The following is a 57,671-nucleotide window of genomic DNA, read 5'->3' as shown; positions in this document are numbered from 1 at the left end:
CCTGGGACCTCGTCGGCGCGCGCACCCTCGACCTGTGGGGAACGGAGAGCATCCGGGAAGCCGTCCGCATCGGCCTCGGCGTCAGCCTGGTCCCTCGATGCTCCGTCCGCTTCGAGCTCATCCACGGCGTCCTCGCCGAACTCCACGCCCGCCCCGGCCCGGCCCCCCGCACCGTCACCGCCAACTGGACCCTCGCCCGCCCCCTCTCCACCTACGAGGAACTCCTGCTCTCCCTCCTCCACGAAGTGGCCGGCACCCCCACCACCCCCCACCGCCCCGCCGAACTCATCACCGACTGACCCCCACCGCCGCCACGCCCCAACGCCCACGGCAGACTTCGTCGAGGAGCAGTTCGGCGGCGGGCGTCATCACGCCTGCGCTGCTGACCTCCATACGGCCGCTGCCCGGTGTCGCGCGCGGCAGGCGCAAGGGTGTGCTCCGGGCCGTCGCCGTGCGGGTGAACCTCTTTCCGGAAACGCGTCGTTCCGTTGGAGAATCGACCTCATCGTATGCACTAAGAACCTGGCAAACACTGCTATTCAGGCCTACGTCGAACGCGCCGCCACCCAGCCGAGCGCCGGTCCGACCACGCACCTGTCACCGCCGAGTTCGACTTCGGCGATAACTGACCTGCGCACAGCTCCAGCTGAGCAGTAGACCTCCGAGGCTACCCCGACCTGCAACGACCCCCAGCCCAGGCCCAAGCCGGCACTCCCGACTTCTTCGAAAGCGTGCGCCAAGTCGCCGAATCCGCCCGCATCATCCTCCACTTGCCCCGCCCCCGGCACCCGACACCACCGGCCCAGCCCAGCGGTCACACCGCCGCAGGAGAAGAATCAGGAAATACGCCAAAAAACTCCCCATATCCCCAAGTCGCTCGACAAGAGTCGCCCCCAGAGGTGAACCTGATGGGGACCCGGCTGCGTGGATACGTCTGTAGGGCATCTGCAAAATGGCCCTACGTTCACTCAGTCACCTGGCAACGAAAGGGAGACCCAAAGATGAAGATCCTGTTCGCCATCCGTAACGCGTCCTTCGCCAAGAAGAGCCTGAAGGCCAGCGCTTGGTACATCTGGTACTAAGCCGGCTGATCGGTACCTCCGGTACCTGAACAGCTGATCCGTCCCCGCCCCTGCCCCCTCGCGGCCTCCTCCGAGAGATCGGGCCCGGGGCGGGGGCGGAGACCGGCCCCGGCAAAGTCTCGGAGACATCACATGGCACTCTCCCCCGCCTCCGCCCGTTCGCGAAACACTGTGCTCTCCCCCCGACTTGAGGCCCTGCTCAGGGACCATCTAGGCAAGGACGCCGTCCGGCTCGAACCCGACACGATCGGGGTCGCCGGGCCCGAGCTCACCGACCGGATCCTCGCCGCCCGGCGCGCCACCGAGATCGAACGGCCCACATTCAAACCGCTGCACGGACGTTCGATCACCCGCACCGAGGCGTCCTCGGTGACCCGGACGATCGGCAGCGACGTGCGCGAGGCGCTGAAGGCCCCGCTGCCGCAGAACATCGACCTGTCCGGTCCGTGGCCGCTCACCGGACACCTCTTCCTGCGCGACCTCATCCTCGGTCGGGACCCGCGCCGGCTGCGGATCCTGATGAGCCGCAATCTCGAACTGACGCCACTGCTCACCTGGTTGGTGATCTCGGCCGGCGCCGCACTGCCCGGTGGGCCCAAGCCCGGCGACGACCTCACCGAACTCGGCAAGCTCACCGCGAAGGCGGCCAACTACCAGGACCGACGGTACGCGCTGGGCATGTACCGCCGAGCCGCCGCACCCGTCTGCTTCACCATCTCCACCCTGGTCGCGAACGCGCTCTGGCTCGGCTCGCCGTTCGACGACAGCACGCCGAACCGGAACATCATCTTCGAGTCACTGCGCCTGCTGCCGCCGTCGTGGAACATCCTGCGCCGCGCATCGCCCGAGTACCCCGCGCTCGATCCGCGGATCGGCGCGGGCGACGACATCCTCGTCCTGCCGCTGCTCTCACATCGCGACCCGGCGCTGTGGGAGGACCCGGACGAGTTCCGCCCGGAGCGCTGGGACCACCTCGACCCGGACAGCACTCCCGGCTACCTGCCGTTCGGGCACTCCTCCGAACGCTGCTGGGGCCGGCACATGGTGATGCCGCTCGCCGAACTGCTGCTGGACCAGATCCGGGCAGCCGGCCTGGTCGTCGACCCCGAGCAGCGGACCGCCAAGGTGCCACTGCTCGGTCTGCTCGGCGTCAGCGAGGTCCGCGTCCTGAAGGCACGCGATGCACACTGATCACATGCACACCGAACACGGGGGTACCGAACACGGGGGTACCGAACACGGGGGTACCGAACACGGCGCTACCGACTCGGAGTTCGCCGACGGCCAGTTCTACGCCGACCCGCACGCCGCGTACCGCCGCTGGCGCACCGAGGGCGGCGCCCGCAAGGTCCGGTTCGGCGGCGCGGCCGGACTCGAAGGCTGGGTCGTCACGGGCCACGCCGAGTGCCGGACCGCCCTCGCCGACCCCCGGCTGAGCAAGAAGGCCGTCACCGAGGCGTTCGCCCAACACGTCGGGAACTCCGAGGACGGCCCGGGCCGCGACCTGATGACGCATATGCTCAACTCCGACCCCCCGGAGCACACCCGACTTCGCAAGCTAGTCCAACAGGCTTACACCGGGCGGCAGGTGGCGACCCTACGACCGATGGTCGAGCGCCACGTCGGCGCACTGCTGGACCAGTTGGACGGGCTCGACTCGGCCGAGCTGATCAGCGAGTTCGCGCTGCCGCTGCCACTCGCGGTGGTCTTCGAGCTGTTCGGCGTGCCGCAGGCCGAACGGGAGAACCTCCAAGTCCGGGGCAACACAGTCGATGCCGGCCCGGAGGACGGCGGCAGGGCGGACGGCGAGGTCTCGGTGGAGACTGCCGAAGGCATGGCGGACTACCTGCGCGCCCTGGTCGACCACAAGCGCACCCATCCGGGCGACGACCTGATCTCCGAACTGCTCGCCGCCCAGGCGGACGGCGACCGGCTGACCGAGGCCGAGATCACCTCGATGGCGTTCCTGCTCGCGATCGCCGGCCACCAGAGCACCGTCAACCTGATCGCGAACGGCATCCACGCGCTGCTCGGCCACACCGAGCAACTCGCGGCGCTGCGTGCGAATCCGGAGCTACTTCCCGGCGCGATCGAGGAAGTCCTGCGCTACGAGAGCCCGTTCAGCGTCGCCTCGCTACGCCGCACGACCGAGCCGGTGACCATCGCGGGCACCACGATCCCGGCTGGCGAGTTCGTCCAGATCGCGTTGCTCGCCGCCAACCGCGACCCGGCCGTCTTCGCCGACCCCGACCGCTTCGACATCACCCGCCCGGACGCCACCCGACACCTCGCGTTCGGCCACGGCATCCACCATTGCCTCGGCGCACAGCTGGGCCGACTACAGGCCGAGGTCGCGTTCAGCGAACTGCTGCGCCGCTTCCCGGCCCTGCGCCTGGCCGAACCGGCCGCGGCCGCGCAGTGGCAGGAGAACCCAAGGCACCGGGGACTGCTCAGCCTGCGGGTGCTGCTGCACTGACGACGGCGGGCGGGTACCGCCGGAGCGCGCGTCACGGGCGATCTTGCGGGCCTTGACGGGGCGGCCGGTCAGCTTCAGGCCCATCGTCGCCGGGGAGCGGAGGATCTTGCCGACGTTGGTGGGATTCCAGTGGTTCGACGGCGGCGTCTTGCGCAGACGCCTTGCTCGGCCTCGTCCGGGGACGGTCGGTCTCCTGGGCGAGACACGCCGGCGGCCTCAAGGGTCTCGTTCGCGCCGGCTTCGCCGCCGGAGCCGCGACGCCCTCGGCGGGGGAGGGCCGGGCTGCTTCACCGGGTCGCGGTCGGCGGCCGCGGTGCGTGAACTCCCGGTCGAGGTCGAGCAGTCGGGCCTCGTCACCGCGGTCGGCGATGGTCAGCGCGATGCCCAGGCGCATGGTGCCGTCCTCCGGCGCCCCCGGCATCACCTGGGCCGGCATCTGGTAGCCGCCGCCCTGCGGGCCGTCCATCGTGTGGGCGTCCGTCGCGGCCCACCGGGCCTCGCCGGCGGTGACGTCGAGGCCGCCCATCGCGGCACTGAGGGCCGGCTGCGCGGCCGCCTCGCCGTTCCGGTACTGCCACAGCGCGGCGCCGCCGAAAGCCATGGCAAGGGCGAGCAGCACGACGGCGAGCCGCATCAACCGCCCGGCCCGGCCGCTTCCGTCGGGTCGGGTGCCGCGCCGGTTCATGCCGCCCTCTCCGTCCCGCGGGGCGGTGCCCCGACCGCCGCACGGGCGAGCAGGACGGCCCCGCGCAGCTCTCATGGACGGTGTCGACCGCCCAGGTCTCCCCCGCCGGCCATCCCTGCCTGAGGGCGTCGTACGACACCGGCTCCGCCGGGGCGGGTACCGATCCCTCATCGCGCCGCCCCGCCCCGGTCCCTCCCGCGCGGGCGAGCGCTGCCCGGCGGTCCCCTCCGGGGCGACGAGGTGCGAGGCTGCCGTGTCCCGGCGAGCGGTCGGGCTACCTCAGCCGGCGGTGCCGGCGATGACGGTGAGGCGCTGCGCCACTGCCGTCGGCGTCGGCATCGCCGCGATCTCGGCGCTGACCTCTCGCGCGGCCCGGGTCAGCGCGTCGTCGGTGAGCAACCGGTCGAGCAACGCCGGGCCGATGTCCTCGGCGCCCGCGCGGAGCCCGGCTCCCCGCTCCCGCACCGCGTCCGCGGTGATGAAGCGGTCGGACCCGTCGGGCAGCACGAGCTGCGGGATGCCCGCGTCCAGTGCGCTGAGCGCGGTGCTGCTGCCCCCGTGGTGGATCGCGGCCGCGCAGGTCTCCAGCAGCGCCCGCCACGGGACCCAACCGTACGCACGGACGTTGTCCGGCAACGTGGCGAGCGTGCCGAGGTCGAGTTCGCCGGTCGCCAGCACGAACTCCGCGTCGACCTCGGCGGCCGCCGCGATCACTCGCTCGATCCTGGTCAGGCCGTCGGTCTTGGGCGGAACCGTGCCCAAGGTCACCGCCACGCGCGGGCGATGGGCCGGCACGGCCAGGTGACCGGGGACCTCGCCTTCGCCGTTGTACGCGACGGGCCGCATCGAGCAGCCGTACCGCTCCTCCCCGGCCATGCTCGGTGGCGCGAGGTCGATGGTGTCCGCCGGCTCGGGCAGCCGGTCGACTCCGTGCCGGGCGAAGGTGTCCGCCATCTCCGCGAGCATCAGCGCGCGCAGCTTCGGGGTGCGGACGAATCCCAGGTCGTGCTGGACCGCGGGCACGCCCAGGCGGGCCGCCGCGAGCAGGGCCACCGGGAACTGGTACTCATACACCACCAGGTCCGGCCGCCACCGCATCGCGAGCTCGACCATCGCGTCGGCCACCCGGCTGTTGACATGGGCGGCCAGCGGGACGAACGCCTCGCGATCGGCCGAGTTGCTCTCGATCACCCGTCGCATCAGGTCGGGCCGCCGGGTGCGGCCGGCCTCCCTGATCTCCTTGCGCCAGTCGACCCCCGGCGCGATGGGCAGGTACGGCAGCCCGCACCCGGCGACCGGTTCGCCACCGTCCATCGAGGCCACCGCGACCTCGTGGCCGAGCCCGCGCATCGCCCTGGCCAGCGGGACCAGCGGGAAGAGGTGGCCGATGCCGGGTGCGCCGGCGAACAGTACACGCATGAAGGAACCTCGGTCGTCGGGATGGAGAGATCGGGGGCGGGGGTCAGGAGGCGGCCCGGTGCAGGGCGGCTTCCATGCCGTTCAGCACGGCGTTGCAGTCGCGGTGCAGGGTGGCGGCGTCGACGGCGCTCAGCAGGTAGACCCCGAGCCAGTTGCGTGACCCCGCGGACGGGTCGAAGGCGGGGACCGTCCGGCCCGCCGGCAGGGCGAAGGCGGGTACGGCCTCGATGGTGCTGCCCTGGGACAGCAGGCTCTGCCAGTCCACGGCCTGCGGGTTCCAGACCGGGCCGCTCCGCCAGGGCAGTCCCGCCGCGTCGGCCGGGACGACGGCCAACGACGCGGCGGCCCTGACCCCGTCGGTGAGCATGGCCTCGGGGTAGTCGACCCGCTCGCCGAGCAGCTGCCGGACCAGCATGCCGATCGGGTCGAACCCGAAGACCTCGTGGACCTGCCTGGTCGTCAGGAGGCCGCCGAACCTGGCCGCGGTCTCGATGACCACCAGCTCGCCGTCCTTCATCAGCTTCAGCTCGGTGTGGGTGCCGCAGTTCTCCAGCCCGAGCGCGTCGACGGCCTGTCGCGAGACCTCCTCGATCCGGCGCTGCAACGGCACCGCCATGACGGAGGGCGAGGTGCTGGCCACCTCGACGAAGGACGGCACGGTCGGCAGCTTGGCGGTCATCGCCAGCGGGCGGTAGACGCCGTCCGCGACGATCCCCTCCACGCTCACGTAGTCGCCGTACCCGGGCTCCTCGTACCATCCCTCGGTGGAGCCCTGGGCGATCTCCTCGACCAGGCGGTCCCGGTCGGTGTCCGCGGCGTAGAGCTCGTTCATGCCGACCCGGCTGCCGGCCTGGAGTCCGCGCTCGATCTCGGCCCACGCCGGGGCGGCGTCCACGGGCGAGTCCAGCACGATCTGGGCGACCGACCCGGCGCCCCAGGCCGGCTTGAGCAGCAGCGGCGGGGTGAACTCGGCCAGCGCGGCGCCGAGGTCCGCGAGGCTGTCGACCCGGCGGAACCCGGGTATCGGCACCCCGGCGGCGGCCCACGCCTCCCGCATCAGTCGCTTGTCCCTGGCACGGACGATCCCCGCCCCCGCGCCGGCCAGGCCGAGACGGGCCGCGGCGTGCGCGACGGCCAGGACCGCGAACTCCGAGAGGGTCAGCACCGCGTCGGCCCCGATGGCCTTCGCATGCTCCACGATCAGCTCGACCAGTTCGTCGCCGCGCGGTGCGTCGGGCACCAGCTCGATGCCGGTACAGCTGGGCCGCCACACCTCCTCCGCGGTCGTGGGCAACGGCGCCAGCGCGAGGACGTGCAGATCCCCGCAGGCGGCGATGCGCGGGAACGCGTACTCCAGCGGGGCTCCGCCCTTGACGTAGACGTACAGAATCTTTTTCAACGTACTTTCTCCTGAGGGAAGTTCACTCGTCCGCGGCTCGCGGGACGGCAGGATCGCAGGATCGCGCGAGCCACCTCGCGTCGGCTCGTGACGCGCTCAACACGTGACGGCTCGTGACGCGCTCGGCTCGTGACGCGCTCGGCTCGTGACGCGTCGGCCCGTGCGGCGCTCGGGCCGCGTCAGCCGGCGGTGTGGAAGGGGCGCAGCTGCAGCAGGCTGATCCGGTCGCCCTCGATCGCCCACTCGATGTCGATCGGGGTTCCGTACGTCTCGTCAGGTGAGAAGTGCGACTGCAACAGTCTGCTGACCAGTGCCAGCCGCCGCAAGAGATCCTTGGTCCCGGCGTCCAGGTCGGCGGCGGTGCCCAGCGAGACCGTCCTGCTTCCGCCCTCCATGGTGTTGCACAGGTACTGGAGCGGCGCGCCCCGGCCGGAGACCACGTCGGTCACCGAGCGCGGCGAGATGTTGAGGTAGACGTTGCGGAAGTCCTGCGGGCTCAGCGGGTTGCAGGTGACCAGGACGCCGCCGACGGTGGCTCCGACCTGCTCCTGGACGATCACGCCCATCCGGCAGTGGTCCAGGGGGATGCCCGCCTGGCGCCGCAGCAGCACCGCCCGTGGCGAGAACAGCGAGGCCCAGACCTCCCGGACCGCATCGAGGACCGCGCCCGTGCCGCTGACGTGCGCCACCGATTCGTAGAGTCCGGCGGCGGAGAAGCCGGGCAGGTCCTCTGCGTTGGAGGAACTGCGGACGACCTGGACGGAGGCACCGTACAGGTGCCGGTCGATCGCCCGGTCGATCTCGGTGCGGATCGGGTCGGGCAGCGGGGCGCTGCGGATCAGCCGCTGCACTTCGAGGCAGAGTTCCTCGATCCGCGGCGTCCCCTCCCGGAGCGAAGCCTCTCCACGGTGCGAAGTCCCCTTCCGGAGAGCGGAGTCCAGCCGGTCGACGGCGCCTCGGAGCTCCGCCGACGAGTCGAGCAAGCGCTGCTGGAGGGAGAACGGCAGCACGATCCCGCGCGGCACCTGGGCGTTCTCCTTCACCAGGAGCTGCGCGGCGGCGTTCAGCTCGGCCTCGTCCGCGTCCTCCGGGAGGCCGAGTCGCCGGGCCAGGTAGCGCAGCAGGTTGTCCCGGGGCGGCCGGGGCACCTGGTAGAAACCGAGCCAACGGGCTGAGCCGTGCTGCAGCAGGTTGGTGAGTTCACCGAGGTTCGCGGCCTTGGTGCCGAACCGGACGTGGTCCCCCGCGCGCAGTTCGGACAGCGGGGTGACCGGCGTGGGCGCGAGGTCGGGCCGGTCCACCGCGATGCGATCGGCCGGCGGGGTCGGCCGGACTCCCCCGTGGCCGCCCGGCCGAGCGGCTTCGAGGAGGAAGTCCCCGCCGTCTGCTTCGACCCGGTAGTCCACCCACTGGCCGGCCAGCCCGGCACGGTCGATCCGGTCCGCGGCTCCGATGCCGACGGCGTTGGGGATCCGCCATCCGGCGGCCATCACGTTGATGTGGGAGAGCGGCGTGGTGTGCTCGGTGTGAATGATGCCGGACACCCGGGGGATGTCCTCGGGCACCCGGGGCATCACCACGATGTCGTGCCACTCCAACGGCTCGGGGTCGGCTCGGTACTCCTCCTCCGAGCGGAACACCCGCAGCCGTCCGTGGGCCGTCCCGGGGTTCAGCGGCACGAACGAGGCCGCGGAATAGAGCTCATGGGACAGGACGCGCGGTATCTCGCTCTCCGGGATGCCGGCGAGGTAGCCCTCCTGCCGGTGGCCGGCCGGTTTGAGGACCAGCCGCAGCGACGGGTCGATGTGCTCGCGCACCCGGTGGTAGAAGAAGCGCAGCATGTCCCGGGACATGGTGTCGACGTCGACCGTTTCCAGGGACAGGAAGGTGTCGGCCTCGCGGCCGCTCTCCGCGGCGCGGCGGGTGTGGCGGGCGAGCGTGCCGAGATAGAAGCGACGGTCGGGATCCCGGTAGATGTAGTCGTTGAACGAGTCGAGCCCCCGAGCGAGTTCGTCGATCGACATGCCGAGGATCTCGCACGCGATGTATCGGACGTGGAGGGTGCCGTCGGCACTGTCGATGAAGTGGAGCAGCGACTCGTCGCGGTCGAGCACGATCTTTACATAGGGATAGCCGCCTACCTGGCCGGCGAGCCTGGAGAACTCCTCAAGGGTGAGTTTTTCGCCTAAGAGACGGGGCCGCGTGGTCGCGTCGTTGCGATCCGAACGGGTCATGCGCACAGTTCAGCCATTCGTCATCGTGTACACGATCAGTACACCTGGTGCAGAAGGGTCGGGTACGACCACGCCCACAGTGCCACTCAGTACGAACGTTTGACGAATGATCATGTCACATCAGGCCATCATGGATCGATTCGGCCATAAGAATCCCGTCAAGGAAACCACGACGCCGCATCAAGCTGTGCCAAAGGTCACATCAAGGGCCGGGCCGACACCTGACAGGTAATCGAGGATATCCGGAAGTGTTGATTCCTGTACGATCTCAGGCGGGCGAGTGCCCGCTTCACCCGACGCCCGGCCGCCCCGGCAAACGAACGACGGCAAGGTCCCGCGGTGGCTGCACCACCAGGTGGCGCCGGTTGCCGGGCGGCGAGGAGGGCGACTGCGCCGACGGTCCGACGGGCAATGACGGCTGCCCCGGGAACGGCCGAGCGGAGCACGGTTCCCATCGACCTCACACCGCGCGGAATCCCGTTCGCCCGACTTCGGCTTCTGCTTCGACGATCACGCGTTCGTTGCTCTGGACAGCATTCCGAATATCGGCTTCAACGCCGTCGCGCGGATACGGAGGGGGGTTCGTCCAGGAGTATTCCGCCAGCGGGTTCCACAAGAATTCCCGCGCCACTTGCAGCCTTGGGCAACATATGCTCGTGGACAACCGGGGGGCAGGAAGTGGAAGTAGAGCGGATCAGTAGCTGCGGCATGTGGCGTTTCCACGCGCCTCGGCCACCTCTCAGCAGCAGCTGCCTCTCAGCGTGAGCTGCCGCCCGCGCGGGCGCGGGGAGCTCCGATCTCGGCGTACGCCTTGGCCTTGTCCTCCCAGTGCGAGCCCTCGACCGACTTCCCGGGTTCGAGGTCCTTGTAGACCTCGAAGCCTTCGCCACGATCTACTGCACCACGACCGTGCCGTGCATGTAGGGGTGGATCGAGCAGATGTACGCGTACGTCCCGGGCGTGGTGAAGGTGTAGCTGTACGAGGCGCCTTGGCTCAGCAGGCCGGAGCCGAGCGGGCCGGAACCGCTGCTGGTCACCGTGTGCGAGTCGGTGTCGCTGTTGGTCCAGGTGACAGTGGTGCCCGTGCTGACCGTGAGTGTGCTGGGCGAGAAGGCGTAGTTCGCTATGGTGACTTGCTGTGATCCGGCGGCCGGGGCCTTGGGCACGGCTGTCAGGACCGTCTGCGACACCGCGGACGCGGCCGCACCGTGCGATTGTGCGGCCACTGGGCCCCCGGCGCCGAGCGCGCCGAGTCCCGCGGCGACCGCAGCGGCCACCAGGGACCTCGCGACCCGACGGCGCGCATTGTCGTTGCTCGTGGTATTCCTGCGTGATATCTCAGTCATGATGCCCACCCGACGTGTGTTGGCTTTACGCAGGGCTCCTTCAGCGTATCCCCCGCGCCGCCGGATGGGCATCTCAGCAGGTTGACTGCTCACGACAACCTCGGCCGCCTGCGCGACGACACCGACTCATTCGCCGAGGGCGCGCATGACCTTGATCTGCGCCTTGTCCCGTTCGGTCTGCAGCTCCTCGAAGCTCGCGCCGAAGTGGGCCTGCTCGGACAGCAACTTCACTGTCTCATCATCGAGTTGGGGAGTTCCGAGGTCACGCCACTTGGCCTCCAGGGCGGGGCCGAGATGCTGGAAGAAGGCAGGCAGGCCCCCGGGGCCGCCGCCGAGGTGGAAGCTGCGGAACGGGCCGGCGACCGCCCACCGCAGGCCGATCGAGGAGGTGACGATGTCGTCGAGCTCCTGCTCGGTCACCACGCCCTCGACGACGAGGTTGATCGCCTCACGGAAGAGCGCGGACTGCAGCCGGTTGGCGACGAAGCCGGGTACCTCCTTGCGCAGCACGAGCGGCTTCTTGCCGAGCGCCGTGTAGAAGTCGACGGCGCGCCGCACGGTCTCCGGATCGGTCTGCTCGCCCCCGACGACCTCCACCAGCGGGACGAGGTGCGGGGGGTTGAAGGGATGGCCGATGACGAGCCGTCCGGGGTGCTCCAGCGCCTCGGCGATGTCGGTGACGCGGATGCCGGACGTGGAGCTGGCCAGCAGTGCGCCGGCGGGAGCGGCCTTCTCGATGCGGCTGAACAGGTCCCGTTTGACGTCCAGGCGTTCGGGGCCGTTCTCCTGGACGACGTCCGCGTTCGCGACCGCCTGTTCGAGATTGACCTCGAAGCGCAGCTTGCGGTCCAAACCGTCGGTGGGCAGGCCGAGTTCGCGCAGGACGGGGACGGCCTCGTCCAGCTGGGCGCGCACCTGCTTCGCCACGTCGGGGGCCGGGTCACTGATGGTGACGGCCAGCCCCTTGGCGAGGAACAGAGCGGTCCACGAGGCACCGATGACGCCCGCCCCGACGACCGTGACGTTCTGCCAGGGCCCCGGAGCGGAGCTGGGGACAGTGGAGGTTTCGTTCATGATTGTTCCTCAATTGTCTGACTCCATAGGGGAGTTTCACCGGGCCAGGTAGTCGTGGACGACCTCGGGGGACGGCAGGGTGAGGTCGGTCAGGATGTGGCTCGCGGAGAGGACCTCCAGGACCGGGAGGTCCGCCATGGGTGCCAGGGCGTGCGGGGAGAGCTGAAGCCGGGCGGGGCCGGTCCAGGCCCCCTTGACGGTGATGTCCTCGATCCGGAACCGGACCAGTTCGCAGATGCGCGGCTCGCCGGTGTATCCGGGGAGCTTCTTCACCATGAAGGTGGGGGCGCAGATCTCCTCGCGCGCCCGGTCCTCGTCGAGCGGAACGTGCTTGTACCCCATGGTGGCGGTGGCGACCCGCAGTGATCCGTAGTCGAGGGTGCCGATCAGGGTGTCGGAGTCGACCATCAGCCGCGGCGCACCGAGCTTCTTGGGGTAGGCGCTCACCTCCCGGCCGCTGGCGATGGCCGGCAGGCTGTCCACGTACATCGCGAGGACGTACTCGCCGCGCTCACCCTCGTACTCCACCGAGAGCACCTGGCCGGACTCCGCGTAGTCGCCCAGCCCCGTGGTGTCGGGCATCCGCATGACCTCGAAGCGCACCGTCGGGTCGGCGACCCGCAGGGGCTGCGGGACGAGGCGTTCCAGCACCTGCGGGTCGGTGCGGTAGGTGATGGTGAGGTACTCGCGGTCGGTGAAGCGGTACGGGCCCTCGGGGTAGGCCGGAGCGTCCAGGGGGGTGGTGAGCCGTTGCGTCACATCCTGGGAACGCATGTGACCACGTCCTCTCGTGTCGGGGCCGGGGCCAGGGCCGGGGCGCGGGTCAGCGGCCCTGCCAGTGCGGTGGGCGCTTCTCGGCGAAGGCGCGGGCTCCTTCCTGCGCGTCGTGGGAGGCGAGTACGGGGGTGACGAACCGGTCCTGGTCGCGCAGGGCGTCCGTGTCGCGGAAGGCCGTGCGCTCATTGATGACGCGTTTGACGGCCGTGACGGCGAGCGGGGCGTTCTGCGCGACGTGGTGGGCGAGCTCCAGGGCCCGGGTGAGGGCCTGGCCCGGCTCGGTGAGGTGGTTGACGAGGCCGAGCCGCTCGGCGCGTTCGGCGGGCAGCGGATCACCGGTGAGCAGCAGCTCCAGGGCGATGTTGCGGGGGATGCGCTCGGGCAGGCGCACCATGCCCCCTTCGGCGGGCACGATGCCGTAGTGGACCTCGGTCTGGCCGAAGGTGGCGTTCCGGGCGGCCACGATCATGTCGCAGGCGAGGGCCATCTCGGTGCCGCCGCCCAGTGCGTAGCCCTCGACGGCGGCGATGAGCGGGGTCCTGATCTCGATGTGGGTGATGCCCCCGAAGCCCCGCCCTTCGATGACGGGTGTGTCTCCTCGCGCGAAGGCCTTGAGATCCATGCCCGCGCTGAAGACACCGTTCGCTCCGGTGAGGACGCCGGCCAACAGGTCGTCACGTGCCTCGAGTTCGTCGACGGCGGCGGCCAGCGCACGCGCGGTGGCTCCGTCGACGGCATTGCGGGCCTGCGGCCGGTCGATGGTGATCACGAAGACGCCGTCGCGTTCCTCGGTGCGCACCGCCGGGGTGTCCGTGGCTTCGGTCATGATGCCGGTTCCCTTCTCTCTCTTCCCTGCGTCGTCCTCGGCGGGCCCGTCCTCAGCCGACCACCTCCGCCGCGCGCAGCTCCGCGATCGCGGCGGCGTCGTAGCCGAGGTCACGCAGCACCGCGTCGGTGTGTTCGCCCAGGTCGGGGGCGGGGCGCGGCGGGACCTTCCGTTCCTGGTCCAGCCGTACGGGGCTGTCGATCGTCAGGTGCGGCTCGGCGCTGCCGTCCTCGACGGGGACGACGATCCGGTTGGCGGTCAGCTGGGGATCGCGGGCGAACTCGTCGATCGTCTGGGCGACTCCGTAGGTGAGGCCGGAGGCGTCGAGCAGCTCGCGCCATTCGGCGAGCGTCCGGGTGGCGAAGGTCCTGTCGAGCAGTGCGGCGATCTCGGCCGCGTGGGCGCGCCGGCTCGGGGTGTCGGCGTAGTCCGGGTTCTGCGCGGCCTCGGGGTGGCCGATGGCGTGGAGGAACAGCGGGACCTGCTTGTCCTCGTTGACGAAGGCCAGCAGCAGCCAGCGGTCGTCCGCCGTGCGGTAGGCGCTGGCGAGCGCGTTCGGCGGGTCGGTCCGGTCGGCCGGGCGGGGGGCCTCGCCCCCGAGGAGTGCGGCCTGCAGCCAGACGCCCGCCGCCCACGCGCCCTCGGCGATCAGCGACGCCGAGACGCGCGCCCCCCGGCCGGTCCTCTCCCGCCGGTACAGGGCGGTCATGATCCCGGCGTACAGGGTGACCGCCGTCGGGTGGTCGCCGGAGCCGAACGCCGGCATCCCGGGTGCGTCGCCGCGCTGACGGGTGTAGTCCATCAGGCCGCTGCGTGCCCAGTACGCGGTCGCGTCGAACCCGGGCAGGTGCGCCTCCGGGCCTTCCTCGCCGAAGCCGGTGACATCGGCGTAGACCAGCCGCGGATTGAGGGGGGCGAGGTCGTCGTAGTCCAGGCCCAGCTTGGTGCGGGTATGCGTCGGGAAGTTGGTCACCAGCACGTCGGCCCACTTCACCAGGCGTTCCAGCACGGGCTTGGCGCCGGGTGACTTGAGGTCGAGGGCGATGCCGCGTTTGTTGCGGTTGTCCAGCTGCCAGGGGTAGTTGACCCCGTCGACGTGGGGGTTGGGAGGCATGCGGCTGAACGCGCGGTAGGCGTCGCCGGTTCGGGGTGGTTCCACCTTGACGACGTCGGCGCCGTAGTCGCCGAGCATCGTGGCCGCGGCGGGACCGGCGATGAAACTGGCGACGTCGACGACGTGCAGTCCCTCCAGCAGGGGCGTGTCCGCCATGACAGGTCCTTCTTCTCGGCAGGGGCCGCGCGGTGCCGGGGGCAGGAGTGCCGGGGGCAGGAGTGCCAGGGACCGCCCCGACCGGCCGGGGCGTCGGCGCGCGGGCGCTGGGTCAGTGGTGGGCCGGCGCCGGCGGCGCGGGTGCGAAGGCGTTGTATCCGGTGATGTCGCGGCCGACGATCAGCGCCTGCACGGTGTCGGTGCCCTCGTAGGTGTCGATGGCCTCGATGTCGCACAGGTGCCGGGCCACGTGGTAGTCGAGGACGATCCCGTTGCCGCCGAGCAGGTCGCGGGCGTCGGAGAGGATGGCCCTCGCGCGTTCGGTGAAGTGCATCTTGGCCAGCGCGACCCGCGGCATCGAGTACTTGCCCTCGTCCATCAGCTGGGCGAGCCGGACGTTCATGCACACCATGTCGGTGATGTCCGCCAGCATCCGCGCCAGCCGGTACTGGACGAGCTGGAAGGAGGCCAGCGGCATCCCGAACTGCTTGCGTTCCTTGGCGTACGCCAGGGCGGTCTCGTAGCCCGCGATGGCCGCACCCACCGACTCCCAGGCGACGCAGTACCGCGAGGCGAGCAGGACCTTCTCGGTGTCCCGGAAGGTGTGGGCGTTCTCCAGCCTGTTCGCGGCCGGCACCCGGACGTCCTTCAGGGAGATCTGCGCGTTCTGCACGCAGCGCAGGGCCGTCTTGCCGGTGATCGCCTGCGCGTCGAACCCGGGCGTGCCCTTCTCGACGACGTAGCCGCCGACGTGCCCGTCCTCGCCGCGGGCCCAGATGATCACGTAGTCGGCGAAGGTGGCGTTGCCGATCCACCGCTTGTACCCGTTGAGCACGTAGGAGTCGCCGTCCCGGCGGGCTTCCGTCTGGAGCTTGACCACGTCGGTGCCGTGCGCGGGCTCGGTCAGGCCGAAGGCACCGATCTTCTCCAGCCGCGCCATCGCGGGAAGGAACCGCTGCTTCTGCTCCTCCGAGCCCAGCATCGCGATCGAGGTCATGGCCAGGGCCGAGTGGACGCCCATGAACGTGGACATGCTCAGGTCGCCGCGAGCCAGCTCCATGATCACGATCCCGGCCGTCACGTTGTTCATCCCCGGACAGCCGTAGCCGGGAATCTGGAAGCCCGCGATCCCCAGCTCGGCCAGCTTGGGCACCAGCATGTGCGGGAACTCGGCGCGCTCCCAGTACGGGTTGATGACCGGAGCGACCTCCCGGTCCATGAACTCCCGGACCCGACGCCTCAGTTGCTGCTGCTCCCCGGTGAGGAGCTCCCCGAGCAGGTAGTAGTCGGACTGCTCGGGCCCTCCCAGCACCGGCGGCTGCACCACCTGGCCGTTCCCGGCCGCGCCCACGGCGCCCAGTTCGCCCTCTCCCATGCCTGGTGTCGAGCCCTGCGTCGCACTCATGTGCTGGATTCCTTCCGGACCGCGGAGATCGGAATGCGTCTGACCGCGTCCGTACGGACGGCGCTGGAAGCCGACCGCAAGGCGGATGTCAGGCGCACGGCACCAACTGTGGTGGAAATCGGTGCTCGCAGCCCGTTCTGTTCGGCTATGCGTGCGGTGACCTTCCGTTGTCGGCCGGCGCGCCGAAGGACCGGGGAGCGGCCGGGGAGGCGCTCACGGGTGGAATCTCACTGGTGGGCGCTGATCTCACCGCCGGCGGTGAGCACCATGTACACGCCGTTGGCGACGCCGCCGTCGTCGTGCTGGTTCGCCTCCAGCGTGCCTTCCACCGCGTTCTCGTTGCCGAGGATCTGCGCGCGGTAGTGGAGTTCGCCGACCTTCGTGACCTTGGCCGTCCAGCCGCCCGCGAGCTTGAAGGTACCGGGGCCCTGGTGCCCGCCGCCCATCCAGGAGTGGACCTGGCCGTCGAGCGTCAGCGTGACGAACATGTCGTTGGCGTCGAGTCCGGCGTCGCTCTCGCCGGTCTCCAGCGTGGCCAGGACCTGACCGTCGTGGACGATCCTGGCGAGGTAGTGCTGGTTGCCGAGGTCGTGGATCTCGGCCGTGCTGCCGTCCACCAGGGGCTGAGTGCGGACCGGCGACTTGTCCTTGCCCGTGGTGGCCGGTGCGGCGGTGCTCTGCGCGGTGGGCTTGGCGGCCGGTGCGGTGGTGCGGCTCGTGGCGGGCGCGGTGGCGGGCGCGGTGGCGGGTGCGGTGGCGGGTGCGGTGGCGGCCGTCGTCGTGGGCGGGGCGGCCGGGGTGGTGGCACCCTGCACGGCGGGCGTGGTGGCCGGTGCGGCGGTGCTCTGCGCGGTGGGCGTGGAGCTGCAGGCGGTTGCGGCGGACACCAGCAGAGCGGTGGTCAGGACGGTGCCGGCCAGCGTGCGGACGGTGGTGGCGCGGCGGTTCGTCATGAGGGGCATGCGGGTTCTCCCGAGCGAAGTGCGGTGAGGGCGCACGTTGCCCGTTCCCTCGCGTGCGGGGACCGGGCGGCGGTGGCGCGGCGTGCACGATCGAAGGTAGTGCGAACGTTCGACGGAACCGGACGTTCCGTGTCACCGGTTTGTCACGCCCTTCGCGGGCCCCGGACCCGGGGCGCGGCGACGTAACGCGCCCGGTCCCGGCCGAGTTCGCCGTGCCGGGACCGATCGAGACAGGAAGTGGAACCCGGAGCAGAGTGGTCCCGGGAGTTGTTCAGGACGAGGCGTCCGGGTCGGGTCCTGGGCGGTGAGGGTGATGTCGGTGGGGGTGACCGGCCACCATGCCCCGGCCGGCCTCGACTCGGCCGGCCCGCCGTAAACGCTCGTGGCGCTCACGTGCGGGCGGCGGCCCACTCCGATCGCGGAGCCGGTTCGCGGTCCCGCCGCGGCCTCACGCCCCGCTCCAGCGCACTATGGGCCGACCCGCCTTGTCGGCCTCTTCGGGTACGCGCCCGCCGTCCGTGGGGTGACGATCGCCCGCACGGCGGCCGGGCGGCCGTCGGCCAGGGCGCCGGCATGCCGAAGGAGCCGGGGCGAGGTGCCTCGGCGAAGCCAGATCACTGACGCGCCATCAGTTCTGCTTCCCTCCTGGGACATTATCCGTGCACTGACGTACAACCTCCCGGCCCGCGCCACCGTAGCGTCACTGCCAGTCCCGGACCCTGGCGCACCCGCAGTCGGCGACAGCCCAACGGTCCACTTCCCCGAGAGGAGAACTGCGTTGTCACAGACCATGCTTGACGATGAGACCTTCGCCGCGATCGAGGCGGCGGAGCGCCTGCTGGACGGCGAGCGGCCCGCGGAGCCGAGCACGCCGTCGTCCTGCGCGGACCAGCGTCTCGCCGCCGTGGGCGACTGGAACTTCAACTTCTGCTGATCGGCGCCCCTGCCCGCACTCGCCCGGCACCTCGCCCGGGCGGGTGCGGGACTCCCCCTGCGCCGCCGTGGTCGGGCCCGCCGGAGCGCCGGCAGGCCCGACCACGGCGTAGGCGGTACCGGAGGCGTGCCGTTCGAACGGGGGCCGCTCCGGCATGCGGGTACCGGCGCAGCCCGGCAAGGCTTCCTTCTCCGGGTGCTGCACGGAACGTGAGAAGCGACGGTCGGTCCTTCGCGCCGCAGGATCCTGCGAGGACGAACGACAGCCGGCTCCGGTTCGGCTTTCGGGGCGCCGTAGTTCGTCCACCCGGTGAGCCGAAAACGGGTGAACGCCGGGGCCGAGTCCTCTGTTCATCACTTGTTTATTCGCAGCAGCCAGAGTCATTCCTGATCTTCCTGACTCGGGCGGCCGGACGGTGCCTGGCAGGCAACTCTGGAGAACGTACATCATGCTGCGCACGCTACTTGGAGCCCTGGTCGCCGCCGTTGCGGCGACCGCCGGGCTCACGCTCGCCACCCCGCCCCGGGCCTTCGCCGCCATCGCCACGGCGTGGAATGCGTCAGCGGAATCAGCGCACCGATCGTGCGCACACCGACCCTGGTGCGGTGACCGGCGGCGCCCCCTCGGAATCGACTTCGTGAAGCCGCCGATCGACGAGGCCGGGAAGAGCGCCGAATTCCGCCGAAACCGGGCCGAGTTCCTTGCGGGCCCGTCCAGGAAGCCGCGACATCTCACCATGGGTGAGTACACCATCGGCACCTTCCGGTGGGGCAAGGGCCTCCAGGAGAGCATCCTGCAGAAGTCCCACCGCTTCGGCCCCCTCCGGTAGGGGCGCTCCGAGGACGAGGCGCTGCACGACGGCACGTCGCCGACTCCCACGGCCAGGCGGGGAGCGACGACGGCGGGGCGGATCGCCGGCCGGACCGCAGCGGTGTCGACCACCGGCCGGCCCGGTCGAGCACGACCGGGGCAGCGGCAATCGCCGGGCCGTCGTGTCACGCCCGAGGCAGCGCACCGACACGATGCCGATCGGGTCGACTCGCGCGCGTGGAGAGCCGCGAACCGGCTTCCGAAGCCCTCCGCCGACTCCCGGACCGAACGGAAGACCCCGCCCCTGGCCGGCTTCCTGTCCGGCATCGCCCAAACGGCCACGACGTTCTCGTACGTCTACACATATAGGGCGAGTGGCCTTGACCCCGGTCGTACCGCCGGTCGACCGGACTGCCTCCGCCTCAGGCCTGAACCGGCCGACCGCGCCAGCGCGTTCGCATCCCGTTGCCCCCACGAAGGAGGAGGGTTTCCACATGACCGAGATTTCCACACTTGCCGTCGTACGCTGCCTCGGCGGCTTTTCACTGGACTTGAGGGGACTCCCGGTCAGACGCTGGCGCGCCGGCAAGGCCCGCACACTGTTCCTCTACCTCCTCATCAACCGGGGCCGTTCGGTCGACCGCGACGAACTGCACGCCGCGCTGTGGCCCGACCGCACCCGGTCGGCGGGGTCGAGCTCCCTCAAGGTCGCCAAGCACGCGGTGCAGCAGATACTCAGCGGGCAGCGAGCCGCGGGAGAACAGCCGGCCGCGGAGATCGTCTGCGGCGGGTACGGGTACTCCCTCAAACTCCACGACGCCTGGCTGGACTTCGAGGAGCTCGAACGGCTGTGCAACGAAGGACACCGTGCGGCGGCCCGCAGTGACCCGCACACGGCCGCGGAGTACTACCGCAGCGCCCTCGATCTCCACACCGGGGACTTCCTGCCCGGTGAGACCGCCGACTGGGTCAGGGAACAGCGGGACTGGGTGCGGTCGCTCGCCCTGGGAGCCGCCGACTTCCTCCTCCAGGAAGCGCTGGACCGGGGCGAGCTCGCGGAGGTCATCGACATATGCCGCCGCACGCTGGACATCGACCCGTACCAGGAGGACGTCTACCGGACCCTGATCCAAGTGCACGGCGAGCTGGGCCAGTTAGGGCAGGCCAGGTCCTGGTACAAGCTGTGCTGCGCCCGGATGTCGGACGGTCTGGACATCGATGTCAGCCCTGACACCGATCGGCTCCTGGAGCGGGTCCTGCGCGCCCAGGACGCGCCCGCCCGGATTGCGGCCCAGACCTCCGGCCAACGCATAACCAGCACATAACCAGCGCATAACCAGTGCATAACCGCCCTGCCTAGACTCCGAAATCCGCGACCGGTCAAGGAGGTTGGTATGGTCGTTCTGGAGACGAACCAGGGTTCCTTTCCCTTGGTGGAGAATCCCGGTGTCGGCGCCTCAGGCGATGCCCGGCCCCTGATCGTCGGCATCGGGGGCACCGTCCGCTCCGGTTCCTCGACGGAACGGGCGGTCCGGGCGGTGCTCGCGGCCTCCGCGACGGCGGGCGCCCGGACCCTGCTGCTGGGTGCCGATGAACTTCAACTGCCGCTCTACGCCCCGGGGGAGTCACTGCGCACCCCGGCGGCCCGGCGGCTGATCGAGGCCGTCGCCCTCGCCGACGGCCTGGTGATCGGCACGCCCGCCTACCACGGGGGTGTGTCCGGTCTGGTGAAGAACGCCCTCGACTACCTGGAGGACCTGCGTGAGGACGCGCGTCCCTATCTGCACGGCCGTGCCGTCGGCTGTGTCGTCACCGCACGCGGGACGCAGGCCGCTTCGACGCTGGCGGGGCTCCGCTCCGTCGTGCACGCCCTGAGGGGCTGGCCCACTCCCCTGGGAGTGGCCATCAACACGGAGAGCGTCACCCTGGCATCCGACGGCAGCAACGGCGACCCGCATCTCACCGCTCAACTGGCCACCGTCGGACGGCAAGTGGTCGAGTTCGCCCGGATGCGCACGCCGGTCGGCTGAGCCCTCGCCCCGGCGTCGTCCCGGCCTCCTGCCGGCGTCGACCGGGACTGCCGTGGGCCGCGCCGTCGGCTCCGCCGACCGCAGCCCTCCCCGTACGTCCGCCGCCACGATCCCGCACACCCCTTTGGTTCCGGCTGCCCTGACACCGGATCCTCCGCATCCGCATTCCCATGTCCGACCGTGATTCCGAATGGAGCGCGCCATGGAAGACACCGCGAAGTCCACAGAGCCCGAGGAGACCGCCGAGGCTCTCGCCCCCGAGGCGGAGATCCCCGAGGCGGAGGCCGCTGAGGCGGAGACCGCCGAGGACACCGAACTGGACGCGCTGGACGAGCTGGACGACGTCGACTTCGACCTCGACGAGGTCGAGAACAAGATCGCGCCGCTCGCCCTCGCCACCACCGAGCCCTCGCGATGGTGACGCGGGTGGCCGCGGTGGGCCGCACATCCACCGACTCCGTCCTGGTCGACGTGAACACCGGCCCGGCCGCCTCGTACACGGGACTGCGGGCGGGCATCAGCGCCCTGCGCACGGAGGGCGCCGACTTCACCGGGCTCGCGGCCCGGCATCCGTCGGAATGGGCGGAGCTCTTTCCCGCCGAGACCGCACCCGGCACCGCGCCGCTGGAGGAGATCGCGCTCGCGCCCTCCGAGCGGCGGCTGCACCGGGAGAGCGAGCAGGTCTACCGCGTGCTGACGGTGGCCGCCACCGCCCTCTGCGCGGGCAGCGCGCAGCTGGGCCGGCCCCTGCTGTTCAGGGGGATGGGCGGCACCGATCTGTCCTCGCTGCGCGGCTTCATGCGGGCCTTCGAGCACGCGCAGCTCGTCAAGGGCGCCGAGCTGCTGCTGGACTCGCCGACCTCCGTGCGTGAGCCGCTCGGCCGGTACGCCGACTACCGCAGGGAGCGGGTGCGGTGCCTGCGCCGCATGGGGCTGCCGGTCACCGAGGACGACCTGGTCCCGGACCTGGGCACGGCGGCCGACTCCGGATTCGTGCCGGTGTCCGAGGAAGGCGAACTGTTCCTGCGGGCGAGGGACGCCGAGAGCTCCGCCGTGGACCGGGTGGCCGCCGCACTGGCCTACTGCCGCAGGGCGTTCTTCTCCGCGAACTGGGAGGGCATGGCGGTCGTCGCCGACGAGGCGATCGGGCTGCTCGCCGGTATCCCCGAGTCGGAAGTACCCGGGCTGCTCGCCAGGGCGGAGCGCGAGGAAGAACTCGTCCACGCCATCGAGTTCGAGACGGCGATCCTGCGCGGCACCGCCGACGTACGCGGTTTCCTGCTCAAGGTGCTCGGCATCCAGGCGGGTTTCCGCGGGGACCAGGACACGGCCATCGCCTGCTTCCGGGCCATCCGGGAGGACGCCGCCGGCCTCTCCCCGGAGCTGCGGGCCCAGTCGCACCTGTACTCCGCGCTCACCCTGTCCAAGCGCAAGAACCGGCTGGCGGAGGCCGTCGCCGAGGTGGAGCAGGGCTTCGAGGTCGTCGCGGAACGCCCGGGCGAGACCGAGAGCGTGCGCCGCGAGCGCGGCTGGCTGCACAATCTGCGCGGGCTGACCCTGTTCGCGGAACGGCGGCTCGGGGCGGCCTTCGAGCACGAGAAACAGGCGCTGGCCTGCATGGCGGGTCTGACCGACGCCAGTGCCGCGCATCTGCGGATCAACCTGTACTCGAACATCAGCGTGCTCCAGGAGAAGGCGGGCAAGCACGCCTCGGCGCTGGCGACCTGGGAGAAGTTCAAGCAGGCCACCGGCTCGTCGAACGCGGGCTTCCGCAAGCACCACGCGTACCGCAGCGCCGGGCTGCGGCTGCTCGTCGGCGAGCGGGACGCCGCCCTGGAGGACCTGGACACCACGCTGGTGAACGCGGCCGAGCTGGGTGACCTCTTCCACGAGACCGAGGTGCGTCTCGAACTGGGCATGCTGCACGCCTCCGGCGGTGACGCGACGACGGGCGCCGAGCAGTACGAGCGCGCCGAGTCCGCGGCCCGGCTGCTGGGCGATCCGTACCGCATCGCGCTGGCCCAGGCGGGTCGGGTGATGACGACCGGCTCCGTCGCCGCGGCCGGCTCGGTGGCGGCCATGGCACCGCTGAGCCTCACCCGTCCCGGTGAGGCGGACGCCCTCGCCAAGGCCGTCGCCGAAGGCGCCGACCTGCAAGGGCTGCTGCCCAGGCCGCGGACCAAGCTCAACCGCCCGTTCGACCTGATCAACTTTCAGGACTGAGGCCATGACGGACCAAGCGACCCAAGGGGAGACGGAACAGCGGGCGCAGTGGCAGCTCTACGATCGACTGCTGCTGCGGAGGGCTGGCTTCGGCATCGACCTGCTGACCGCTCTCGGTGACGGGCCGGCGGCTGCCGCGGCCGCGGAGTACCGGGAGGCGGTGGCGCGGTTCGAGCAGGGCCGCGCCCGGCTCCAGGAGGCGATCGCCAAGTCCGTCACCGGCGCCGACCGCGAGCGGGACCGGGCCGAACTGCGCGAACTGTCGAAGCTGCGCGGCCGGGTGGGCCGCAGACTGCCCGTGGAGCACGACCCGCGCGGCGGCGACGTGGCCTCGGCGATCGACGGCTACCGCGCGGCGCACTCCGCTCGGCAGCAGGTGGGTGAGCGACTGTCCGCCGCCCTCGGTGAGGAGGTGCTGCGGCGGCCGGAGCGGGTCCGCGACCTGCTCCGCGACGAGCGGGTGTGCGACGCCCTGCTCCAGCTGTCGCCGTCCTTCCACACCGAGGCGGTGCGCTGGGTCGACGGCTGGCACCAGCAGGACAGCGCGACGGGCCGCAACCGCGCCAAGGACCGGTCCTTCTACCGCCGTGTCTACCTGTACGGCCAGCGGCTCGGCGCGAAGAACGAGACGACCAGCTTCTTCGGCCCGCTGGTGCACGGCCGGGTCGACCGCGGGGCCGAGGGCACCGTCCTCGGCCCCGAGACGGACTCCGGCTACCACGTCCTGGAGGCGCAGACCGCGTTCTGGGCGGTGTGCGAGCTGGCCAAGCTCATCGGTACGGACCCACAGGTACGGGACCGCCCGCCCGTGGCCTGGCTGCCGTCCTGCCGCCGGGCACCGGGCGGGGCGCCGGGGTCGGGGACGATCCAGTCCGCCGACGGCCGCCGGATCACGCTGTCCGGGGTGCGGTGGCAACTCGCCGAGGCCGTCGACGGGCGGCGTTCCACCGTCGAACTGGCGGCGCTGGCAGGACTCGACCTCGCGGAGACGCGCCGGGTACTGGACCGGCTGCGGCAGGCGGGGGCCGTCCGGCTCTGGCCCGAGCCGCCGTCCACGGCGGCGCGACCGCTGGACTCGCTGGTCTCCTGGGCCGACCGCTACGCGGAGGGCACCGCCTGGCCGGTACGGCTGCGGGAACTGCGCGATCTGGGTGACGCCTACGCGGCGGCCGATGGCCACCGCGCCCGGGCGGCCGCGCTGGAACGCGTCGAGGAGTGCTTCACCCGGCTCACCGAGGTCGACGCGCGCCGCGCCGGCGGCCGGATGTACGCGGACCGGCTGGTGGTGTCCCTCGACGCCAAGGGCGACCAGAGCCCGGTGGTGATCGGCGGCGACGTGGCCGGGCGCTGGGAGTCCGAGCTCAGCCCGGTGCTGGACGTGGCCGCTCGCTACGGCGAGCTCCAGCAGCAGGCGGCGGCCGAGCTGTGCGCGGAGATCATGCTCGCGGCGGGCGGCGACGCCATGCCGTACGACGAGCTGATCCGCCGGATGCGCGCCTCGGTGGAGGAGGGCGGTCTGGACCGGCTCGCGGGACCATTGATCGGGTTCAAACGGGACTACGCGGCGCTGGTGGAGACCGCCGTGCAGGGTCAGGAGGCCCGGCTCTCCCCCGCCGAGCTCGCGGGGTTCGCGCCCGGGCCCGGCCGGCACCGGTTCGTCAGCCCGGATCTGATGCTGGAGAGCCGGGAGGACGGCGGCGAGCTGCTGGTGCTGGGCGAGCTGCACCCGTACGTCTTCGCCTGGGGTTCGCAGGGGCTGTTCTGCGACGAGCAGGACCGGATGCTGGACGACTTCGCGGCGGGTCTCGAACCGTGGGGCGGCCCCGAGCGGCTGGCCACGGTGATCCGCCGCAGGCGCCACAAGGGCCTGGTGGCCGACTGGTTCCCGGGCCGCTTCATCGAGATCACCTCGGTGGCCACCGACGACCGGGAGCGGACCGTGCCGCTGACCGATCTGACCGTCGTCCTGGTGGACGGCACGCCCCGGCTGCGCACCCCGGACGGTGAACTGACCCTGTACGCCGGCGAGGACGACCACGTGCACCTGCGGGCCTTCGCCGCCCCCGGCGTGGGGCTGCCGCTGGTGCGGATCGGGGACTTCGCGCCGAGGATCGTGGTCGGGGACCTGCTGGTGCAGCGGGCCCGCTGGTGGTTCGACCGGGCCGACCTGGGGGTCGACGCGGCGCGCGACCCCGCCGCCGCCTTCCTCGCCGTCCAGTCGCTGCGGGCCCGGCACGGGGTGCCCCGGTTCTGCTTCGCCTCCCTTCCGCACGAGCCGAAGCCGGTCGGGATCGACCTGGACAGTCCGCTGGCCGTCGACGCCCTGGTGGCGATGGTGCTGGCCGGTGACAGTGCGGCCGTGTCGCTGGCCGAGATGAGGCCGGCGCCGGACGCGCTGTGGCTGCGCCACGGCGGGGCCCCCGTGACCTCGGAGTTCCGGATCGCCATGAAGAGGGCGGCGTCATGACACCCCAATCCGCCCGCTCTCCGCAGAAGCCGGCGTCGCGGCGGCACGGCTGGGAGCTGCTGCCCACGGTCGTCCTGCGCAGCGCCGGGTTCCCCTGGCAGATGGTCGAGCGACTGGCCTGTGAACGGACCCGTCTGCTCCTCGCGGAGCTGTTCGCCCTGGAGGCCCGGTCGGCCGACGTGGCGTCACGGCTGAACCCGACGGGGCGGCTGTCCCGGGGCCAGCAGGCCAAGTTGCGCGGTCTGCGGCCGCTGCCCGCGTCGGACAACCTCCCCGCCGACTGGCTGGCCGAGTGGAACGCCGCGGCGCAGCAGGTGACCGCAGTGCGGGAGCGGCTCACCGCAACCGTCGAGACCGACACGGCAGCGGTCGACGAGGCGCTCGCCGCCATCCGCACCGATCCGCGGGTCAACGACGCCATCGTCTGCTCGTCGCCCGCCGTCCACCGTGATCTCGCACGGGGTGCGGGCGGCGGCCGGATCCGGCGCCAACTCGCCTCCTACGCACAGCGGCTGGCGTCCAAGAGCGAGACGATGAGCTTCTTCGGGCCCATCAACTACGGCAGACTCAGCCCTGACTCCGACGCTGCCACGGCGCTGGACTGGGAGGGCCACGCCGCGATCCGGGTCCGCCAGGCGCACACCGCGGCCCGGGTCAACGACGCCGTGCAGGAACTGCTGCTGGGCGATCCGGCGCTGGCCGAGCAGCTGGCACCGGTGCGCAAGACGGTGACGGGCACGCCCCGCGGTACGGGCGTCGGCGCGGCGCTGCTGCGGGAGGCCGACGGCGTACGGACGGTGGCCCGGATCGCGTCCGGGTGCGGTGCCGGCGTCCCGGAGGCGGTGGCCGCGTTCGCGGCGGCCGTGGCGAAGGGGACGCTGACGCACACCCTGTGCCCGCCGGCAACCGTGGTCGACCCGCTGCGCTGGACCCTGGAACGCATCGACGCCTCGGACACCGAGACGGCCGCCCGCGCGGCCGGGGTGCGGGCCCTGCTGGTGAAGGTGCTCGATCTGCTCGACGGCTACCCGTCGGCGCCGCCCGGGCGGAAACTGACCATCCAGGCCGAACTGGAGTCGCTGCTGCCCGTCACCGACCGCTCGGCGGAACGCGGCCGCTTCTACAACGACCGGGTCGTCATCCACGAGGCCGCCGTCGGCACGGCCGGGCTGGAGGTCCGCGGACCGCTGGCCCGCGACATGTGCGACGCCGTCGCGCCGGTGCTCGACCTGCTGGCCCACGAGGCCGAGGCGACCCGCGTACGCACCAACCGGGCGGTCGCGGCCCGGCTGGGAACGGGAAGGATCCCGCTGCTGCGGGCGCTGCGGGAGTGCGCGGACCTCGCCATCGAGACGGGCGGAGCGCTCGGCGCCGAGCTGAGCCGGGTGATCGAGGCCGAAGGCGCGGACCGGGCCGAACTCGACGTGGCGGGGCTGCTCGCCGCACCGCCACCGCCCGCCGCCCCGGTGCTGTGCTCCATCGACGTCCTGATCGCGGCTCCCGACCTGGCCGGATACGAGCCGGGGGCGACCCCGCTCGTACTCGGCGACATCCACGACGCGGCACTGCTCACCCCGTGGGCGCTGCAGTTCCATCCGGACTCCGCGGCGCTGCTCGCCGAGCGGGACGCCGGGGTGCGCAGGGCACTGGGCGACCAGGTGGCCGTCAATGTGATCTCGCGCCGTACGACCGGGCTGCCGCCGCTGGAATTCCCCGGCGTGGTGCTCGAACTGGGCGGCAAGGCCGGCGCGGACCGGGAGCGGATCGGCCTGGACCAGCTGTGGCTGGAGAGCGATGGTGAACGGGTCGTCCTGCGCGGCGACACCCACCCCGGCCGGAGCCTGCTGTTCCACAACGGCGAGCTCGACACCGCCGTGCACACCGCGCTGGCGCTGCCCCGGATCCGCCGCCCGGTGCTGCCGGACCTGCCGCACGTGCCGCGGCTGCGCTGGGGCAACGTGGTGTTCTCGCGGCGGCGCTGGGCGCTGCCGAGCGCGGCGGTGCTGGAGGCGCAGAGCAGCCGGCGGGAGGCCGAACGGCTGCTCGCGTCGGCCCGGCTGGTCCGGGAACGGGGCCTGCCCGACCGCTTCTTCGTGAAGTCACCGGCCGAACGCAAACCGGTGTACGTGGACACCGCGAGCCCCGAGCTGCTCAAGGGCATGGCCCGGCTGGCGGGCACGGCGGAACAGCTCCTGGTGTCCGAGGCGCTGCCCGCACCCGAGGACGCCTGGCTGCGGGACGGGGAGCTGCGCTTCGCCTCCGAGCTGCGCTGTGTGTATCTGCGGGGCGGTGGTGAGCGGTGATGCGCCGGGTGGTGCTCCCTCCTCTGTTCGATCCGGGTCTGGAACCGGAGCTCGGGCCGGACGACGAACTGATCGATGTGAACGCGCACTTCATCGCACGCCTCGCGGGCGCCGGGACACTCGCCGCACTGGCCGACGACTACGCCCTCGGCAGGCGCGGCGGGAGCGACCCCGCGGAGAACCGGGCCAAGGCGCTGTTCGCGCAGGCCGCCGCGCGGGTCACCGCGCAGGCCGCCGAGCGGGTCACCGCACGGGGCGGCCGTGCCGCGGGCCGGCTGCGGGCCATGGGCATGGCGCTGCGGCTGGCGGGCGAGGCCGATCCGGCACTGCGCCTGGCTGCGGACGACGTGGAACTCGTCGGCGGCACCACCGAGTGCGGGCCCGATGTGGTGCTGGCCGCCGAGCGGACCGAGCTGCTGGGGCCCGAGGCGCTGTGGACCCGTGCGGCTGTCCCGGACGGGCGTGTGCATCTGGTGATCGAGACCGATCAGCAACTCCCGGCGGCTGCGGCGCTCCTGAAGGCGCTCGGCCCTGAAAGGGTCGTGCTCTGCGGGCGTTTCGCCACCACGCACCGGGAGGCGCTGCGCGCGCTCGCCCCGTTCTCGGCGGCGGCGGACTTCGACGACTGGGCTCCGGCCTGGCGGCTGGGCGAGGAGTGGTCGGGGGACGGCACGCCGGTCCGCTGGATCCGCCGCGCGGCCGACTGGCAGGCCGGCGCGCCCTGGGCGGGCTGGCTGGCCCCGGACGAGGCGGCGGCGCTGCCCGCCGAGGCGTGGCGCGAGTGCCGGGGCGCGGCGCTGACCGTGGCGCGGCTGGCGTCCTGGGCCGAGCTGACGGGAGCGGATGGCAGCCGTACCGATCTGCGGCCCGTCCTGGACGCGGCGGACGGGGCACTGCTCCGGGTCGAACTGCTCGTCGGGGCGCCCGGGGTGAGTGCCGAGGAGACCGGCGCCGCGGCGCGGAGCCTGCTGTCCGGGCCGGGCCCCCGGCTCGCGGGGCTCAGCCCGTTCCGGCTGCCGGCGGTCCGTGGCGGTGCGGCACCGCAGGCCTGGGACGGTGTGCCGCTGATCCGGCACACGACCCCGGGGCACGATCTGCCGCGCTGGGACCGGTTCACCGCGCCCGGGACGCTCGACGAAACGGAGCGCACCGCGGCGATCGGCGTGCTCAACGCCGAACTCGGTGCCGTCGCCGATCTGTTCCCCGGCCGGTTCGCCTGCTGCGTGGTCGCCGCACCGGACGGGACTCCGGTGTGGGAGCCGTCGGCCGTCGTCGTGGCCGGGGAGGGGCCCGGCCCGGACGGCCGGGGCCCGGGTTCGTTCGTGGTGAATCTGCGGACGGGAAGCGCGTTCCGGCTGCATCCGAAGCTGACGCCGGTCGTGGAGCGGCTCTCGTCCGGCGACACCGCCGTCCTGGACCGGATCAGCGATGGGGTCCGAAGGAAACTGACCGACCGGCTGGTCCAAGCCGGAGTGATGCGGAGGAGCCAGTGAGCCGACAGTGGCGCATCGGGCGGGAGTTCATCCTGCGCCATGCGGGAATGCCGTTCGACTGGCTGGAGGAGCTGGGCGCGCCCCGATCCCTGCTGGAACTCGCGGACGAGCTGCTCGACCGCGAGCGGACCGTCCTGGAGCTGGTGGAGGAGCGGTTCGACGGGCCCCGCGCCGAGTCGCTGCGGTCCGACGTGCTGCGCGGACGGGTGGGGCAGGTGCCGAGGTCCGGCGGAGCGCGGTGGAGCCCGGCGGTGAGCGCCTGGGCCGACGCCTGGGAACGCTACGCGCTCGCCTGCCGGCAGGCCGACGAGGAGGCCGGCAAGCGGCTGCGGGACCTGCTGGCGGATCCCGGGGTCTCCGAGGCCGTGTTCCTGTCCAACCCGGACGCGTACCGCAACATGCTGCTCCCGCTGCTGGCGTACGAAGGCCCGCTGACCTCGCGCTGGCGCCGGGTGCGCCGGCAGATGTTCACGTACGTGCAGCGGTTCTGCGCGAAGAACGAGACGGTGAGCTTCTTCGGGCCCATGGCGTACGGCGCGGTGGGCGAGGGTGAGGGTGCCGTCCTGCGCGACGACGTGCCCCGCGTCCGCCGGGTGTTCTTCTCGCACTGGGCGGCGCGTGCGCTGGCCACGGCGATCGCCAGGGACCCCAAGATCCTTCCGCATCTCGCGTTCCACTCCACCGGGCGTGGTGACACGGCGCGGGAGCCGCTGCTGCTGCTCGTGGCCCCGGACGGAACGGTGTTCCGCGACGTGGTGCGCGCCGCCGGGCAGCCGGCCCGCGAGGTGGCCAGGACGCTGATGCGGCTGGTGGCCGAGGAGGCCGTCACCATCGGTCTCGGCGGCGGCGACTACGACCTGGAGCCCCTCGCGACCCTGCGGGAACAGCTCTCCGCGCTGCCCGCCTCACCGGCACGCGAGCTGTGGCTCGGTCGGACAGCCGAACTCTCCTCCCTCATCGGCGACTTGGCGAAGGCGCCGCTGGACCGCAAGGCGGCCGCCGTCGCCGCCCTGGAGAACCGGTTCACCGAGTTCACCGGCAGGCCGGCCAGGAGGGGCGCCGGTGCGGCGTACGCCGACCGCGCCGTGTTCTTCGAGGAGTGCGCGTCGCCCTTCGCGCTGACCCTCGGCGCCGGGCTGATCGGTGACTGGGAGCGGCAGCTCGCCCCCGTGATGGAGGTGTGCACCGCGCACGGTCACGCCGCCCAGCGCGCCGCGGCGGCCGCGGTGCGCGACGCCTTCACGGACGGCGCGGCCGGTGGGCAGGACGCCGAACTGGACCTCCTCACGTACGCGACCCGTGCGGCCGCGAGCCGTTCCGACTCGACCAGCACCTTCCAGGCGGCCCACGCGCCGAGCTACGCCGGCGCCGACTGGCGGGCCGAGGTCGAGCGGCTGACCGGCGAGGCCGGGGCGCTGGACGGCGACCGGTACGCGGTCATCGACCTGTGCCCCGCCGCGCCGGACGCCTCCGCGCTCGGCGCCGCCGCCCCGCTCGTACTCTCCCGCGCCCACCACCACCTGCTGGTGCGCAGCTGGCTGGGCACGATGCACCCGGATCCGGACCGGCTCGGCGCGGACGCCGCCGCCTGGACGGCGGCACAGGACGGCGCGGTCGTCGGGCTCGACTTCGGGCGCCGCAACAAGGGCTACTACCGCTTCCCCGGCCGTGAGGTCGCGATGCGCCCGCTGACCTGGACCGACCACGATCAGCCGGAGCTGCTGAAGCCGGAGGACCTCACGGTCCGCATCGGGCCGCACGAGGTCACCCTGCACGATCCGGACGGCAGGACGGTCAGCGCGTACGTCCCGCTGAGCGACTTCGTCAAGTACGCCCCCATCGCCGCCCTTTCGCATCCGCAGGTGCTCCACCCCGCCTTCACCACCGAGGGCGCACAGCCCGAAGTGGCCCTGGGGTCGGTCGTCCTGCAGCGGTCCCGGTGGCAGGTGCCCACCGCGGCGCTCGCGGCACCGGAACCCGAAGCGCGGTTCCTCGCGCTGCGCAGGCTGGCCCGGGACACGGGAACACGTTTCGTCTTCTGCCGCAGCGCCCACGAGCGCAAGCCGTACCTGATCGACCTGGCCTCACCGCTCGCGGCGGACCTGATCAGCCATGTGGCGCGCGGCGCCGAGCAGTTGGGCGTGGAGCGGATGGCGCCGGGACCGGACGAACTGTGGCTGCGCGACAGCGAGGGCCGGCGCTACACCAGCGAGCTGCGGATGCAGATCATCGGCAGGAGCAGCGGCGGGAGCAGCACGCGATGATGCACACCACGCTCTTCGCCGAGCACTCGCTGCGGATGCGGGCCGATGTGCTCCCGGACGGCGCTGTCTCCACCGAGCGGACCTCGGTGCTCGGAATGAGCGTCGAACGGCACCTCGACCGGGGCTTCACCGAACACCGCTTCGCCGACGGCGACGACCTGCTGGCCTCGGGCGCCGTCGGGACGAGCCCGGAGGCTGCCGACGCGCTGCGCGAGGTGCAGGAACGGCCGCTGTTCGAACTGACCTCCGAGCTGCGCGCCGAGCTCGCCTGGATCGCCACCGACACCGGCGCGGAGCTGACCCTGGGTGTGGCCCAGCAGCACGTCGCCGCGGGCAGCGCGGAACGCGTCGCCACCACGGAGCGGATCGTCACGACCCTGGAGACGAGGCTGACCGGTGACGACGGCACCGTCCACTCCCGGTCGCTGCTGTGCCCCCCGGCGGGGTCCGACCCGGACGGGCTGAGGGACGCGGCCGTGCGGACGGCCGATGCGGTGCGCGAACGCCTCGCACTGCCGCTCGCCACCGAACTCCCGGACGGCGCCGACCTCGTCCTGCTGCCCGGCCTCGCCGGGGCGTTCTTCCACGAGATCGTCGGCCACCCGATGGAAGCCGACGTGGTCGCGTCCGGAACGAGCTATCTCGGGGCGCGCGCCGGACAGCGTGTCGCACCCGCGTGGCTGTCGGTGCTCGACGGCGGTGCGCACGACGAACCGGGCTACCGCAGTCCGTTCGACGACCAGGGCACCCCGTGCCGCACCCTGCGGCTGATCGACCGGGGCACGGTGGGGCAGCCGATGACCGACCTCGCGCTCGCCTCCCTGCTCGGCGGCGGCCCCGGCACGGGCCACGGGCGCAGACAGAGCTACCGGCATCCGGCGATCCCCCGGATGACCCACACCGTGGCCCTGATCGAGCCCGCGGCCGAGCCGGAGCCGCCCTCGGGCGACTGGATCGCCCCGTACGGGCTGCGGCTGGACATGATGAACATCGCCTCGGGCGCCTTCGTCTTCCATGCCCCGTTCTCCCTGCTGCACCGCGCCGACGGCAGCACCGCCCGGCTGGGCCCGCTGACGGTGACCGGTGACGGGGCGCGGGTGCTCGCGGGTCTGCGGCCCTACGAGCACCGGGTCGCCGCCTATCTGCGGGCCACCGGGGGCTGCGGAAAGCTGGGGCAGTACCCGGTGCCGGTATCGTTCGCGAACGCCGGGTTCCGGCTGCCGGCCGGACTCGTCGGGCTGCGGGCGGTGGCCCGTGGCTGAGATGCGGACACGTGCCTCCGGAATCGTCACCCCCACCCACGGCGCGCCGCGGCTGACCGTCTCGCTCGACACCCTGCTCGTCGAACGGGACGCGACGGGCCGGGTCACCGGCTCCCGGCGGGTCGCCGGGCCGTCGGACCAGGACGCGGGCAAGGAGACCGGGCTGCTGCTCACCGAGGCGGCCGAACGGACCGCGTCGGCCGTCGCCGGGCTCCAGAGCGCGGTGGCGCAGGTCCACGAGTGGCGTGACAGCGACGGTCTGCCGGTGTCGAGGCGGGCCGAGTTGCTGGCCCGGGTCGAGACCCCCGGCGGTCCCGTGCTGCTCGGGACCAGCGGCCAGGGGGATCCGGCCGCGCTCGTGGAGGCGTTGCCCTGGGACGAACTCGGGGCGCTCTCGGAGCCGTTCGTGTCGGCCGACCCGCCGGACGACTGGCGCGAGCGGCCGCTGGTGCTGCGGCCGTCCGCGGCGTCGGTACTGGTGGCCGGTGCGGCTTTCTCGCTGACCTCCCGCGGGGGTCGCGCGACCGCCGCCCGGCTGGCGGGGCGGCGCATACTGCCGCAGCTGACCCTGACCGATCTGCCGTCGGCGCCGCCCGAGTCGGGGCGGGACGACCGGGGCGACCCGGCGCTGCCCACCGTCCTGGTGGACGGCGGCCGGATCTGCCCGCCGCCCCCGCTCGCCGAGGGCATCGCGCCCGGCCGGGCCGTGTGGGACCACGACGCCGGCGGGTTCGGCCCGCCGCCGCTGGCCCGGCTCGAACTCGACGGTCCCCGGGCCGAGGTGCCCCCGGACGCGGTGGAGCTCGTCTGGTGCGTGGAGGGCCTCCAGCGCTACCACGGCGACGGCACCGTCCGGCTCCAGTGCCTGGCCAGGGTCGCGGACCGGCCCGGCGGCTGGTTCCGCCTCGCCCTGAGGGGCAAGCCCGTGCATCTGCTGCGCCAGGCCCGCGGCCTGGCCGGCCCACCCATGGCTGTCCACAGCGACAGCGACGTGACCACCCGCTCGCTGGTACTCGCCGGCGCAGCCGAAATGGAAGGTGCAGGACATGCCGTCGTCACCGTCATCAACCCCTGACTTCACGCTCATCGGCGGAGGCATCGTCGGTGCCTGCCTCGCCGAGGAGTTGAGCGACAGCGGGGCGTCGGTCCGCGTCCTCGACTCCGGCGCCGAACCCGGGCACTCGACCAACCGCGCGGCGGGCGTGGCGGTCCCCTCGCTGCGCTACCTCACCGACCGGGAGTTCTACGACTGGCTGCGGACCGCCAAGCAGGACCTGGACGCCGACGTCGCCCGGCTGGAGCCGGAGTACGGCGCGTTCAGCGTGGCCAGGCCCATCCTGCGCGCGCTGCGCGAGACGGACGTGGAGGCCCACGGCGACGTGCTGGACGGGCTCGGCGTCGGCGACTGGCTCAAGGGCGACGCCCTCGCGCAGGCCACGCCCGGGCTCAAGCTGCCGCCCAGCCGGCGCTACCTCCTCGACCCGGACGGGCTGATGATCGACGGCCGCCGTTACCTGGACGCCGTACGGCGCCGGTGCGTGGCCCGGGGCGTCGACTGGCGGCAGGGCGTCACCGTGCGGGAGGTGCGCGAGGAGGGCGCCTCCGTCTCGGTGGTGACCTCCGACGGGACGCTCCCCGCGGACCGGGTGGTGATCACCGCGGGCGCCTGGAGCTCGGGCAAGGGCCTGGCCGAGGCGACCGGGGTCCGGCCGCAGCGCGGGCAGATGGCGGTGCTGCGCACCGACGAGGAGCTGAACTGCATCCTGTCCTCCGCGTACTACCTCGCGCCCGGGGTCGGTGACGACGTGATCGTCGGTGCGACGGAGGAGGACACGGGGTTCGCCGAGCACGTGACCACCCAGGGCATCGGGCACCTGCTGCGGTTCGCCACGACCGTCATGCCTGGCCTCGCGGAGTCGGTGCCCGTGGAGCTCCGTGCCGGACTGCGTCCGGTGTCCGGCACCGGACGGCCGCTGGCGGGCGCTCTGCCCGGCCACGAGCGGATCTTCCTGTCGGCCGGCCACGCCGGACACGGGCTGCTCTCGGCGCGCGCCACCGGCAAGGGCATGGCGGCCGGCCTGGTCGGCGACGACTGGGAGGCCCTGCCGTACAGCATGTGCCCCTCGCACGCCCTGGGCGGTGCCTCCTGATGCGGATCGACCATGTGATCCTCGGCGCGCGGACCATCGAGCCGCTGCGCGAACTGCTGTGGGACCAGTACGGGTTCGGCATCACCGACGGCAGCCCCAACCCGGACGGCACGGCGAGCTGGGTGGTGCCCTTCGACACGCCCGACGTGCAGTACCTGGAACTGCTCGTCACCCACGACGAACGGCAGCTGGCGGGCGACGACTTCGGCCGGCTGTTCCTGGAACGGACCGCGGACGGGCCGGACTTCCTCAACTGGGCGGCGCTGACCGACGACATCGCGTCCACCGCACGCGAGGTGGAGACGGTCACCGGGGCGGATCCGGACCTCTTCCGCGGCGAGTCGGTCCGGGCCGACGGCCGGCGCGTGCCGTGGGCGGAGGCGGCGTTCGACCTGTCGTGGCGCAGCCGGGTGCTGCCGTTCTTCCTGAGCTACGGCGACACGGAGGCGCGCGCGGCACGGGTGCCGGGCGATCTCAAGGCGGCCGGGCACCGGGTGTGCCCGAAGTCGCTGCGGCGCCTCGAGACGGGCCGGGCGCGGGAACAGGAGCGGGACTGGGCGGACCGGTGGCCCGGACTCGCCGCGCTCGACGTCGTCGTCGACCCCGCGGCCGGGCCCCGCATCTCGGCGGTGCACATCGACACCGCCGAGGGCGAGACGGTGGTGCGGCTTCCGTGACTCCCGCACGCCCCGCATCTGCGGGGGCACCGGGCCGCCCCGGCCGCAGCACCGCCGCGGCCGGGGCGTCCGGACCTGCCCGGCCGGGCAGGTCCGGACGGCGGTCAGCCGGCCGCGCGGTCCGCCCCACGGCGAGCCGCATGGGCCGTGAGCAGCCGCTCCCGGGCCTGGTCGTCCTCGGCGGCCTGCGCCGCGGTCCAGGCCAGTGCGACGGATGCCTGGAGCAACGCCCGGTCGGCGGCCGGGGTCACGCAGGCCCGGGCGAACTCCGGCTGGTGGTTGACCGCGCCGCCGCTGTCGATGCCGATGCTGGGGTGCACGCTGGGCAGGACACGGCTGACGTTGCCCATGTCGGTGCTGCCGGTGGGCATCGCGCGCTCCTCCTCCGGGGACACCAGGGGGCGGCCCAGTTCGGTCACCGCTGCCCGGTAGGCCGCCACCAGGAACGGATCGTGGGCCAGTTCGGCGTACGCGGGTGTCGAGCGGACCTCGTGGGTGCAGCCGGTGGCGACGGCACCGCCTTCGAAGCAGGCCCTGACGCGTGCTTCGAGGCGCTCCAGGGACTCCATGTCGGCGGCGCGCAGGTTGTACAGGGCGCTCGTGTGCGCGGGGACCACGTTGGGCACCTCTCCGCCCCGGGTCACGATGCCGTGCACCTGCTGCCGCGGCTCGAAGTGCTGGCGGCCCACGCCGACGGCGACCTCCGCCACGGTCAGGGCGTCGGCGGCGTTGACGCCCAGATGCGGGGCGAGTGCGGAGTGCGACTCGCGTCCGGTGTAGCGGACTTCGAGCTCGACCAGCGCGAGGGGGCGGGGAGCGCAGTTGTCCTCGGGGGCCGGATGGACGAGCATCGCCATCGACACCTCGTCGAAGACACCGGCCTCCAGCATGGTGATCTTGCCGCCCCCCTCCTCCTCGGCCGGGGTGCCCAGCACCATGACGGTGATGCCGAGGTCGTCGGCCACGTCCCTCAGCGCCAGGGCCGCGCCCACCGACGAGGCGGCGATGATGTTGTGCCCGCAGGCGTGGCCGAGGCCCGGCAGGGCGTCGTACTCCGCGCACAGCCCGACCGTGAGCGGGCCGCTGCCGTAGCGGGCGGTGAACGCGGTGTCCAGGCCGCCGGCGCCGGGCACGACCTCGAACCCCTCGTCCCGCAGCAGGCCGCTCACCTTGGCGGCGCTGCGGTGCTCCTTGAACGCGGTCTCCGGCTCGGCGTGAATGCTCCTCGACAGCGCGATCAGTTTGTCCTCGGCACGCTCGACGCTTTCGCGGCAACCACGCATGGTCCGAGACGAGATTCGCATCTTCTCTTTCCCCTCTGCATTTCCGGGCTCGTCGCCGGATGGACGGCCGGGCAATTTCCGAGCCTTTTCCTTCCTACCGGAGCCGCCGGGGAAAAGCGAGACCAGTCTGGAGAATTGACATGGCGTCACTGACGTGGAACGTGCGGGCGGGGAACGGGGAACTCTCGGTCGAGATGATGCCCTGGTCGCTGCTGCGCGCGACCGGCTTCCCGGCCGGGCTCCTGGACGGGCTCGCCTCCGGGGAACTGCTCGGCACCGCCGCCGGGGTGCTGGCGGCGGAGCAGGCGGTCGCCGCCGAGCGTGCGCACTTCCTGGACCAGCTGTGGCCGGGGCTGCGGGAGGCCGTACGGACGGTCGAACCGCGCCAGCGGTCGCTGCGGGCCCTCCAGAGCTGCCGCCGGCTGGTGGACGAGGGCGCGCCCCTGGACGAGCGGTGCGCCTCGGTCCTCGCGGCGACCGGCGCGCCGGACTGGGCGCCCCGCTGGAACGCCCTGGTCGCCGCGCTCGGCGAGCGGCTGGCGGCGGCCGGGGCCGAGCTGGAGGCGGCACTGCTGCGAGCCCGGCTGCACACCGCGCAGGCCGCCGGCCGCGACGACTTCGGGCACGCCGTGTTCGTGTCGAACCCCTCGTTCCACCACACGGCCCTGGAGACACCGCCGTTGACGCATCCGGGCTGGGCGCGGGCGCGGGACGAGGGCGGCGCCCTGCCGCGGAGCCTGCGTCGTCAGGTCGACACCCTGCACCGCTATCTGCGCCGGTTCGCCACCAAGTGCGAGACCGTCTCGTTCTTCGGCCCGGTGCTGTTCGGCCGTCTGGTGCCGGAGCAGGACGAGGCCCTGCTGGTCGGCGCGCCCGGCCGCGAGAAGGTCGTGGTGGAGGCGAGTGCCTGGCTGGTGGAGGAGCTGCGGGAGCAGGCCGCCCGCGAGGTGCCGCTGACGCACCAGCGCGTGTGGCCCAGTCCGCTGTTCCGCCGGCCGGACGCGTCCCCGGTGCTGGAACGGGCCGTGGACGGGCGCAGGTTCAAGGTCGCGGGGCCCGCGCTGGCGCTGTGGAGCGCCGCCTGCGCGGCGCCGGGGAGCCGGCTCGACTCGCTCGTGCCGCCGCCGGACGGGGCGGGGGCGGACGACGCGTACGCGGCCGAGCTGGTGAAGGCGCTCGGGCCGGCGCTGGTCGTCTCCCCCTGGCGGCTGCCGGCGACCGAGCTGCACGCGCTGACCAGGCTGGCGGCCGAGCACCCCACGGACACGGTGGTGAACCTGGCGGAGGTCCGCGACACGTACGCGGAGGCGGCCTGGCCCGAACGGGCGGCGCACCTCGTCGCCGTGCGGGCGGCCCGCGCGGCGGACGGCGGGCAGGTGTCGCAGGACAGCGGTCGGCACTACGCCGACCGCGAGCTGTTCCACGAGGACAGATCGAGTCCGGTGAGCGAGCGGGTCGGCTTCGGGGCGCCGGTCGTGGACCGCATCCGGGAGGTCACCGAGGCGGTGTTCCCGCTGACGTTCCTCGCGGCGCTGCTGGCCCGGGAGGACGCCCGCGACGCCCTGCGTGCCGAGCTGGGGGGCGCCCCGGCGCCGCTTGCCGCCCTGGCCGTACGGGAGATACCCGCTCGTTCAGCGCGCCGCGACCGGCTGGACGCGGTGCTGCGCCGGCTGGTCGGACGGGCCGTGGAGGCCGCGGGCTCGGCCGACGGCCGCCCGCCGGTCGTGGAGCTGAGCCGGAGCCAGCTGGCCGAGGCGCTGGCGCCGCTGTGGGACACCGTGTCGTACGGCCCCGAGGACGCGTGCCTGCCGAGCCCCGACCTGATGGTGGCGGGCCCCGACCCGGCCACCGCCACCTGGGTGCTCTCGGAGCTGCACGACGACTGCAGCTCGATCTTCGGGGGGCTGGAGCGCCCGCTGCACAGCGACCCGGACGGGCTGTGGGCCGGCTTCACCGAGCGGGTGGCGCGAGCCGTGCCGTCCGGGACAGCCGCGACCATCGTCTCGCGCCGGCGCAGTGCCCACGTGACCCCCGAACTTCCCGGTGCCGCCATCGAACTGAGTGGCCTCTCGGGCAAGGACCGGGCCGACGTGGTGCCGATCGCGGACGCCGTCGTGCCCGCTTCGGCCGACGCGGTGGTGGTGGACGGCCGGCGGCGGCTGCTCTACCCGGGCGACCTGTCGTCGACGCTGCACCGCGCGGTGTCCAGGCCCGCGCTGGTCCCGGTGCCGGTCGACCTCGGGGCGTACACCCCCAGGATCGTGGTGGACGGCGTCGTGATCCAGCGTGCCCGCTGGCGGCTGAGCATTCCGGAAAGGGCTCCGGAAAAGACCGGGGACACCGTCACCCAGTGGTTGGCCGTGCAGCGGCTCCGGGCCGCCCGGGGAATTCCGCGCCATGTCTACGTGAAGCATCCGGCCGAACCCAAGCCGCTGTACGTCGATTTCGCCGATCCGCTGTCGGTGATCGATATCGCGCGACTGCCCGAAGGGGAAGTCGTCGTGTCCGAAATGCTGCCCACCCCGGACCGGTTGTGGTGGCGCGTGGCGGGCGAAACGCATTGTGCCGAATTCCGTCTCGGCTGCATCGTGCGGCCGGTGACATCCGACAATCCGCTGACCCAGGAAGAACAGGAAGAGAGCGCGTCATGACCGAGGACCTCCGCATCACCTCACTGGTGAGGGACGCATACGACAAGGCCGCCGAGCAGTACGAGTCCGCAGGTCAGATGATCTTCCATCCGCTGGGGAAGATGATCGCCGACACGCTGGAGCTCTCGCCGGGCGAGCGGGTGCTCGACATCGGCTGCGGGCGCGGTGCCTGCCTGTTCCCGATCGCCCACGCGGTGGGGCCGGAGGGCTTCGTGCTCGGCATCGACCAGGCCCAGGGCATGGTCGACGCCTGCACGGCGGACATCAGGGCCCGCGGGGTGTCCGGCTGGGCCCGCGCGGAGCTGGGCAACGCCCAGGACTTCGCCTTCGCCGATCCGTTCGACGCGGCGAGCGCCGGCATGGTCCTGTTCCTGCTGCCGGAGGCCGAGAAAGCCCTGTCCTGCGCCGTCGCGGCGCTGCGCCCCGGGGGCAGGTTCGCCGCGACCACCTTCCCCACCGAGAACGGCAGGCTGGCCGCGGGCTGGGAGTCCGCCGAGATCCTCGCGGGAGTGCTCGCCAAGTACCTCCCCGAGGGGGTGGACGACCCGTGGCAGGTGGTCCTGGGTCTCGGCGGCCCGCTGGTCAGCGAGGAGTCCACGGCCGCCGCCTTCCTCGCCGCCGGCTTCAGCGATGTGCGGATCCGCCATGTCCCGGCGGACTCCCGCTTCGAGACCATCGACGACTACCTGGCGTGGACCAGGACCGTGACCACCCGCATGCAGTGGGACCTGGTGCCGCCGGAGCGCGTGGCCGAAGCGACCGACGAGGCGCGCGAGGCGCTGCGGGTGCTCGCGGGGCCGGACGGCTCCCTGGAGTTCTCCTGCCCGACCAGGACCGTGCTGGCCGTTCGCTGACGGCACGACCGCAACCGCCGACCAAGCGCTGAACCACAGAGCCGAGAGGTGCGATGACATGGCTCCTGATACGACCCCTTCGCTGATCCGTCCGCTGTCCGAACTGCTCGGCGGACACGCCGCCCGGATCGGGGACAAGGTGGCCTTCGCCGACGCCCGGCGGGGCGTCGGCTACCGGGAACTGGATCTGCGGACCTCTCGGCTCGCCGGCCGGCTTTCCGCGCTGGGTCTGGGGAAGGGCGGCCGCGCCGCCGTCCTCATGGGCAACAGCGTCGAAATGGTGGAGAGTTGCCTCGCCGTCATCCGGGCGGGCGGCATCACCGTGCCGCTGAATCCGCAGGCGTCCGAGGCCGAACTGGTCCACTTCCTGCGGGACTCCGGGGCATCGGTGGTGCTGTGCGACCCGGCACGGCTCGACGTGCTGCTGCGCGCGGTGGCCGCGTCCGGCCTGCCCCGGCCCTCGATCGTGCTCACCGGCGACTCCCCCGTGACACCGGCAGACGCGTCCGCCGGTGTCACCTCCGGCGTCACCGCTGACATCACCGCGTACGAGACGCTCGCGGCCACCGCGTACGACGGACCGGCGCCCGAGGAGAGCCCGCTCGACGCTCCGGCCTGGATGCTCTACACCTCGGGCACCACCGGCCGCCCCAAGGGGGTGCTCTACTCCCTGCGCAGCTCGCTGTGGCTGGTGGAGGCCTGCCACGTGGGTGTGCTCGGGATGACGGAGGACGACCGGCTGCTGTGGCCGATGCCGCTGTTCCACGGCCTGGGGCAGAACCTGTGCGTCATGGCGGTCGTGGCCGTGGGCGCCGGCGCCCGGCTGATGAGCGGCTTCGCCCCGTCCGAGGTGATGGACGCGCTGCGCGACGACGGGGTGACCTTCCTCGCCGGAGTGCCGACGACGTACCACTACCTGCTGGACCGTGCCCGTCAGGAGCACACCCGGCTGCCTTCGCTGCGGCTGGGGTTCGTCGCCGGTTCGGCCGGCGGCGCCTCCCTCGGCAGCCGTTTCGAGGAGGCGTTCGGGGTCCCGCTGGTGGACCAGTACGGATCGACCGAGACCGGCGCGATCACCTCGAACCGGCCGACGGGTGACCGGGTCGCCGGGGCGGCCGGGCCGCCCGTTCCGGGAGTGGACATCCGCCTGGTGGACGGCGGTTCCGGTGCCGAGGTGCCCGACGGCGAGGAGGGCGAGGTCTGGGTCAGCGGCCCCAACCTGATGCTGGGCTACCACGGGCAGCCCGACGCCACGGCGGAGGTGCTGCGGGACGGCTGGTACCGCACGGGCGATCTGGCCCGCCGGGACGCCCTCGGGCATGTGACCCTGACCGGCCGTCTCAAGGAACTGATCATCCGGGGCGGCGAGAACATCCACCCCGTGGAGATCGAGGACGTGGTGCGCACGGCGCCGGGCGTGGCCGACGCGGCGGTGGGCGGGGAGCCCCACGAGGTGCTCGGCGAGGTGCCCGTCGCGTACGTGGTGCCCGGTCCCGAAGGCGTCGACGTCCAGGCGCTGTTCGAGCACTGCCGGGCGCAGCTGTCCTACTTCAAGGTGCCGGAGAAGGTGTACGCCGTCGAGCGCGTTCCGCGCACCGCGTCCGGGAAGGTCACCCGGCACCTGCTGGCGGACGCGGACCCCCGGCTGCTCGGTGCGGCGTCCACCGGCGGGCCCGGGGATCGCGGGACCGACTCCGGCCGGGGCGAGTGGGCGGGCCGTCTCATGGCGCTGACAGCGGCCGAGCGGACCCGGACGGTGCTGGACCTGGTACGCGCCGAGGTGGCGCTCGCGCTCGGCCTCGACGGAGCCGAACAGGTCGCGCCCACACGGCCGTTCGTGGATCTCGGTCTCGGCTCCCTCGCCGTCGTGGCGGTCGGGCAGCAGCTGTGTGCGCTGGTCGGGCTGCGGCTCCCGGCGACCGCGGTGTTCGACCACCCGACGCCCGCCGCGTTCGCGGACCGCCTGGTCGCGGAGCTGACGGAGCCGTCGGACACCCGCACGCCCGCCGAAGCGCTCCCGGCGGAGCGCACCGCCCCCGCAGGGCCTGGTCCGGACGGCGCCGAGCCGATCGCCATCATCGGCATGGCCTGCCGCTTCCCGGGCGGGGTGGAGTCGCCCGAGCAGCTGTGGGACCTCGTCGCCGCGGGCCGGGACGCCACCTCGGACTTCCCCGCCGACCGGGGCTGGGCACTGGACACCCTGTTCGACCCCGACCCCGACCACCTCGGCACCAGCTACGCCTCGCGCGGCGGCTTCCTGACCGACCCGTCCGCGTTCGACGCCGGCTTCTTCGGCATAGCCCCGCGTGAGGCCACCGCGATGGATCCGCAGCAGCGGCTGGTGCTGGAGCTCGCGTGGGAGGTCTTCGAACGGGCGGGTATCGACCCGACCGGCCTGGCCGGCTCGGAGACCGGCGTCTTCGTCGGTACCAAGGGACAGACGTACAGCACGCTCGCCGCGCCCGCGTCCGAGTACGAGGGCTATCTCGGCTTCGCCACGTCCGGCAGTGTGATGTCCGGCCGGGTGGCCTACACCCTCGGCCTGCACGGCCCCGCCGTCACCGTCGACACGGCCTGCTCCGCGTCCCTGGTGGCCCTCCATCTGGCCTGCGGTTCCCTGCGCTCCGGTGAGTCGCGGCTCGCGCTCGCGGGCGGGGTCACGGTGATGTCCACCCCGGACGACATGATCACTTTCAGCAGGCAGCGGGGGCTCGCCCCGGACGGCCGGGTGAAGGCCTTCGCCGACGCGGCGGACGGCACCGCCTTCGGCGAGGGCGCGGGGGTGCTGCTGCTCGAACGGCTCTCGGACGCGCACAGGGCGGGCCACCGGGTGCTCGCCGTGATCCGGGGCAGCGCCGTGAACCAGGACGGCGCGTCCAACGGGCTCACCGCGCCCAACGGCCGGGCGCAGCAACGGGTGATCCGCCGGGCGCTCGCCAACGCCCGGGTGGCCGCGCACGAGGTCGACCTGGTCGAGGCCCACGGCACGGGGACCACGCTCGGCGACCCGATCGAGGCCGAGGCGATCCTCGCCGCGTACGGGCGGGGCCGGGACCCGCAGCGGCCGCTGTGGCTGGGCTCGGTCAAGTCCAACATCGCCCACACCCAGGCCGCCGCGGGCATGGCCGGTGTCATCAAGCTGGTGGAGGCGATGCGGCACGCCGTGCTCCCGGCGACGCTGCACGTGGACCGGCCGTCGCCGCACGTCGACTGGTCGTCGGGGAACGTGCGCCTGCTCAGCGAGGCGCGGCCGTGGACGGCCGCCGACGGACGGCCCCGGCGCGCCGGGGTGTCCTCCTTCGCCATCAGCGGCACCAACGCCCATGTCGTCCTGGAGGAGGCGCCGCGTTCCCCCTCGGCCGAGGAGACCCCGGCCCCGGTCCGAGCGCTCACCGCCGTGCCGTGGCTGCTGTCGGCGAAGTCCCCGGCCGCACTGCGCGACCAGGCCCGCCGCCTGGAGTCGTTCCTGCGTGCGGAGCCCGGCTGGGATCCCGTGGACGTGGGGCGCACACTGGCACTGTCCCGGGCCGGGCTCGAACACCGGGCCGCCGTCGTCGCGGACCTCGCCCGCGGCACGAACGGCGCGGACGGGGCGGCGGAGGGGCTGCTGCGCGCACTCGGCGCGCTCGCGGAGGGCGAGCCCGCGGCCGGACTGACCACGGGCCACGCCGGGGCCGCCCGGACCACGGCGTTCCTCTTCACGGGCCAGGGCTCCCAGTGGGCGGGCATGGCCCGTGAACTGTACGAGGCGTTCCCGGTGTTCGCCGAAGCGCTGGACGCGGTGTGCGACCATCTGGCGCCGCAGGTACGGCAGTTGCTCCTCGCCCCCGGCGAGGCGGCGGACGACGGGCGCATCCACCGCACCGGTTTCGCCCAGCCCGCCCTGTTCGCGCTGGAGGTGGCGCAGTTCGCGCTGCTGCGGTCCTGGGGGGTGCGTCCCGACGCGCTCGCCGGCCACTCCCTCGGCGAACTGGCCGCCGCACACGTCGCCGGGGTGTTCTCGCCGGCGGACGCGGCCAGGCTGGTCACCGCCCGGGGCGAGCTGATGCAGGCGCTGCCCGAAGGCGGTGCCATGATCGCGCTGGAGGCCACGGAGGACGAGGTCCTGCCGCTGCTCGCCGGCCGGGAGTCCCGGCTGGGGATCGCCGCCGTGAACGCGCCCCGGTCCGTCGTGGTCTCGGGCGACGAGGACGCCGCGGCGGAGGTCGCCCGGGCCGTGGCCGGACAGGGCCGCAGGACCAAGCGCCTGACGGTCAGCCATGCCTTCCACTCGCCTCGGATGGACGCGGTGCTGGAGGAGTTCGAGGCCGTGGCCCGGACCGTCACCTACCGTGCGCCGGGCCTGCCGATCGTCTCCACGGTCACCGGCGGCCTCGCCGGTGCGGAACTGCTGACACCCGCGTACTGGACCCGGCAGCTGCGCTCGGCCGTCCGGTTCGCCTCCGCGGTGGGGACACTGCGGGAGCGGGGCACCGACACCTTCGTCGAACTGGGCCCGGACGGGTCCCTGACGGCCCTGGTACGTCAGGTCGTCGAGGACGCCGGCGGGGGTGACCGGACGGACGACCACCGTGCGCTGCCGGTCTCCCGGCGTGACCGGCCCGGTGCCGCGACCGCCGTCGGTGTCGCCGCCGCGCTCCACACCGCCGGTGTCCCGGTCGACTGGGCGGCGTTCTTCGACGGCACCGCCGCCCGCCACATCACGCTGCCGACCTACGCCTTCCAGCGCAAGCGCCACTGGCTGCCCGCACTCGCCGCTGCCACCCCGGCACCGGTTCCGACCGCGGCCGCGGAGCCGGCGGCCGCGGGGGCGGCCCCGTCCGGGCGGGTGCTCAAGCCGGGTGAGCGCCCGGAGGTCGCCGCCCGCCTGGCCGGCGTGCTCGCCGGACTGGACGAGGAGAAGCAGCTCCTCCACATGATGGACCGGATCGCCACGAGGGTCGCGGCGGTGCTCGGCCATGACAGCGCGGACGCCGTCGACCCCGACGTGCCGTTCCTCGACCTCGGCGTCGACTCCCTCATGGCCGTGGAGATGCGCAACCAGATCAGCGACTTCTGCGGGGTGAGCCTGCGCCCGACGCTCGTCTTCGAGCATCCGACCCTGGCGGTGCTCGCCGACCACCTGCTCGCGAAGGTGCTGGCCGCGGTGTCCACCACGCCGGGCGCCGACGAGGACGCGGTGGACTTCGCCGCCGAGGTCGTCCTGGCGGCGGACATCTCCCCCGCCGACGAGGTGATCCGGGTCGCGCACGACCCGCGGGACGTGCTCCTCACCGGTGCGACCGGATTCCTGGGCGCGTACCTGCTGCGCGATCTGCTGCGGACGACCCGTGCGACCGTGCACTGCCTGGTCCGCGGGGCCGACGAGGCGGACGCGTGGGCGCGGCTGCGGAAGAACCTGGAGTGGTACGAGTTCTGGGACGGCATCGACACGGACCGGCTGTCCGTGGTCGTCGGCGATCTCGCCCGGCCGCTGCTGGGGCTGGCCCCCGAACGCTTCGACGCCCTCGCCCGCAGCGTGGACAGCGTGTACCACGCCGCCGCGACCGTCAACGGCCTCTACCCGTACTCGGCGTTGAAGGACGCGAACGTCACGGGCACCGCGGAGATCCTGCGCCTGGCCGCACGCCACCGCACCGTGCCCGTCCACCACGTCTCGTCCACCGGCGTGTTCGCCGCGGAGGCGGTCCCCGGAGCGGCTCTCCGGGTGACCGACCCGCCGGGCCCCGCCGAGGCTCTGTCATCCGGCTACCGGCAGACGAAGCTGGTGGCGGAACAGATCGTCGAACTCGCCAGAGGGCGGGGCCTGCCGGTCTCGATCTACCGGGTGGACGAGATCTCCGGCGACTCGGAGCGCGGCTTCTGCCAGACCCACGACTTCGTCTGGCTGAGCATGAAGGGCATCGTGCAGGCCGGTGCCGTACCGGAGAATCCCGCCGGCATCTTCCATCTGGTGCCGGTCGACCACGTCAGCGCGGCGATCCTGCGGCTGTCCCGCGAAGACCGGGCGGCGGGCCGCAACCACCACCTCGCCAACGACACGCATCTGCCGTTCTCCGCGATGACGGAATCCCTCCGTTCCCTCGGCTACCGTCTGGACGAACTCCGCTGGGACGCCTGGGTGCGGCGCATCCGCGCCGACCGTGACAACGCGATGGTCCCGATGATCGACGCGTTCGAGTCGACCATCTACAGCGGACGCAACCACTACCTGTCCGTCGACACCTCGCAGACCCGGGAGCTGCTGGCCGGTACCGGCGTCGACTGCCCGCCGATGACGCGTGAGCTCTTCGAGAAGTACGTCGGGTTCTTCGTCCGCGTCGGCTACTTCCCCGAGCCGGGCGGCGACGCCGTGGACAGCGGTGCACAGGGCTTCCGGGTCCGGGAGGCGGCGTGGGAGGACCTTCCGGCGATGGCGGGCATCTGCTTCGACGCCTTCAACACCCTGAACGCCTCGCTCGGTCTCGCTCCGGAGTGGTCGTCGGTGGACGAGGTGACGGAGATGTTCCGGGACCGGCTCGCGTCCCCGGGCTGCCTCGCCTACGTGGCGGTCGACGGCGCGGGCTCCGTGGCGGGCTCCAACTTCCTGGTCCTGGGCGAGTCCGTCGCCGCCTTCGGCCCGCTCAGCGTCGCGCCCGGCACGCAGGGCGGCGGCGTGGGCCGGCTGCTGATGGACGAGGTGGTCGGCGCGGCCGCCCGGCACGACCGGGACTCGGTCCGTGCCGTCCAGGTGACCAACAACCTGGGCGCGTACCGGCTCTACTCCTCGCTCGGCTTCGTCCCGTACGAACAGCTGTCCCTGGTCACCGGGTACGCACCGCCCACCCCGGCGAACATGGCGGGCTTCACGGTGCGCGCGATGACCGAGGACGACGTCCCCGCGTGCCAGGAGCTGTACCGCTCGGTCAACGGCCATGCACGGGACGGAGAGATCCACATGGCGGCCAAGCGGGCCTTCGGCTGGTCCCGACCGTATGTGGTCGTGGACCGGTCGAGCGGCGCGATCGCCGGCTACACCACGGGCCTGTCCGACCTGGGCCATCTGACGGCGGTCTCGGAGGCCGCGGCACGGGCCCTGTACACGGGCGCCGGCGAGCTGATGCGCCGGGCCGTCCCCGACGGCCCGGCGCCCCGGCTGCGCATCCCGGGCCGGCTGGTGCCCGAGACCCTGAGCTGGGCGTTCCGCACCCGGGGCCTCACCCTGGAGCGGCTGGAGACGCTGGTGGTGCGCGGCTCGTACTCGGCGCCGCAGCAGGGGGTGTACTGCCCGGGGCTGTCCTACTGACGTCACCGTCGTGCAGGGAGCACGCGCGGGCGCTCGCCCCTGGCCGTCGAGGCAGGGTGAGCGCCCTCGCGCGTCCGGATGCCGCCGTCCGTCAGACCAGCGTGACCGGCACGTCGTCGCGCATGGGGCGCTCGCCCCTGGGGACGGCCAGCAGGGTGATCAGCACGCCGAGCAGGGCGAAACCCGCTCCGATGGCGAACGCGAGCCGGAAGCCCTCCGTCATCGCGTCGGCCACGGCCGGCCCGCTGGGCTGCTTGCCGTCGAGGAGCTCTCTGATACGGGCGTTGGCCACCGAGGAGAGCACGGCGAGGCCGAGTGCGCCGCCGATCTGCTGGGTGGTGTTGATGAGTCCGGAGGCGAGGCCCGACTCCTGCGGTGTCACACCGGAGACGGCGACGATGGTCACGGGCACGAACGAGAACCCGAGTCCGAGTGCCGCGATCACCGAGGGCAGGAGCACGTCCCCGGCGAAGGTGCCGTCGGCGGGGATGCGGGTGAACAGCAGCAGTCCCACCGCGGTGAGCGCCAGACCGCCGGCGAGGACGGGCCTGGGCCCGACCTTGGTCACCAGCTGCGAGGCCGCACCGGCGGCGATGATGCTCGCCGCCGAGAAGGGCAGATAGGACAGTCCGGCCTTGAGTGCGGAGAAGCCGAGCACCTGCTGGAGGTAGAGGGAGATGAAGAAGAACATCGACAGCAGCGCGGCGCCCACCAGCAGGGACACCGCGTTGGCGCTGGAGAGGTTGCGGTTGCGGAAGATCCGCAACGGCATCACCGGGTGCTTGACGAGGCGCAGTTCGACCAGGGCGAAGACCAGCAGCAGGACGGCCGAAAGGACCAGCAGCCCGATGGTCCTGGCCGAGCCCCAACCCGCCCGCTCGGCGTCCACGAGTGCGTAGACCAGCACGCTGAGACCGCCGGTGACCAGTGCGGCACCGGCGAAGTCGATGCCGGTGCGTTCGTGGCCGCGGCTCTCGCGGACGAGGCGCGGGCTGAGGACCGCGGCGACGACGCAGATCGGCACGTTGACGAACATCACCCACTCCCAGCCCGCCCACTGGGTGAGCACACCGCCGAGCAGCACGCCGATGGCACCGCCCGCTCCGGCGAGCGCGCCCCAGATGCCGAGGGCCTTGTTGCGTTCGGCGCCTTCGGTGAAGGTCGTGGTGACGATGGACAGTGCGGCGGGCGCGATGATCGCGGCACCGAGGCCCTGCCCCACCCGGGCGGTGATCAGCAGGCCCGCAGTCGGTGCGAGACCCCCGAGCAGCGACGTGGCGGCGAACAGGCCGAGTCCGGTCATGAACACCCTCCGCCGCCCGAGCAGATCGGCGGTCCGGCCGCCGAGCAGCAGGAAGCCGCCGAAGGCGAGTGCGTAGGCGTTGACGATCCACTGGACGTCGGAGTCGGCGAAGTGCAGGTCCCGCTGGATCGAGGGCAGCGCGACGTTCACGATCGAGGCGTCGAGCACCACCGTCAACTGGGCGACGGCCAGGACGACGAGCGCCTTCCACCGGAGAGGATCCGGAGACGAGGGCGATAAGGAGGAAGCGGGAGGCATGGCCATGGTGGGGATACGCTCCTGTGGGTTAAAGTGGTAACCGGAATCGGACTCACGGTTCCGGATGGCGACGATACGGAAGCGCGGTTCCCCTTGTCAAACACCCCTCCCCCGTCCAGCACACCCACCGGCGGCAAACTGCGTTCCGACGCCGCCCGCAACCGGCTCAAGGTGCTCGACGCCGCACGAGCCGCCTTCTCCGAGTCCGGCCGGGACGCGCAGATGGGCGACATCGCCCGCAGGGCCGGGGTGGGTGTCGGGACGGTGTACCGCCACTTCCCGACCAAGGAATCGCTGGCGGAAGCGATCGTGGAGCACCGGTTCCAGCAGACCCTGGACTTCCTCAGGAACGAGGTGCTCCCCGACCCCGACCCCTGGCACGGCCTCGCCCGCTCCCTGGAGTTCTGCGGAATCATGCAGGAACAGGACCGGGGTTACGCGGAGACGGTCACCGCGATAGTCGGCGGCAGCACGTTCGACGCGGAGGCGATCGCCGAACTCAACGAGCTCACCGACAAGGTGCTCAAGCGCGCCCAGGCCGAGGGGTCGGTACGGGAGGACCTGACCGTCGCGGACGTGTCACCGCTCTACATCGGCCTCTGCCACGTCGTGCAGGCCGGGGTCACCGACTGGCGCCGCTACCTGGGCATCATCCTCGACGGGCTGCGCCCGCGACGGTGCGCGGACTGCTCCGGCGGCTGACACCGCCTGGACCGACACCGCCTGCCGCTGGGGGCGGAGGCGCGCTCGCCGCCCCCAGCCGCTTCCGCGCCCGCCCGGGGCGTGCGGGCCCACCCGGCGGCCGGGTCGGCCACGGAACTCAGCCGAGGACACGGTCGAGGTTGAAGGCGGCGCTGATCAGCGAAAGATGGGTGAACGCCTGCGGGAAGTTGCCGAGTTGTTCACCGGTCCGGCCGATCTCCTCGGCGTAGAGACCGAGGTGGTTGGCGTAGGTGAGCATCTTCTCGAAGGCCAGCCGGGCCTCCTCCAGGCGTCCGGCGCGGGTGAGCGCCTCGACGTACCAGAACGAGCAGATCGAGAACGTGCCCTCGGAACCCCGCAGGCCGTCCGGGCTGGCCTCCGGATCGTAGCGGTAGACCAACGAGTCGGAGACCAGGTCCGTGGTGAGCGCATCCAGGGTCGAGAGCCACTTGGGGTCGGCGGGCGAGATGAACTTGGCCATCGGCATCATCAGCACGGAAGCGTCGAGTACGTCGCTGCCCAGCCCCTGGACGAACGCCCCGCGCTCGGCCGACCAGCCCTGTCGCATGATCTGCCGGTAGATCGCGTCCCGGCTCTGCCGCCAGCGCGGAAGATCGGCCGGCAATCCGCGCCGGTTGGCGATCCGGATGGCCCGTTCGATCGCCACCCAGCACATCAGCCGCGAGTAGACGAAGTTCCTCCGGCCGCCCCGGGTCTCCCAGACGCCCTCGTCCGGCTGGTCCCAGTGGTCGCAGAGCCAGTCCACCACGGCGCTGACCTCGTCCCAGTGACCACTGCTGATGGGCTGCCCCCACTTGTCGTACAGATAGACGGAATCGATCAGCGCTCCGTAGATGTCCAGCTGGAGCTGCTCGGTGGCGGCGTTCCCCACCCGCACCGGAGCGGACCCGAGGTGCCCCTCGAGGTGGGTCAGCTCGTACTCGGGCAGGTCGCAGCGCCCGTCGATGCCGTACATGATCTGCAGTGGGCCGCCCGCGCTGCTGCCCCGCATGATCCCGTGCTCGGAGATGAAGCCCATGAAGGCCTCGGCCTCCGAGGTGAAGCCCAGGCGGAGCATGGCGTAGACGCAGAAGGCGGCGTCGCGGACCCACACGTACCGGTAGTCCCAGTTGCGCTCGCCGCCGATCTGCTCGGGCAGCCCGGCGGTCGGTGCGGCGACGATCGCGCCGGTGGGCACGTAGGTGAGCAACTTCAGGACCAGGGCCGAGCGGTGCACCATCTCCCGCCACCGCCCGTGGTACTGCGAGCGGGACAGCCAGCGGCGCCAGAACAGGACGGTGCCCTGGAACTGCCGCTCCGCCTCCCAAATGGGGCAGGAACGCGGGCTGACCTCCGCGCTCACCCGGTCGAGGGCGAACACCACGGACTCGCCCTCCAGCAGCTTGAAGTGCGACCACACGTCCACCCCGTCCGTCTCGACCGGCACCGTGGCGGTCAGCACCAAGGACAGTGAGGAGGAGCTGAACACCGCGTGGCCACCGACGAGTTCCACGGTGTGCGTCTCGGTCCCGTAGCCGAAGCGCGGGGCGATCCTCGCCCGGAACGGCAGCACCCCGCGGACACAGATCACCCGCCGGATCAGCCGGTGGCGGTCCGCCTCGCGGGACTCGTCGACGACGGGCATGAAGTCCTGGATCTCCGCCACCCCGTCGGCGGCGTAGAACCGCGTGATCAGCACGTTGGTGTCGGGGAAGTAGAACTGGCGGGTACGCGCCGGCACGTCGGCGGCCAGCTCGAACGATCCGCCCCGGTCGGCGTCAAGGATCGAGGCGAACACGCTCGGTGCGTCGAAGCGCGGGCAGCAGTACCAGTCGATGGTGCCGTTGGTCCCGACGAGCGCGGCGGTCCGAAGATCACCGATCAGACCGTGCTCGGAAATCGGCAGATAGCGTGAGCCATCCACGCGCCCGGATCCGTTCCCGAACTCCATGCCGGCCTCCCTACCGTTTCGCTTCGGGCGGGTGCGGGGATCATGAAGACCTTACGTTTCATGGTAGATCGCCCGAGCGGAGAGGGCTCCGCAGCCGCTGAACAGCATGGAGACCCTTCGGGTCGGCGCGCACGTGCTCGTCGACGGGATGGTCGATCAGGCCCAGGGCGACGTCGGGCCCCAGCTCGCGGGCGCAGAGCGCCGCCGCCGGGCGGCTCAGATCCGTGCCGCCCCGGGGATCAGCCCCTCCCGGATGAGCGAGAGCACCCGCTCCGTCGTGGCCATCCGATCTCCCCCACCGTCCACCGCGCTCACGGCCGCCTGGAGCAGACCACCGACCAGCTGTGCGGTCAGCAGCGGATCCTGCGCGCCGGAGTCCGCGATCGCGGCGAGCAGCGGCGCCGCGTGCTGGTGGTGCAGTTCCCTCACGCGGTCCTGGCACTCCGCCGGCAGGTCCGCCCGCATGAGGGCGCTGGCCGGCCGGTGGGCGCCCTGCTCGGCCAGGCGGAGCTCGGTCTCGATGTACGCGACGATGCGCTCGACCGGGGCGTCCAGGCCCTGGAGGGCATGGTCGACGGCCCGGTTCGCATCGGCGAACGACGATTCGACGACGCTGGCGAGGATCGCCGCGCCGGACGGGAAGTACTGGTAGACGCTGGAGCGGGCCAGTCCCGCCCGGGCCCCCACGCTCGCCGGGGTGACCGCGGCCGCCCCCTGCTCCACCAGGACGTCGACGGCGGCCCGGATCAGAGCCGCTTGCTGCTGGGCGCGGTGCTCGGCCACTGTGGCGGCGCTGATCTTCGGCATGGCCGGCTCTGTCCTCCTGCGCGTGACGGTCTCTGCCGGCCGTCCGCATCATGCCGATGCCGGACGGCCGACCCCTAGTATCGCCGCGCCGGTGACGGCCGGGGAATTCGTCCGGCTGCGGACCACCGCAGCCGGACACGCCGGGAGGACCTCAGGCGGTGACCTCCGCCACGGTGTGGAACGCCTCGACGTGCGCCCCGCCGGTGCCCTCCTGCCCGGCCGAGTGCCCGTGCGCCGCCTTGAAGGAGTCCGAGGACATCCACGCCCGGAAGGCGTCCACGCCCGTGAACTCCATGACCGCGACGTACGGCGCGCCCTGCGCCTGCGGGCGCAGCAGGGACGAGCGCACCAGCCCGGGCACGCCGGGGAGGGTGGCGCTCATGCTGGCGGCGAAGCGCTTTTCGAAGGCCTCGGCCTCGGCGGCCTCGACATCGATCCGGTTCATGACGGTGTAGGACATGGCAACTCCACAGCATGTGGCGCCGCACCATTTTTGGCGACGCTCCTGTCGGGATCATACCCAACTTGCCGACACGACTGTCGTCAAAACTGGACGCACGACGGCTGTCGGCCGGACTCCCCCGTTGACGGCGACGACCTGCCGCCCACCGGACAAGCCGCCGCCACGCCCCTGGGCGTTCGTCTACACGCTCCCCTCGAACTACGAGCCGGGGCCGGTGGCGTAGCCGGGTAGCCGGTCGGGGCCGCGGGCTGCCGAACCGGCCACCTGCTTGCGGCCCCGGCCGAGGGAGCCGGCGGGCCGCTATGCGCGGTAGGCCGCGGAGATCTGGCCGACCAGAACGGCGAACGGCATGTCGAGGGCGGCGTAGAGGGCTTCGGCCTCGGGGGCGGCGTTGTCGGCCAGGGCCTCGACCATGAGAGTGGCGTAGTCGGAGACGATGACGCCCGCCTGCTGCACGCGCAGCAGTCCGGCCTCGCGCTTGGTCCGGCTGAAGGTGCCGGAGGCGTCCACGGCAACGTACGCGTCGCACCCGGCGGCCGTCGCGGAGTACGCGGGCAGTGCCGCGCACACCTCGAGCGACACCCCGGCGAAGATCAGCTTCTGCCGCCCGGTGGCCTGGATGGCCCCGCGGACCCGGTGGTCGTGCCAGGCGTTGACCGTGCTGCGGTCGATGATCTTCTGGCCGGCGGGCAGTGCCGCGACCAGTTCGGGGGCGGTCGGCCCCCACATGCTGTCGGCCGCGGTGGTGGTGACGACCAGTGGGATGCCCAGGACGGTCGCCGCCCGCGCCAGCGCCACCACGTTGTGCTTCAACTCGCCGACCGGGATGTCCCGGACGCCGGACAGCAGACCCACCTGGTGGTCGACCAGGACCACGGCGACGTTCTCCCGGGTGATCGGCTCCAGGAACCTGCTGCGCTCGCTCATCTTCCGCTCCTTCGGGGGTTGCGCCACAGCTTCTTCAATCATTGAACTTGACAATCAAGTTCATTCGCCATCTCGACGCTGTCGCCCGGCCGCTCAGGTGCGATCGCGCTGGTAGGCGGCGAGCAGGAAGAGCCAGATCTCGCTGACGGTCGGGAAGCAGGCGATCGCGTGCCTGAGGCGCTTGAGCGGGACCTCACCGGCGACCGCGACGGTCGCCGAGTGCAGCAGCTCGCTGACTCCGGGGCCGACGAAGGTCACCCCGAGCAAGACCTCCCGGTCGAGGTCGACCACCATCCGCGCGTGACCACGGTAGCTGTCGGCGTGGAGGTCGGCGCCCTGGGCGGCGTCGAAGTCGAGGTCGACGGTCGTGATGCGGTGACCGGCCTGGGCCGCCTGCTCGGCGGTCAGGCCCACGGCGGCCGCCTCGGGGTCGGTGAAGAAGACCTGGGGCACGGCGTGCTGGTCGGCGGTGGTGGCGTGGTTCCCCCACGGGCCGTCGTCCACGGGGAGGCCGGCGGCGCGGGCGCCGATGGCGTCACCGGCGGTCCGCGCCTGGTACTTGCCCTGATGGGTGAGCAGGGCCCGGTGGTTGACGTCGCCGACGGCGTACAGCCACGCGCCGTCGACCCCACGGACCAGGCACGTGGTGTCCACCTCCAGCCACGTGCCCGGGGAGAGGCCGACCGTGTCCAGGCCGATGTCCTCGGTGCCGGGGGCCCGGCCGGTGGCGAACATGACCTCGTCGGCCTGAAGGTCGCTGCCGTCGTCGAGGGTGAGGGTGACGGGCCCGGCGGGGTCCGGACGGCGCACGGCGGTGACCTGGGTGCCGGTCCGCACGTCCACGCCCGCCTCGGCGAGGCCGGCCGCGACGAGCTCGCCCGCGAAGGGTTCCATGCGGGCAACCAGGTGCCGGCGGGCGAGCAGGGTGACCTGGGAGCCCAGGCCCTGCCAGAGGGTGGCCATCTCGATGGCCACCCCGCCGCCCCCGACGATGGCGAGCCGGGCGGGCACGGTGCTGACGTCGGTGCCTTGCCGGTTCGTCCAGGGCCGGACCTCCCGGATGCCCGGAATGTCGGGCAGCAGCGGCCGGCTGCCGGTGGCGACGGCGACCGCGTGCCGGGCGGTGAGGACGGGGCGTGCGCCGTCGTCCCTGGTGACCGTGACCCGGCGGGGGCCGTCGAGGCGGCCGTGACCCCGGAAGACGTCGACGCCGATGGACTTCAACGACTCGGCCTGTCCGGTGTCGTCCCAGTCGTTGACGTAGTGGTCACGGCGGGCGAAGACCCGGCCGGTGTCGAGCCGACCGGTGACGGCCTGCCGGGCGCCGTCCACGCGGCGGGCGTCGGCGACCGCGATGACCGGCCGCAGGAGGGCCTTGCTGGGGACGCAGGCCCAGTAGGAGCATTCGCCGCCGACCAGTTCCCGCTCCACGACGGCCACGGTGAGGCCGGCGGCGCGGGCACGGTCGGCGACGTTCTGGCCGACCGGACCGGCGCCCAGCACGACCACGTCGTAGGCGCCGTCCTCCTGGTGATCACGTGCTTCGCTCATCGGTCCCTCACCTCCGGTCGGGGCTGACAGTGCCTGTTCACGAGTTCGGGAACAGGGGCCCGCCGGCCATGAGGCCGCCGTCGACGAGGAGGATGTGCCCGGAGACGTAGCTCGCCTCGCCCGAGCCCAGGAACCGGACAGCCTCGGCGATCTCCTCCGGGGTACCCGCCCGGTGCATGGGCAGCACCGAATCGACCGCGGCACGGGCCGTGTCGTCGCCGGTGAACCGCTCGTACATGCCGGTCCGGGTGAAGCCGGGCGCGACCGCGTTGACGCGCACACCGTGAGCGGCGCCCTCCAGTGCGGCCGCCTTGGTGATGCCGGCGACGGCATGCTTGCTGCCGACGTACAGGGTCGCCCCGGGGTAACCCATCAGGCCGAAGCAGGAGCTGACGTTGACGATACTGCCGCCGCCCTGTTCCCTCATGACCCGGAACTCGTGCTTCAGGCAGAACAGCGTCCCCTTGACGTTGGTGTCGAAGATGGCCTGGTAGCGCTCGTCGGTCACCTCGTTGACAGGGCCGGACGTTCCCTCGGTGCCCGCGTTGTTCACGGCGACGTCGAGCCGTCCGAACCGCCCGACCGCGCGGTCGACGAGTTCCTCCACCTCGGCGTCGAAGCGGACGTCGGCACGCACGAACTCGGCCTGGGCGCCGAGGTCGGCCAGCTCCCTGACGAGTTGCTCACCCACGTCCTCATGGCGGCCGGAGACCACCAGGTTCGCGCCCTGACGGGCGTAAGCGACGGCGGTGGCACGGCCGATACCGGTGAGCGCGCCCGTGACGAGGACAACAGGATCAGACAACGCAGGGGTCCTTTCTCCAACCACGCAGGTGAACGATCGGCAAGCGGTGCGGAACCCGCACGACACCGGGTTCCTCTTCGGGCGGTGCCGTCCCCGGCACCCCGGCAAGAAAGCTGTCCCGACCGGACGGCGGCCGCATCGCACCAACCGCCGCGTCCGTCGAACGGCGGCGCTCAATGCCCTGGACGGCCCACGGGCGACCGGGGACCGGCTGCCGGCCCACGTCACCAGCGGTTGCATGCTCTTCCCGCTCCCGTCACGCTGACCGCCATACGCATCGTCGACGGAAAGCACCCGGCCCATGAGTGACGAACTCCTCGATCCGGCGCTCGCCACGGCCGGCGGTCAGGAGCTCTGGGACACCCTGTGCGGCCTGAAGGTCGACATCTCCATCGGCGGCCCGATCTGGACGATGAAGGGCCGGCCGCCGGAGAACACCCGCCACCGGAGCTTCGACGGGCTGCTCGTGGCGACGCGCCGGCGGGTCTTCCGCCGGAACCCCGACAACAGCGTCGACCTCGACCTCCCTTCCATCACGCTGGACATCCACGATGTCGAGCTCGCCCACTCCGACGACGAACAGGCGCAGCCATGACCACGGACACCACCACCGTCGACCACCCCGCCCGGCGGCTCGTCGTGGCGGTCCCCCGCCCCTACGACGCGGCGCGCGAGCACTACGAATCCCTCGTGCCCGAGATCGACCTCCACGGCTTCTTCCGGACGGCCTCCTGGCAGGCCACGCTCGAACTCGCCGAGATCAACGCCCCGTTCGGGTTCATGCGCTACTACCGCAGCGACATCACCGCCGTCATGGCCGGCTCGCCGTCCTCCTGGAAGGCCACGCAGTACCTGATGGGCAACCACACCATCGCCGAACGCATGTTCCGCCACGACCCGTCGGTCATGCTGCACGCACCGCTGCGGACCCTGCTCTACGCGGACCCCGACGGCGACACCAAACTCGCCGTCGACCAGCCCAGTCTGCTGTTCGCCAGCTACGGCGACCCGCGGATCGCCGACGTCGGCCGTGAACTCGACGCGCTTCTCGCCCGGCTGATCACCCTCCTCGGCGGCGACCCACCTCCCCAGCTGTGACCCTCCCCCGGTGTGCCCGCACAGGCCGCGGCCTGTGCGGGCGACGCATCCGCACCCGCGGTGCCCGCGTTCCGGGCTACAGCAGCATCGCCTCGAACTGGAACTCGGGTGCGGTCAGCGGTTGCTCGGACCAGATGACCTTGCCGCGGGCCGTGTACCTGGTCC

The 57,671-nt window shown here is 72.4% G+C and carries 42 protein-coding genes and 1 pseudogene (1 of these 43 running past the window's edge); 23 read left to right on the top strand and 20 right to left on the bottom strand.

Features of this window, described 5'->3' with window-relative positions:
* The 4 genes from AB0O11_RS25005 to AB0O11_RS24990 form a co-directional block, all read left to right on the top strand.
* On the top strand, positions 1 to 299 hold the end of the coding sequence (locus tag AB0O11_RS25005; protein ID WP_363391085.1) for a LysR family transcriptional regulator. Its footprint begins 631 nt before the window's first position; only the last 299 of its 930 coding nucleotides appear in the window; its start codon lies off the left edge, out of view; the stop codon is at positions 297 to 299.
* 609 nt (positions 300 to 908) lie between these two features.
* Positions 909 to 1,082 carry a tryptorubin family RiPP precursor gene (locus AB0O11_RS25000; RefSeq protein ID WP_363391082.1) on the top strand — a complete coding sequence of 58 codons (174 nt, stop codon included), beginning with the start codon at positions 909 to 911 and terminating at the stop codon, positions 1,080 to 1,082.
* A 132-nt stretch (positions 1,083 to 1,214) separates the two neighbouring features.
* Entirely contained in the window at positions 1,215 to 2,273 is a 1,059-nt protein-coding gene (locus tag AB0O11_RS24995) for a cytochrome P450 (protein WP_363391079.1), read from the top strand.
* 4 nt (positions 2,274 to 2,277) lie between these two features.
* On the top strand, positions 2,278 to 3,558 hold the full coding sequence (locus AB0O11_RS24990) for a cytochrome P450 (protein WP_363391076.1): 1,281 nt from the start codon (positions 2,278 to 2,280) through the stop codon (positions 3,556 to 3,558).
* 31 nt (positions 3,559 to 3,589) lie between these two features.
* Here AB0O11_RS24990 and AB0O11_RS24985 read toward each other — a convergent pair whose 3' ends face one another.
* From AB0O11_RS24985 to AB0O11_RS24930, 12 genes and pseudogenes are all read right to left on the bottom strand, one after another.
* On the bottom strand, positions 3,590 to 4,243 hold the full coding sequence (locus AB0O11_RS24985) for a hypothetical protein (protein ID WP_363391073.1): 654 nt from the start codon (positions 4,241 to 4,243) through the stop codon (positions 3,590 to 3,592).
* 279 nt (positions 4,244 to 4,522) lie between these two features.
* Positions 4,523 to 5,662, bottom strand: coding sequence for a nucleotide disphospho-sugar-binding domain-containing protein (locus AB0O11_RS24980; RefSeq protein ID WP_363391070.1), 1,140 nt, complete (start codon positions 5,660 to 5,662; stop codon positions 4,523 to 4,525).
* A gap of 43 nt (positions 5,663 to 5,705) precedes the next feature.
* Positions 5,706 to 7,061 carry an ATP-grasp domain-containing protein gene (locus tag AB0O11_RS24975; RefSeq protein ID WP_363391067.1) on the bottom strand — a complete coding sequence of 452 codons (1,356 nt, stop codon included), beginning with the start codon at positions 7,059 to 7,061 and terminating at the stop codon, positions 5,706 to 5,708.
* Positions 7,062 to 7,240: 179 nt separating this feature from the next.
* On the bottom strand, positions 7,241 to 9,295 hold the full coding sequence (locus AB0O11_RS24970; protein ID WP_363391064.1) for a PEP/pyruvate-binding domain-containing protein: 2,055 nt from the start codon (positions 9,293 to 9,295) through the stop codon (positions 7,241 to 7,243).
* Positions 9,296 to 10,051: 756 nt separating this feature from the next.
* Positions 10,052 to 10,174: pseudogene (locus AB0O11_RS24965) on the bottom strand (inorganic pyrophosphatase); the annotation flags it as partial.
* 14 nt (positions 10,175 to 10,188) lie between these two features.
* The gene (locus AB0O11_RS24960; protein ID WP_363391061.1) at positions 10,189 to 10,461 is read right to left on the bottom strand and encodes a plastocyanin/azurin family copper-binding protein; all 273 of its coding nucleotides are present in this window, start codon (positions 10,459 to 10,461) and stop codon (positions 10,189 to 10,191) included.
* A 306-nt stretch (positions 10,462 to 10,767) separates the two neighbouring features.
* Positions 10,768 to 11,715 carry a 3-hydroxyacyl-CoA dehydrogenase NAD-binding domain-containing protein gene (locus AB0O11_RS24955; RefSeq protein ID WP_363391058.1) on the bottom strand — a complete coding sequence of 316 codons (948 nt, stop codon included), beginning with the start codon at positions 11,713 to 11,715 and terminating at the stop codon, positions 10,768 to 10,770.
* Positions 11,716 to 11,751: 36 nt separating this feature from the next.
* Positions 11,752 to 12,489, bottom strand: coding sequence for an acetoacetate decarboxylase (locus AB0O11_RS24950; protein WP_363391055.1), 738 nt, complete (start codon positions 12,487 to 12,489; stop codon positions 11,752 to 11,754).
* A gap of 49 nt (positions 12,490 to 12,538) precedes the next feature.
* A complete protein-coding gene (locus tag AB0O11_RS24945; protein WP_363391052.1) occupies positions 12,539 to 13,318 on the bottom strand; it encodes a crotonase/enoyl-CoA hydratase family protein in 780 nt (259 codons plus the stop codon).
* A 52-nt stretch (positions 13,319 to 13,370) separates the two neighbouring features.
* Complete coding sequence (locus AB0O11_RS24940; protein WP_363391049.1) at positions 13,371 to 14,588, bottom strand: CoA transferase; 1,218 nt, start codon at positions 14,586 to 14,588, stop codon at positions 13,371 to 13,373.
* 112 nt (positions 14,589 to 14,700) lie between these two features.
* Positions 14,701 to 15,993: an acyl-CoA dehydrogenase family protein gene (locus AB0O11_RS24935; RefSeq protein WP_363391046.1), complete on the bottom strand. Its 1,293-nt coding sequence runs from the start codon at positions 15,991 to 15,993 to the stop codon at positions 14,701 to 14,703.
* A 227-nt stretch (positions 15,994 to 16,220) separates the two neighbouring features.
* Positions 16,221 to 16,955 (bottom strand): hypothetical protein, encoded by a 735-nt coding sequence (locus AB0O11_RS24930; RefSeq protein WP_363391044.1) that lies wholly within the window; start codon positions 16,953 to 16,955, stop codon positions 16,221 to 16,223.
* Positions 16,956 to 17,733: 778 nt separating this feature from the next.
* On the opposite strand from AB0O11_RS24930, the gene AB0O11_RS24925 reads away from it, so the two are divergent.
* The 13 genes from AB0O11_RS24925 to AB0O11_RS24865 all read left to right on the top strand — a co-directional run bounded on the left by AB0O11_RS24925 (position 17,734) and on the right by AB0O11_RS24865 (position 35,568).
* Positions 17,734 to 17,889, top strand: coding sequence for a hypothetical protein (locus AB0O11_RS24925; RefSeq protein WP_363391041.1), 156 nt, complete (start codon positions 17,734 to 17,736; stop codon positions 17,887 to 17,889).
* Between the two features lie 1,304 nt (positions 17,890 to 19,193).
* Complete coding sequence (locus AB0O11_RS24920) at positions 19,194 to 20,024, top strand: BTAD domain-containing putative transcriptional regulator (RefSeq protein WP_363391038.1); 831 nt, start codon at positions 19,194 to 19,196, stop codon at positions 20,022 to 20,024.
* Between the two features lie 69 nt (positions 20,025 to 20,093).
* Positions 20,094 to 20,729 (top strand): NAD(P)H-dependent oxidoreductase, encoded by a 636-nt coding sequence (locus AB0O11_RS24915; RefSeq protein WP_363391035.1) that lies wholly within the window; start codon positions 20,094 to 20,096, stop codon positions 20,727 to 20,729.
* Positions 20,730 to 20,919: 190 nt separating this feature from the next.
* Positions 20,920 to 21,150 carry an ammosamide/lymphostin RiPP family protein gene (locus AB0O11_RS24910; RefSeq protein ID WP_363391032.1) on the top strand — a complete coding sequence of 77 codons (231 nt, stop codon included), beginning with the start codon at positions 20,920 to 20,922 and terminating at the stop codon, positions 21,148 to 21,150.
* Positions 21,151 to 21,164: 14 nt separating this feature from the next.
* Positions 21,165 to 22,952 (top strand): hypothetical protein, encoded by a 1,788-nt coding sequence (locus AB0O11_RS24905; RefSeq protein ID WP_363391029.1) that lies wholly within the window; start codon positions 21,165 to 21,167, stop codon positions 22,950 to 22,952.
* Positions 22,953 to 22,956: 4 nt separating this feature from the next.
* Positions 22,957 to 25,419, top strand: a complete 2,463-nt coding sequence (locus AB0O11_RS24900) for a lantibiotic dehydratase (RefSeq protein WP_363391026.1) — start codon at positions 22,957 to 22,959, stop codon at positions 25,417 to 25,419.
* Positions 25,416 to 27,722, top strand: a complete 2,307-nt coding sequence (locus tag AB0O11_RS24895; protein WP_363391023.1) for a lantibiotic dehydratase — start codon at positions 25,416 to 25,418, stop codon at positions 27,720 to 27,722. Before AB0O11_RS24900 ends, AB0O11_RS24895 begins: the two co-directional genes overlap by 4 nt.
* Positions 27,723 to 27,730: 8 nt before the next feature.
* Positions 27,731 to 29,215: a hypothetical protein gene (locus AB0O11_RS24890; protein ID WP_363391020.1), complete on the top strand. Its 1,485-nt coding sequence runs from the start codon at positions 27,731 to 27,733 to the stop codon at positions 29,213 to 29,215.
* Positions 29,212 to 31,479, top strand: a complete 2,268-nt coding sequence (locus AB0O11_RS24885) for a lantibiotic dehydratase (RefSeq protein WP_363391017.1) — start codon at positions 29,212 to 29,214, stop codon at positions 31,477 to 31,479. The genes AB0O11_RS24890 and AB0O11_RS24885 overlap by 4 nt, the downstream gene beginning before the upstream one ends.
* On the top strand, positions 31,476 to 32,741 hold the full coding sequence (locus AB0O11_RS24880) for a metallopeptidase TldD-related protein (RefSeq protein ID WP_363391014.1): 1,266 nt from the start codon (positions 31,476 to 31,478) through the stop codon (positions 32,739 to 32,741). The genes AB0O11_RS24885 and AB0O11_RS24880 overlap by 4 nt, the downstream gene beginning before the upstream one ends.
* Position 32,742: 1 nt before the next feature.
* A complete protein-coding gene (locus AB0O11_RS24875; RefSeq protein WP_363391011.1) occupies positions 32,743 to 33,816 on the top strand; it encodes a hypothetical protein in 1,074 nt (357 codons plus the stop codon).
* Positions 33,788 to 34,891, top strand: coding sequence for an FAD-dependent oxidoreductase (locus AB0O11_RS24870; protein ID WP_363391008.1), 1,104 nt, complete (start codon positions 33,788 to 33,790; stop codon positions 34,889 to 34,891). The genes AB0O11_RS24875 and AB0O11_RS24870 overlap by 29 nt, the downstream gene beginning before the upstream one ends.
* Positions 34,891 to 35,568, top strand: a complete 678-nt coding sequence (locus AB0O11_RS24865; RefSeq protein WP_363391005.1) for a VOC family protein — start codon at positions 34,891 to 34,893, stop codon at positions 35,566 to 35,568. The genes AB0O11_RS24870 and AB0O11_RS24865 overlap by 1 nt, the downstream gene beginning before the upstream one ends.
* A gap of 104 nt (positions 35,569 to 35,672) precedes the next feature.
* On the opposite strand, the gene AB0O11_RS24860 is transcribed toward AB0O11_RS24865, so the two are convergent.
* Positions 35,673 to 36,872, bottom strand: coding sequence for a M20 family metallopeptidase (locus AB0O11_RS24860; protein ID WP_363391003.1), 1,200 nt, complete (start codon positions 36,870 to 36,872; stop codon positions 35,673 to 35,675).
* A 119-nt stretch (positions 36,873 to 36,991) separates the two neighbouring features.
* Here AB0O11_RS24860 and AB0O11_RS24855 point away from each other — a divergent pair, with 119 nt between their 5' ends.
* The 3 genes from AB0O11_RS24855 to AB0O11_RS24845 are packed head-to-tail and all read left to right on the top strand — an operon-like array spanning position 36,992 to position 47,641.
* Positions 36,992 to 39,502 carry a lantibiotic dehydratase gene (locus AB0O11_RS24855; RefSeq protein WP_363391000.1) on the top strand — a complete coding sequence of 837 codons (2,511 nt, stop codon included), beginning with the start codon at positions 36,992 to 36,994 and terminating at the stop codon, positions 39,500 to 39,502.
* Complete coding sequence (locus AB0O11_RS24850) at positions 39,499 to 40,356, top strand: methyltransferase domain-containing protein (RefSeq protein WP_363390997.1); 858 nt, start codon at positions 39,499 to 39,501, stop codon at positions 40,354 to 40,356. Before AB0O11_RS24855 ends, AB0O11_RS24850 begins: the two co-directional genes overlap by 4 nt.
* 58 nt (positions 40,357 to 40,414) lie before the next feature.
* On the top strand, positions 40,415 to 47,641 hold the full coding sequence (locus tag AB0O11_RS24845) for a thioester reductase domain-containing protein (RefSeq protein WP_363390994.1): 7,227 nt from the start codon (positions 40,415 to 40,417) through the stop codon (positions 47,639 to 47,641).
* Positions 47,642 to 47,732: 91 nt separating this feature from the next.
* Here AB0O11_RS24845 and AB0O11_RS24840 read toward each other — a convergent pair whose 3' ends face one another.
* Complete coding sequence (locus tag AB0O11_RS24840) at positions 47,733 to 49,208, bottom strand: MFS transporter (protein WP_363390992.1); 1,476 nt, start codon at positions 49,206 to 49,208, stop codon at positions 47,733 to 47,735.
* Between the two features lie 87 nt (positions 49,209 to 49,295).
* On the opposite strand from AB0O11_RS24840, the gene AB0O11_RS24835 reads away from it, so the two are divergent.
* Complete coding sequence (locus AB0O11_RS24835) at positions 49,296 to 49,904, top strand: TetR/AcrR family transcriptional regulator (protein WP_363390989.1); 609 nt, start codon at positions 49,296 to 49,298, stop codon at positions 49,902 to 49,904.
* Between the two features lie 118 nt (positions 49,905 to 50,022).
* On the opposite strand, the gene AB0O11_RS24830 is transcribed toward AB0O11_RS24835, so the two are convergent.
* The 6 genes from AB0O11_RS24830 to AB0O11_RS24805 form a co-directional block, all read right to left on the bottom strand.
* Positions 50,023 to 51,828 (bottom strand): glycoside hydrolase family 15 protein, encoded by a 1,806-nt coding sequence (locus tag AB0O11_RS24830; RefSeq protein WP_363390986.1) that lies wholly within the window; start codon positions 51,826 to 51,828, stop codon positions 50,023 to 50,025.
* A 243-nt stretch (positions 51,829 to 52,071) separates the two neighbouring features.
* Positions 52,072 to 52,662, bottom strand: a complete 591-nt coding sequence (locus AB0O11_RS24825) for a TetR/AcrR family transcriptional regulator (protein ID WP_363390984.1) — start codon at positions 52,660 to 52,662, stop codon at positions 52,072 to 52,074.
* A gap of 151 nt (positions 52,663 to 52,813) precedes the next feature.
* Positions 52,814 to 53,122 carry an antibiotic biosynthesis monooxygenase gene (locus tag AB0O11_RS24820; protein WP_363390981.1) on the bottom strand — a complete coding sequence of 103 codons (309 nt, stop codon included), beginning with the start codon at positions 53,120 to 53,122 and terminating at the stop codon, positions 52,814 to 52,816.
* A 303-nt stretch (positions 53,123 to 53,425) separates the two neighbouring features.
* Complete coding sequence (locus AB0O11_RS24815) at positions 53,426 to 54,052, bottom strand: isochorismatase family protein (protein WP_363390978.1); 627 nt, start codon at positions 54,050 to 54,052, stop codon at positions 53,426 to 53,428.
* Positions 54,053 to 54,145: 93 nt separating this feature from the next.
* Positions 54,146 to 55,603: an NAD(P)/FAD-dependent oxidoreductase gene (locus AB0O11_RS24810; RefSeq protein ID WP_363390975.1), complete on the bottom strand. Its 1,458-nt coding sequence runs from the start codon at positions 55,601 to 55,603 to the stop codon at positions 54,146 to 54,148.
* A gap of 37 nt (positions 55,604 to 55,640) precedes the next feature.
* Positions 55,641 to 56,408, bottom strand: coding sequence for a glucose 1-dehydrogenase (locus tag AB0O11_RS24805; protein WP_363390972.1), 768 nt, complete (start codon positions 56,406 to 56,408; stop codon positions 55,641 to 55,643).
* A gap of 301 nt (positions 56,409 to 56,709) precedes the next feature.
* Here AB0O11_RS24805 and AB0O11_RS24800 point away from each other — a divergent pair, with 301 nt between their 5' ends.
* Complete coding sequence (locus AB0O11_RS24800) at positions 56,710 to 57,003, top strand: hypothetical protein (RefSeq protein ID WP_363390970.1); 294 nt, start codon at positions 56,710 to 56,712, stop codon at positions 57,001 to 57,003.
* The gene (locus AB0O11_RS24795; protein ID WP_363390968.1) at positions 57,000 to 57,506 is read left to right on the top strand and encodes a DUF302 domain-containing protein; all 507 of its coding nucleotides are present in this window, start codon (positions 57,000 to 57,002) and stop codon (positions 57,504 to 57,506) included. The genes AB0O11_RS24800 and AB0O11_RS24795 overlap by 4 nt, the downstream gene beginning before the upstream one ends.
* Positions 57,507 to 57,671 lie beyond the last annotated feature (165 nt).

This window comes from Kitasatospora sp. NPDC093102 (assembly GCF_040683915.1).
In the GTDB taxonomy this organism is placed as follows: domain Bacteria; phylum Actinomycetota; class Actinomycetes; order Streptomycetales; family Streptomycetaceae; genus Kitasatospora.
The sequence above is the reverse complement of the archived record's forward strand: the minus strand, read 5'-3'. Positions and strand labels throughout refer to the sequence as shown.

Coding starts and splice junctions, on each gene's coding strand:
- AB0O11_RS24815 (WP_363390978.1), bottom strand. CDS start 54,052: ATGAGCGAGCGCAGCAGGTTCCTGGAGCCGATCACCCGGGAGAACGTC.
- AB0O11_RS24865 (WP_363391005.1), top strand. CDS start 34,891: ATGCGGATCGACCATGTGATCCTCGGCGCGCGGACCATCGAGCCGCTG.
- AB0O11_RS24860 (WP_363391003.1), bottom strand. CDS start 36,872: ATGCGAATCTCGTCTCGGACCATGCGTGGTTGCCGCGAAAGCGTCGAG.
- AB0O11_RS24820 (WP_363390981.1), bottom strand. CDS start 53,122: ATGTCCTACACCGTCATGAACCGGATCGATGTCGAGGCCGCCGAGGCC.
- AB0O11_RS24930 (WP_363391044.1), bottom strand. CDS start 16,955: ATGCCCCTCATGACGAACCGCCGCGCCACCACCGTCCGCACGCTGGCC.
- AB0O11_RS24990 (WP_363391076.1), top strand. CDS start 2,278: ATGCACACCGAACACGGGGGTACCGAACACGGGGGTACCGAACACGGG.
- AB0O11_RS24880 (WP_363391014.1), top strand. CDS start 31,476: ATGATGCACACCACGCTCTTCGCCGAGCACTCGCTGCGGATGCGGGCC.
- AB0O11_RS24985 (WP_363391073.1), bottom strand. CDS start 4,243: ATGAACCGGCGCGGCACCCGACCCGACGGAAGCGGCCGGGCCGGGCGG.
- AB0O11_RS24950 (WP_363391055.1), bottom strand. CDS start 12,489: ATGCGTTCCCAGGATGTGACGCAACGGCTCACCACCCCCCTGGACGCT.
- AB0O11_RS24910 (WP_363391032.1), top strand. CDS start 20,920: ATGGAGCGCGCCATGGAAGACACCGCGAAGTCCACAGAGCCCGAGGAG.
- AB0O11_RS24840 (WP_363390992.1), bottom strand. CDS start 49,208: ATGGCCATGCCTCCCGCTTCCTCCTTATCGCCCTCGTCTCCGGATCCT.
- AB0O11_RS24920 (WP_363391038.1), top strand. CDS start 19,194: ATGACCGAGATTTCCACACTTGCCGTCGTACGCTGCCTCGGCGGCTTT.
- AB0O11_RS24850 (WP_363390997.1), top strand. CDS start 39,499: ATGACCGAGGACCTCCGCATCACCTCACTGGTGAGGGACGCATACGAC.
- AB0O11_RS24915 (WP_363391035.1), top strand. CDS start 20,094: ATGGTCGTTCTGGAGACGAACCAGGGTTCCTTTCCCTTGGTGGAGAAT.
- AB0O11_RS24900 (WP_363391026.1), top strand. CDS start 22,957: ATGACGGACCAAGCGACCCAAGGGGAGACGGAACAGCGGGCGCAGTGG.
- AB0O11_RS24945 (WP_363391052.1), bottom strand. CDS start 13,318: ATGACCGAAGCCACGGACACCCCGGCGGTGCGCACCGAGGAACGCGAC.
- AB0O11_RS24870 (WP_363391008.1), top strand. CDS start 33,788: ATGCCGTCGTCACCGTCATCAACCCCTGACTTCACGCTCATCGGCGGA.
- AB0O11_RS24995 (WP_363391079.1), top strand. CDS start 1,215: ATGGCACTCTCCCCCGCCTCCGCCCGTTCGCGAAACACTGTGCTCTCC.
- AB0O11_RS24935 (WP_363391046.1), bottom strand. CDS start 15,993: ATGAGTGCGACGCAGGGCTCGACACCAGGCATGGGAGAGGGCGAACTG.
- AB0O11_RS25000 (WP_363391082.1), top strand. CDS start 909: ATGGGGACCCGGCTGCGTGGATACGTCTGTAGGGCATCTGCAAAATGG.
- AB0O11_RS24825 (WP_363390984.1), bottom strand. CDS start 52,662: ATGCCGAAGATCAGCGCCGCCACAGTGGCCGAGCACCGCGCCCAGCAG.
- AB0O11_RS24955 (WP_363391058.1), bottom strand. CDS start 11,715: ATGAACGAAACCTCCACTGTCCCCAGCTCCGCTCCGGGGCCCTGGCAG.
- AB0O11_RS24940 (WP_363391049.1), bottom strand. CDS start 14,588: ATGGCGGACACGCCCCTGCTGGAGGGACTGCACGTCGTCGACGTCGCC.
- AB0O11_RS24895 (WP_363391023.1), top strand. CDS start 25,416: ATGACACCCCAATCCGCCCGCTCTCCGCAGAAGCCGGCGTCGCGGCGG.
- AB0O11_RS24810 (WP_363390975.1), bottom strand. CDS start 55,603: ATGAGCGAAGCACGTGATCACCAGGAGGACGGCGCCTACGACGTGGTC.
- AB0O11_RS24800 (WP_363390970.1), top strand. CDS start 56,710: ATGAGTGACGAACTCCTCGATCCGGCGCTCGCCACGGCCGGCGGTCAG.
- AB0O11_RS24795 (WP_363390968.1), top strand. CDS start 57,000: ATGACCACGGACACCACCACCGTCGACCACCCCGCCCGGCGGCTCGTC.
- AB0O11_RS24875 (WP_363391011.1), top strand. CDS start 32,743: ATGCGGACACGTGCCTCCGGAATCGTCACCCCCACCCACGGCGCGCCG.
- AB0O11_RS24970 (WP_363391064.1), bottom strand. CDS start 9,295: ATGACCCGTTCGGATCGCAACGACGCGACCACGCGGCCCCGTCTCTTA.
- AB0O11_RS24845 (WP_363390994.1), top strand. CDS start 40,415: ATGGCTCCTGATACGACCCCTTCGCTGATCCGTCCGCTGTCCGAACTG.
- AB0O11_RS24855 (WP_363391000.1), top strand. CDS start 36,992: ATGGCGTCACTGACGTGGAACGTGCGGGCGGGGAACGGGGAACTCTCG.
- AB0O11_RS24980 (WP_363391070.1), bottom strand. CDS start 5,662: ATGCGTGTACTGTTCGCCGGCGCACCCGGCATCGGCCACCTCTTCCCG.